Annotated in this window: 48 protein-coding genes and 1 pseudogene; 26 read left to right on the forward strand and 23 right to left on the reverse strand. The window is 71.4% G+C overall.

Annotated features, from left to right (window positions below; translation table 11 throughout):
• Window positions 1-187: 187 nt before the first annotated feature.
• Together pyrH and AB0I67_RS31270 are read right to left on the reverse strand one after the other, a co-directional pair.
• Window positions 188-904, reverse strand: a complete 717-nt coding sequence (gene pyrH / locus AB0I67_RS31265) for a UMP kinase (RefSeq protein ID WP_357930709.1) — start codon at window positions 902-904, stop codon at window positions 188-190.
• 144 nt (window positions 905-1,048) lie between these two features.
• A complete protein-coding gene (locus AB0I67_RS31270) occupies window positions 1,049-1,597 on the reverse strand; it encodes a GNAT family N-acetyltransferase (RefSeq protein WP_357930712.1) in 549 nt (182 codons plus the stop codon).
• A gap of 177 nt (window positions 1,598-1,774) precedes the next feature.
• Between AB0I67_RS31270 and AB0I67_RS31275 the strand changes: the two genes are divergently transcribed.
• The 5 genes from AB0I67_RS31275 to AB0I67_RS31295 all read left to right on the forward strand — a co-directional run bounded on the left by AB0I67_RS31275 (window position 1,775) and on the right by AB0I67_RS31295 (window position 5,130).
• Entirely contained in the window at window positions 1,775-2,389 is a 615-nt protein-coding gene (locus AB0I67_RS31275; RefSeq protein ID WP_357930715.1) for a helix-turn-helix domain-containing protein, read from the forward strand.
• Between the two features lie 82 nt (window positions 2,390-2,471).
• Window positions 2,472-3,755, forward strand: coding sequence for a glycosyltransferase (locus tag AB0I67_RS31280; RefSeq protein ID WP_357930716.1), 1,284 nt, complete (start codon window positions 2,472-2,474; stop codon window positions 3,753-3,755).
• Window positions 3,756-3,797: 42 nt separating this feature from the next.
• Window positions 3,798-4,238 (forward strand): VOC family protein, encoded by a 441-nt coding sequence (locus tag AB0I67_RS31285; protein WP_357930718.1) that lies wholly within the window; start codon window positions 3,798-3,800, stop codon window positions 4,236-4,238.
• A gap of 32 nt (window positions 4,239-4,270) precedes the next feature.
• Complete coding sequence (locus AB0I67_RS31290; protein ID WP_357930720.1) at window positions 4,271-4,714, forward strand: MarR family transcriptional regulator; 444 nt, start codon at window positions 4,271-4,273, stop codon at window positions 4,712-4,714.
• Entirely contained in the window at window positions 4,711-5,130 is a 420-nt protein-coding gene (locus AB0I67_RS31295) for a hypothetical protein (RefSeq protein WP_357930722.1), read from the forward strand. Before AB0I67_RS31290 ends, AB0I67_RS31295 begins: the two co-directional genes overlap by 4 nt.
• Here the strand turns inward: AB0I67_RS31295 and AB0I67_RS31300 are convergent.
• The 5 genes from AB0I67_RS31300 to AB0I67_RS31320 all read right to left on the reverse strand — a co-directional run bounded on the left by AB0I67_RS31300 (window position 5,115) and on the right by AB0I67_RS31320 (window position 12,147).
• Window positions 5,115-5,759: a hemolysin III family protein gene (locus tag AB0I67_RS31300; RefSeq protein WP_357930725.1), complete on the reverse strand. Its 645-nt coding sequence runs from the start codon at window positions 5,757-5,759 to the stop codon at window positions 5,115-5,117. The genes AB0I67_RS31295 and AB0I67_RS31300 overlap by 16 nt on opposite strands.
• Before the next feature lie 67 nt (window positions 5,760-5,826).
• Entirely contained in the window at window positions 5,827-7,425 is a 1,599-nt protein-coding gene (locus AB0I67_RS31305) for a histidine kinase dimerization/phosphoacceptor domain-containing protein (RefSeq protein WP_357930728.1), read from the reverse strand.
• A 67-nt stretch (window positions 7,426-7,492) separates the two neighbouring features.
• Window positions 7,493-9,259 (reverse strand): ABC transporter ATP-binding protein, encoded by a 1,767-nt coding sequence (locus AB0I67_RS31310; protein ID WP_357930730.1) that lies wholly within the window; start codon window positions 9,257-9,259, stop codon window positions 7,493-7,495.
• Window position 9,260: 1 nt separating this feature from the next.
• Window positions 9,261-10,946, reverse strand: a complete 1,686-nt coding sequence (locus tag AB0I67_RS31315; protein ID WP_357930733.1) for an ABC transporter ATP-binding protein — start codon at window positions 10,944-10,946, stop codon at window positions 9,261-9,263.
• A 40-nt stretch (window positions 10,947-10,986) separates the two neighbouring features.
• Window positions 10,987-12,147 (reverse strand): MFS transporter, encoded by a 1,161-nt coding sequence (locus tag AB0I67_RS31320; RefSeq protein WP_357930734.1) that lies wholly within the window; start codon window positions 12,145-12,147, stop codon window positions 10,987-10,989.
• A 46-nt stretch (window positions 12,148-12,193) separates the two neighbouring features.
• On the opposite strand from AB0I67_RS31320, the gene AB0I67_RS31325 reads away from it, so the two are divergent.
• Genes AB0I67_RS31325 through AB0I67_RS31345 form a run of 5 tightly spaced genes read left to right on the forward strand, consistent with a single transcriptional unit; the run spans window position 12,194 to window position 19,102 of the window.
• Window positions 12,194-15,721, forward strand: a complete 3,528-nt coding sequence (locus AB0I67_RS31325) for a nitrate reductase subunit alpha (protein ID WP_357930735.1) — start codon at window positions 12,194-12,196, stop codon at window positions 15,719-15,721.
• Window positions 15,721-17,220, forward strand: a complete 1,500-nt coding sequence (gene narH, locus AB0I67_RS31330; RefSeq protein ID WP_357930738.1) for a nitrate reductase subunit beta — start codon at window positions 15,721-15,723, stop codon at window positions 17,218-17,220. Before AB0I67_RS31325 ends, narH begins: the two co-directional genes overlap by 1 nt.
• On the forward strand, window positions 17,217-17,768 hold the full coding sequence (gene narJ / locus AB0I67_RS31335) for a nitrate reductase molybdenum cofactor assembly chaperone (protein WP_357930741.1): 552 nt from the start codon (window positions 17,217-17,219) through the stop codon (window positions 17,766-17,768). The genes narH and narJ overlap by 4 nt, the downstream gene beginning before the upstream one ends.
• A complete protein-coding gene (gene narI / locus AB0I67_RS31340; RefSeq protein WP_357930744.1) occupies window positions 17,765-18,442 on the forward strand; it encodes a respiratory nitrate reductase subunit gamma in 678 nt (225 codons plus the stop codon). The genes narJ and narI overlap by 4 nt, the downstream gene beginning before the upstream one ends.
• 6 nt (window positions 18,443-18,448) lie before the next feature.
• Window positions 18,449-19,102 (forward strand): phosphotransferase, encoded by a 654-nt coding sequence (locus AB0I67_RS31345; RefSeq protein WP_357930747.1) that lies wholly within the window; start codon window positions 18,449-18,451, stop codon window positions 19,100-19,102.
• Here the strand turns inward: AB0I67_RS31345 and AB0I67_RS31350 are convergent.
• The gene (locus AB0I67_RS31350) at window positions 19,077-20,219 is read right to left on the reverse strand and encodes an FAD-binding oxidoreductase (RefSeq protein ID WP_357930750.1); all 1,143 of its coding nucleotides are present in this window, start codon (window positions 20,217-20,219) and stop codon (window positions 19,077-19,079) included. The genes AB0I67_RS31345 and AB0I67_RS31350 overlap by 26 nt on opposite strands.
• Before the next feature lie 120 nt (window positions 20,220-20,339).
• On the opposite strand from AB0I67_RS31350, the gene AB0I67_RS31355 reads away from it, so the two are divergent.
• From AB0I67_RS31355 to AB0I67_RS31365, 3 genes are read left to right on the forward strand one after another with little or no spacing between them, the layout of a single operon-like run.
• Window positions 20,340-23,051 carry a LuxR C-terminal-related transcriptional regulator gene (locus tag AB0I67_RS31355; protein WP_357930753.1) on the forward strand — a complete coding sequence of 904 codons (2,712 nt, stop codon included), beginning with the start codon at window positions 20,340-20,342 and terminating at the stop codon, window positions 23,049-23,051.
• Window positions 23,052-23,057: 6 nt separating this feature from the next.
• A complete protein-coding gene (locus AB0I67_RS31360; RefSeq protein ID WP_357930756.1) occupies window positions 23,058-23,510 on the forward strand; it encodes a hypothetical protein in 453 nt (150 codons plus the stop codon).
• Window positions 23,511-23,565: 55 nt separating this feature from the next.
• Window positions 23,566-24,156 (forward strand): TIGR03086 family metal-binding protein, encoded by a 591-nt coding sequence (locus AB0I67_RS31365; protein WP_357930759.1) that lies wholly within the window; start codon window positions 23,566-23,568, stop codon window positions 24,154-24,156.
• Between the two features lie 15 nt (window positions 24,157-24,171).
• Here the strand turns inward: AB0I67_RS31365 and AB0I67_RS31370 are convergent, their stop codons facing one another.
• Window positions 24,172-25,032 (reverse strand): polysaccharide deacetylase family protein, encoded by an 861-nt coding sequence (locus AB0I67_RS31370; RefSeq protein ID WP_357930762.1) that lies wholly within the window; start codon window positions 25,030-25,032, stop codon window positions 24,172-24,174.
• Window positions 25,033-25,189: 157 nt separating this feature from the next.
• On the opposite strand from AB0I67_RS31370, the gene AB0I67_RS31375 reads away from it, so the two are divergent.
• Entirely contained in the window at window positions 25,190-25,789 is a 600-nt protein-coding gene (locus tag AB0I67_RS31375) for a TetR/AcrR family transcriptional regulator (protein WP_357930765.1), read from the forward strand.
• Here AB0I67_RS31375 and AB0I67_RS31380 read toward each other — a convergent pair.
• The gene (locus tag AB0I67_RS31380; RefSeq protein ID WP_357930767.1) at window positions 25,786-26,151 is read right to left on the reverse strand and encodes a helix-turn-helix domain-containing protein; all 366 of its coding nucleotides are present in this window, start codon (window positions 26,149-26,151) and stop codon (window positions 25,786-25,788) included. The two genes, AB0I67_RS31375 and AB0I67_RS31380, sit on opposite strands and share 4 nt — an antisense overlap.
• A gap of 68 nt (window positions 26,152-26,219) precedes the next feature.
• Here AB0I67_RS31380 and AB0I67_RS31385 point away from each other — a divergent pair, with 68 nt between their 5' ends.
• Window positions 26,220-26,648, forward strand: coding sequence for an ester cyclase (locus AB0I67_RS31385; RefSeq protein WP_357930769.1), 429 nt, complete (start codon window positions 26,220-26,222; stop codon window positions 26,646-26,648).
• Window positions 26,649-26,697: 49 nt separating this feature from the next.
• Here AB0I67_RS31385 and AB0I67_RS31390 read toward each other — a convergent pair whose 3' ends face one another.
• From AB0I67_RS31390 to AB0I67_RS31400, 3 genes are read right to left on the reverse strand one after another with little or no spacing between them, the layout of a single operon-like run.
• Window positions 26,698-27,438, reverse strand: a complete 741-nt coding sequence (locus AB0I67_RS31390) for a succinate dehydrogenase/fumarate reductase iron-sulfur subunit (RefSeq protein WP_357930771.1) — start codon at window positions 27,436-27,438, stop codon at window positions 26,698-26,700.
• Window positions 27,435-29,357, reverse strand: a complete 1,923-nt coding sequence (locus AB0I67_RS31395) for a fumarate reductase/succinate dehydrogenase flavoprotein subunit (protein ID WP_357930774.1) — start codon at window positions 29,355-29,357, stop codon at window positions 27,435-27,437. Before AB0I67_RS31395 ends, AB0I67_RS31390 begins: the two co-directional genes overlap by 4 nt.
• Entirely contained in the window at window positions 29,354-30,115 is a 762-nt protein-coding gene (locus tag AB0I67_RS31400; RefSeq protein ID WP_357930777.1) for a succinate dehydrogenase cytochrome b subunit, read from the reverse strand. Before AB0I67_RS31400 ends, AB0I67_RS31395 begins: the two co-directional genes overlap by 4 nt.
• 134 nt (window positions 30,116-30,249) lie before the next feature.
• Between AB0I67_RS31400 and AB0I67_RS31405 the strand changes: the two genes are divergently transcribed.
• The 5 genes from AB0I67_RS31405 to AB0I67_RS31425 all read left to right on the forward strand — a co-directional run bounded on the left by AB0I67_RS31405 (window position 30,250) and on the right by AB0I67_RS31425 (window position 35,068).
• Window positions 30,250-31,179 (forward strand): LysR substrate-binding domain-containing protein, encoded by a 930-nt coding sequence (locus AB0I67_RS31405; RefSeq protein WP_357930779.1) that lies wholly within the window; start codon window positions 30,250-30,252, stop codon window positions 31,177-31,179.
• A gap of 4 nt (window positions 31,180-31,183) precedes the next feature.
• On the forward strand, window positions 31,184-32,317 hold the full coding sequence (locus AB0I67_RS31410) for a fused response regulator/phosphatase (protein WP_357930782.1): 1,134 nt from the start codon (window positions 31,184-31,186) through the stop codon (window positions 32,315-32,317).
• A gap of 4 nt (window positions 32,318-32,321) precedes the next feature.
• The gene (locus AB0I67_RS31415; RefSeq protein ID WP_357930784.1) at window positions 32,322-33,791 is read left to right on the forward strand and encodes an ATP-binding protein; all 1,470 of its coding nucleotides are present in this window, start codon (window positions 32,322-32,324) and stop codon (window positions 33,789-33,791) included.
• A complete protein-coding gene (locus AB0I67_RS31420) occupies window positions 33,784-34,227 on the forward strand; it encodes a response regulator (protein WP_357930786.1) in 444 nt (147 codons plus the stop codon). Before AB0I67_RS31415 ends, AB0I67_RS31420 begins: the two co-directional genes overlap by 8 nt.
• A 106-nt stretch (window positions 34,228-34,333) precedes the next feature.
• Complete coding sequence (locus AB0I67_RS31425; protein WP_357930789.1) at window positions 34,334-35,068, forward strand: lytic polysaccharide monooxygenase; 735 nt, start codon at window positions 34,334-34,336, stop codon at window positions 35,066-35,068.
• Window positions 35,069-35,071: 3 nt separating this feature from the next.
• On the opposite strand, the gene AB0I67_RS31430 is transcribed toward AB0I67_RS31425, so the two are convergent.
• Genes AB0I67_RS31430 through AB0I67_RS31450 form a run of 5 tightly spaced genes read right to left on the reverse strand, consistent with a single transcriptional unit; the run spans window position 35,072 to window position 40,987 of the window.
• Window positions 35,072-35,614 (reverse strand): DUF305 domain-containing protein, encoded by a 543-nt coding sequence (locus AB0I67_RS31430; protein ID WP_357930792.1) that lies wholly within the window; start codon window positions 35,612-35,614, stop codon window positions 35,072-35,074.
• A gap of 37 nt (window positions 35,615-35,651) precedes the next feature.
• Window positions 35,652-37,358 carry a glycoside hydrolase family 13 protein gene (locus AB0I67_RS31435; protein WP_357930794.1) on the reverse strand — a complete coding sequence of 569 codons (1,707 nt, stop codon included), beginning with the start codon at window positions 37,356-37,358 and terminating at the stop codon, window positions 35,652-35,654.
• Window positions 37,355-38,197: an ABC transporter permease subunit gene (locus tag AB0I67_RS31440; protein WP_357930796.1), complete on the reverse strand. Its 843-nt coding sequence runs from the start codon at window positions 38,195-38,197 to the stop codon at window positions 37,355-37,357. The genes AB0I67_RS31435 and AB0I67_RS31440 overlap by 4 nt, the downstream gene beginning before the upstream one ends.
• Complete coding sequence (locus AB0I67_RS31445; RefSeq protein ID WP_357930798.1) at window positions 38,194-39,690, reverse strand: ABC transporter permease subunit; 1,497 nt, start codon at window positions 39,688-39,690, stop codon at window positions 38,194-38,196. The genes AB0I67_RS31440 and AB0I67_RS31445 overlap by 4 nt, the downstream gene beginning before the upstream one ends.
• Window positions 39,683-40,987 carry a maltose ABC transporter substrate-binding protein gene (locus AB0I67_RS31450; protein ID WP_357930801.1) on the reverse strand — a complete coding sequence of 435 codons (1,305 nt, stop codon included), beginning with the start codon at window positions 40,985-40,987 and terminating at the stop codon, window positions 39,683-39,685. The genes AB0I67_RS31445 and AB0I67_RS31450 overlap by 8 nt, the downstream gene beginning before the upstream one ends.
• A 109-nt stretch (window positions 40,988-41,096) precedes the next feature.
• On the opposite strand from AB0I67_RS31450, the gene AB0I67_RS31455 reads away from it, so the two are divergent.
• From AB0I67_RS31455 to AB0I67_RS31475, 5 genes are all read left to right on the forward strand, one after another.
• A complete protein-coding gene (locus tag AB0I67_RS31455; protein ID WP_357930804.1) occupies window positions 41,097-43,337 on the forward strand; it encodes an alpha-amylase family glycosyl hydrolase in 2,241 nt (746 codons plus the stop codon).
• 34 nt (window positions 43,338-43,371) lie between these two features.
• On the forward strand, window positions 43,372-44,361 hold the full coding sequence (locus AB0I67_RS31460; RefSeq protein ID WP_357930806.1) for a LacI family DNA-binding transcriptional regulator: 990 nt from the start codon (window positions 43,372-43,374) through the stop codon (window positions 44,359-44,361).
• A 117-nt stretch (window positions 44,362-44,478) separates the two neighbouring features.
• On the forward strand, window positions 44,479-45,264 hold the full coding sequence (locus AB0I67_RS31465; protein WP_357930809.1) for a hypothetical protein: 786 nt from the start codon (window positions 44,479-44,481) through the stop codon (window positions 45,262-45,264).
• Between the two features lie 13 nt (window positions 45,265-45,277).
• Window positions 45,278-47,146, forward strand: coding sequence for a fumarate reductase/succinate dehydrogenase flavoprotein subunit (locus AB0I67_RS31470; RefSeq protein ID WP_357930811.1), 1,869 nt, complete (start codon window positions 45,278-45,280; stop codon window positions 47,144-47,146).
• Window positions 47,143-47,898: a succinate dehydrogenase/fumarate reductase iron-sulfur subunit gene (locus AB0I67_RS31475; RefSeq protein ID WP_357930814.1), complete on the forward strand. Its 756-nt coding sequence runs from the start codon at window positions 47,143-47,145 to the stop codon at window positions 47,896-47,898. Before AB0I67_RS31470 ends, AB0I67_RS31475 begins: the two co-directional genes overlap by 4 nt.
• Before the next feature lie 142 nt (window positions 47,899-48,040).
• On the opposite strand, the gene AB0I67_RS31480 is transcribed toward AB0I67_RS31475, so the two are convergent.
• Entirely contained in the window at window positions 48,041-48,760 is a 720-nt protein-coding gene (locus AB0I67_RS31480) for a hypothetical protein (protein WP_357930816.1), read from the reverse strand.
• On the opposite strand from AB0I67_RS31480, the gene AB0I67_RS31485 reads away from it, so the two are divergent.
• The gene (locus AB0I67_RS31485; RefSeq protein WP_357930818.1) at window positions 48,759-49,214 is read left to right on the forward strand and encodes a hypothetical protein; all 456 of its coding nucleotides are present in this window, start codon (window positions 48,759-48,761) and stop codon (window positions 49,212-49,214) included. The two genes, AB0I67_RS31480 and AB0I67_RS31485, sit on opposite strands and share 2 nt — an antisense overlap.
• Window positions 49,215-51,126: 1,912 nt before the next feature.
• Here the strand turns inward: AB0I67_RS31485 and AB0I67_RS31490 are convergent.
• The 4 genes and pseudogenes from AB0I67_RS31490 to AB0I67_RS31505 form a co-directional block, all read right to left on the reverse strand.
• Window positions 51,127-51,519, reverse strand: a complete 393-nt coding sequence (locus AB0I67_RS31490) for a (deoxy)nucleoside triphosphate pyrophosphohydrolase (protein ID WP_357930820.1) — start codon at window positions 51,517-51,519, stop codon at window positions 51,127-51,129.
• A gap of 4 nt (window positions 51,520-51,523) precedes the next feature.
• The gene (locus AB0I67_RS31495) at window positions 51,524-52,618 is read right to left on the reverse strand and encodes a bifunctional lytic transglycosylase/C40 family peptidase (RefSeq protein ID WP_357930823.1); all 1,095 of its coding nucleotides are present in this window, start codon (window positions 52,616-52,618) and stop codon (window positions 51,524-51,526) included.
• Window positions 52,615-53,235: a hypothetical protein gene (locus tag AB0I67_RS31500; protein WP_357930826.1), complete on the reverse strand. Its 621-nt coding sequence runs from the start codon at window positions 53,233-53,235 to the stop codon at window positions 52,615-52,617. Before AB0I67_RS31500 ends, AB0I67_RS31495 begins: the two co-directional genes overlap by 4 nt.
• 39 nt (window positions 53,236-53,274) lie before the next feature.
• Window positions 53,275-53,969, reverse strand: a pseudogene (locus AB0I67_RS31505) (hypothetical protein); the annotation flags it as partial.

The following is a 53,969-nucleotide window of genomic DNA, read 5'->3' on the forward strand; positions in this document are numbered from 1 at the left end:
TGCGAGGGGCCTCCCGGCCCCTCGCACTCCCCGGGCGTGGGGCGACTTCATCAGGACGAGGGAGCGCCTTGGGCTCGCTTGAGTCCCAGAGGGCTGGGCCCGCACTGCGGGGCTTCGCTGAAGGCTGGGCCTGCCCATCGAGCGGGCGGGTGGGCACGTGGACCTGATCGCGGATCGCTCGCGGTGGCTAGGCCGCTGGGGTGGCCGGATCGCGGGTGATCCTGGTGCCGATGTCCTCGCCCTGGCAGATCGCCTTCATGGCGCCCCTAGCCGCCACGTCGAACACGTGCATGAGGAGACCCTGCTCGTTGGCGAGGACGAAGGCGCTCTCGTCCATGACCCTCACCCCGGCGGCCAGGGCCTCTCGGTAGGTGAGGTGGGTGTACCGCTGGGCGGTCGGGTTCACGTTCGGGTCGCTGTCGTAGACGCCGTCGACGCCACGCTTGGCCACCAGTAGGGCGTCCGCTTCGAGTTCCAGGGCTCGTTGTACGGCGGGATAGTCCGTGGTGACGTACGGCTGGCCGATGCCGCCGGCGAGCAGGACGATCAGCCCGCGGCGGAGGTGCCCGTCGGCGCGAAGGCGGATGAAGGGCTCCGCGACGCTCTGCATGGGCACGGCCGTCATCACCCGCACGTCTGTCTGGGAGCGGGCGGTGAGCACTCCACGGAGCATCAGCGCGTTCATCACCGTGCCGAGCATGCCGATGTTGTCGGCTTCGGCTCGGCCGATGCCCCAGCCTTCGGCCATCCGGCCGCGGAAGTAGTTGCCGCCGCCGATGACCACCGCGACCTCTACGCCCAGGTCGCTGACGGAGAGGATCTCCTCGGCCAGTTGGGCGAGGCTTGCCGGGTCGGTCCCCCAACCGGCTTCTCCGGCGAGTGCTTCGCCGCTGAGCTTGACCACGACTCGTGAGTAACGACCCATCCCGTTCCCTTCACGGCCGCGCCCTTGGCGACCTGATCAAGCCTATGAGGCGCGTTCTGGCTGGGAAAGGAACCGCGCAGGTCGGCCCGGATACCGCCCGCGGCCTCGGTGAAGGGTCGGCGGTCAGGTGGGCGGGGTGGGAGGCCACCAGACGGCGAACCACTGCTCTGCGCCGTACTCCTCGAAGCGGGCCGTCTCGGTGAAGCCGAGCTTGGCGGCCAGGCGGATGGAGGGGACGTTGGCGGTCTGGGTGGAGAGGACCACCGGCTCGCCGGGGAGGGCGGTGGTGATCCAGGTGAGGGCGGCGGCGCAGGCTTCGGTGGCGTAGCCGTGGCCCCAGGTGTGGGGCAGGAACAGGTAGCCGAGCTCGACCTCGCCGCCGTCCGGTCGGACGTGGCCCGGGCGGTCGGCGGGGCGGCGCTTGACGTCGATGATGCCGATCAGCGTGCCGTTGAGGGTGACTGCGAACAGGCCTGGGCGGCGAGGGGGGACGGCGGGGAAGGTGCGCTCGAACTCGTCGCGGGGTTGGGGGCCGCCGATGTAGGTGCCGACCTCGGGTGAGGTGAACAGGTCGATGAGGGGCGCGCGGTCTTGGGCCTCGGGCGCGCGGAGGAGGAGGCGGTCGGTGCTGATCGGGGCGGGTGGCCAGGTGACGGGACCAAGATCACTCATGACGGGGAAACTACCGCATCGCGGGACGGGCGGACGGGGTGAGCACTCGGGACGGCTGACCGGCTCGAAGGGTGTCGGCTCGGGGCCGGAAGGTTGGCGGGCGGGGTGGATGGGTGAGGGGCGGCTCTGCAGAGATTTGGTTTGACCGGTCATTAATTTGAATATAGCGTCTACTCCATGGAAAGGCGTTCGTACCGGATGGGTGCGCGGACTGCGGCGATGGAGGCCACCCGGGAGCGGGTGATGGAGGCGGCTGCCAGGTTGTGGACGCAGCGGTGGTACGACGAGGTGACGCTGCAGCACATCGCCGACGAGGCGGAGGTGTCGGTCCAGACGGTCGTGAACCGGTTCGGCGGGAAGGACGGGCTGGCCGACGCGGTGGCCGAGTGGGTGGCGACGCGGACGGCGGTGGCTCGGCAGGCGCCGGTCGGTGACGTGGCGGCGATCGTGGCGGTGCTGTTCGCCGACTACGAGCGGCAGGGGGAGGCGAACGTGCTGTGGGCGGCACAGGTGGATCGGGTGCCCGCTCTGGGGCGGGCGGCTGTGCAGGCGCGTGGGCAGCATCGGGCCTGGCTGGAGGAGGTCTTCGCCGATCGGCTCCCGGAGGCGGGTCCCGAACGGGAGCATGCGCTGAACCTGCACTACGCCGCCACGGATGTGTACCTGTGGAAGTTGTGGCGGCGTGATCTCGGGCTGTCGCGGGCGGAGGCGGAACGGGCCATGCGCGATCTGCTGACCGGGATCGACCCCCGCCGAGATCGCCGAGCTGCCCCGGACCCGCAAGTCCCCTGAGATCTGCGCGATCCCCCAACCCGCATCCCCAGCCCAAAGACTTCCGAGGTCCACGAGGCCCCGAGATCCCCGGAGAGATCTGATGACGAAGAGTTTCCTGTTTGCCACGTGGGCCGGGGGCGGAGCCGTACCGCCGGTTCTGTCGATCGCCCGGGCGTTGCGGGAGCGCGGGCACACCGTTCGGGTGCTGGCTGATGCCTCGCTGCGGGACGAGGTGGTGGCCGGAGGGCTGGAGCATGTCCCCTGGACTACCGCGCCGCAGGGGGATGCCAGCGATCCGGCCAAGGATGTGATCAAGGACTTTGAGGCACGGACCCCGCTGGGTGCGTTCGCGCGGTTGAGGGATCGGATCGTCTGCGGTCCTGCGATCGACTATGCGAGGGACACGCTGGCCGAGTTGCGGGCCCGGCCGGCGGATGTGCTGGTGGCTGAGCACATGCTGCTCGGCGTTTTCACCGGGGGCGAGGCGGCGGGGATTCCGCTGGTGTCGTTGGTGACCACGATCTATCCGCTGCCCACGCCGGGGGCGCCGCCGCCCGGGCTGGGGTTGCGGCCGGGCCGGGGCGCGGTGGGGCGGCTGCGGGATCGGGCGCTGGGGCGGATGATGGCCAAGCCGTGGGCGAAGGGGCTGAAGGCGCTCAATGCCGCACGCACCGCGCACGGGCTGGTGCCGGTGGAGTCGGTGATCGACGCCTTCGAGCGGGTGGATCGGGTGCTGGTGTTGTCTCCGCGGGCGCTCGACTACCCGAGCAGGGAGTTTCCCGCTCAGCTGCGGCATGTGGGGGCGCGGCTGGATGATCCGGCCTGGGCCGGGGAACTGGAGTTGCCCGAGGGGGATGCGCCGCTGGTGCTGGTGGGCCTGAGCTCGTCGTACATGAATCAGCGCGCCCGGCTGGAGCGGATCGCCGAGGCTCTGGGGACGCTGCCGGTGCGGGGGCTGTTGACCACTGGACCGGCGGTGGATCCGGCTACGGTGCGGGCGCCTGGGAATGTGACGGTCGTTGCGAGGGCGCCGCACAGTCTGGCGTTGCGGCACGCTGCGGTGACCGTCACGCATGCCGGTCATGGGACGGCTGTGAAGTCGTTGGCCGCGGGGGTGCCGTTGGTCTGCGTGCCGCTCGGGCGTGATCAGCCGGAGGTGGCCCGGCACGTCGAGCTCGCCGGTGCTGGGGTCACGGTGAGCAAGAACGCGTCGGCCGAGGCGATTGCCCAGGCTGTGGATCGGGTGCTGAACGAACCGTCCTACCGCAGGGAGGCCGGGCGGCTGGCGGGTGAGATCGCCGCCGAGGCCGCGACCGACCAGGCGGTTGCCGAACTGGAGGCGCTCACCAGCGGGCACCGGCAACGGACTGTCGGGTTTAGCTGAGGCCCTCGGGAGCAGGAGCGGGGCGAGGGCAAGGGGGTTCGGATGGCTGATTCAAGCGGCGGGCTGAGGTTGTGCCAGGTGGTGCTGGACGGCACCGATGCCAGGGCCCTGGCGGAGTTCTATCGGGTGTTGCTGGGGCTGGAGTACCGGCCCGGGGATGAGCCGCCGGAGGCGGGGGGCGATGACGAGCGGGGGCGGTCCTGGCTGGTGCTGAGGACGCCTGAGGGCGCGTCCCTCCTGGCCTTTCAGCAGGTCGATCGGCAGCCACGGACGACGTGGCCCGAGCAGGACATCCCGCAGCAACTGCACCTGGACATGACCGTGCCGTCGGTGGAGGCACTGGAGGCGCAGCACGAACGGATCCTGGGGCTCGGGGCGCGGCTGTTGCTGGACCGGATGGATGACGAGGAGGAGCCGTTGCGGGTGTATGCCGACCCCGCCGGGCATCCTTTCTGCGTCTTCTTCTCCAAGCGTTCCACGTAGTGAGATACTACGATTTCGGATAATCTGAAATCGTGACAGATGAGACCTGGTCGGCGTTGCTGGCACTGCAACGGGCGACTCATGCCACCCTGCACCTCCTGGCCGCCGAACTCGCCGGGCTGGGATTGAGTGCGTCGGAGATGAACGTGCTGGCGAACCTGGCCGATGGGCGGGCGCGGACGATCCGCGAGCTGGGGGTGGCGGCGGGCACTCGGCCGACGACGCTCACCAGCGTGCTCGACCGGCTGGAGCGCCGGGAGCTGCTGGCGCGGGGTCCTCGTCCCGGTGATCGGCGGGCGGTCGAGGTGAGGCTGACCGCGGCGGGGCGGGAGGCGGCCGCGACCATCCGGAGGGCGATCTCCGGGTTGGAGGAGCGGGCGCTCGGCGGGTTCTCCGAGGAGGCGGTCGCCGGGTTGCGGGAGGGGCTTCAGGCGCTCGCCGAGGGCGGCGATCACCGAAGGAGGGGGCCGGGATGACGGCGTTCGACGAGTTGATGGCCGAGGTGATGCGGGGTGCCGCCCGGTTCGGGCATCGGGAGCATGTGCACCTGACCTGGCTTGCCGTACGGCGGTGCGGGACCGAGGCGGCGGTCGGGCTGGTGAGTGACGGCATCCGGCAGACCGCGAGGTACGCGGGCGCGCCGCAGAAGTACCACGCGACGATGAGCCGGGCCTGGGTGGAGCTGGTGGGATACCACGTCGCCGAGGGCGAGGAGTTCGCGGAGTTCGTGGGCCGGAACCCCGCACTGCTGGACAAGCGGCTGCTGGGGAGGTTCTACCGCTCTACGACGTTGGCCGCGCCGCGGGCGAGGAGCGGGTGGGTGGAGCCTGACCTCGCGCCCTTCCCCTGGACCATGGCCGAACGACCGGCCGGAAGTCAGGCGGCCGAGTAGACGACGAACGAGATCGCCACGTACTGCACGACATACGCGGCCACCGTCAGCGCGTGGAAGACCTCGTGGAAGCCGAACCACCGAGGCGACGGGTCCGGGCGGCGCAAGCCGTACACCAGGCCACCGGCGGTGTAGAGCAGGCCGCCGATGACGACGAGGACCAGCGCGGCCGCCCCGGCCCCGTCCATGAGCTGCGGGAGCACGAAGGCGGCGACCCAGCCGAGGCCGATGTAGAGGGCCGTGGAGAGCCAGCGGGGCGCGTCCACCCAGAAGATCTTGAACAGCACCCCGGCCAGCGCGCCCACCCAGATGACGGTGAGCACCAGCAGCCTGGGCAGGCCGTCGAGGGCGAGCAGGGCGAAGGGGGTGTAGGTGCCGGCGATGATCAGGTAGATGTTCGCGTGGTCGAAGCGGCGCAGCACCTCCGCCACCCGGGGCGACAGCTTGCCGCGGTGATAGGTGGCCGAGACGCCGAAGAGCAGGGCCGAGGTGATCGCGTAGACCGTCGCGGCCAGTCGTGCCTCGACCGTCGGGCCGAGGGCGACCAGGACGAACCCGGCCACCAGCGCGGCGGGCAGCGCGCCGGCGTGGAGCCAGCCCCGGAGGCGGGGCTTTTCGAGGACCGTCATACAACCTACGGTAGCGTAAGTTACGTCGCCGTAGGTTGTTGTGCTCGTCACACCGGGATCACCGAGTTCAGTCGGGGTCGCCGGGGCGCAGGTCGTGGACGAGGTCGCGGATCTCCTCCGTGACCGCGTCCATGCCGAGCCGCAGGTCGCCCAGCAACCGATCCGCGCGGTCCGGGGAGCCGTCCAGGGAGTGCCGCGCCGAGTCGAGGGCCAGGGCCATGCCGGTCAATCGGCTGCCCAGGCCGTCGCGCAGGTCACGGTGGAGCCGCCGCCGCTCCTCCTCGGCCACCCCCGCCGCCCGTTCGCGGGTGCGGCGCAGGTCTTCGGCCAGCCGTACGGCATGCGCGGCATCGGCCACGATCGGCACCAGCGCTCCCAGCATGCGCCGCTCGTAGGCCCGGGGGAAGCGCCGCACGCCGGGCGCACCGAGCAGGAGCGTGCCGACCCGGTGCCCGTGCCAGACCAGCGGGATCTCCCGGGCCGTCCCGCCCAGGTCGCCCCGGGTCGGCCCGGCGTCCGGGGATCCGGCGCCGAGGTCGACCGCGGCGCCGCGGACCGCCAGGCCGTTCATGACCGCCTCGACGGCGGCCCCCAGCGCATCGGCCGGACCGGCATGCTGGATCTGGTCCCGCAGGGCCCGCGCGTGGGTCTGCGGATCGCCGCTGCGGCCGTACAGGAGGCGGTCGAGCCGCCGCTGGATGCCCCGCTGGACCGGACGGAAGAAGCTGCCCGCCACGACGGCCGTGACCACGCCGACCAGCCGGCCGTGGTCGGCCAGGAAGAACCCGGCCAGCGCCGCGGCGCCGAGGTAGGTCGCGGCGACCCCGCCCACCAGGACGCCGCCGATGACCGCCCGGCCGACCAGGGTGTCGATCGCGTAGAGGCGGTACCGGGTGATCGCCAGCAGCACGGCCAGCGGGATGGCCGGCGCGCCGTCCACGAGGGCGAAGCCGCCCCAGCGGGTCAGCTCCCAGGCCACCGTGCACAGGTTCTCGATCAGTACGGCGAGCAGGAACCAGCCGATCTGCCGCCGCCCGTCCGGCTCGGCCCGCCGGAACCGCAGGAGCAGGAGGCCCACGCCGCCCCAGGTCAGGACGGCCCGGACCGGCTCACCCCACTCGACCATCCCCGCCGCCAGCGCCTCGGCCTGCGGCAGGCCCCACGGGTTGGCCGGGACGGAGGGCGAGGCGGCCGGTTGCACGACCCGGGCCAGCCAGCCGGCCGCGAACCAGGCGGTCAGGCCCAGGTAGAGCCACCGCCAGCCCCGCTCGCCGAGCCGCCGGTCCGGGTAGACCAGCGGCAGCAGCACGAGCGCGAGGTGGCCGGCCTGCCGGAAGAACGCGCGGGTGACCCTGACCAGGTGGTAGCCGCCGGGCTCGTCCCCGAAGGACGGGAAGTTCTGCAGCACGATCACGAAGGCCAGCCCCGCCGACGACACCCCGGCGGCCAGCAGGAGCCACCCGGCGGCCAGGCGAGGCCGGCGGACCACCACGACGGTTCCGAGCAGCGTGGCGATCAGGGCGAACAGCAGCACGCTGGGGTTCATCAGGACGGACACCTGCGACGCCGTCCACAGGACGAGCGGGTAGCCCGCCAGCACCGCGAGGCAGAGCCCGCACAGGCCCGCCGCGATCAGCCGGGCCGTACGGTCGTGAAATTTCGCCATTGATCCCCCGGAAGGGGATTGTGAGCCACCGCGGCCCGGCCGGCAACTGCTGGCCGAGCCGCAGCGACTACTGGCTCACCCGGTCGAGCGCCGCCGGGCTGCCGTGCCAGCTCTCCCACAACGCCGCGTACGGCCCGCCGGCCGCGACGAGCTCGTCGTGCGAGCCCAGCTCGCTGATCCGCCCGTCCTCCACCACGGCCACCCGGTCGGCGTCGTGCGCGGTGTAGAGCCGGTGCGCGATCGCGATGACCGTGCGCCCCTCCAGCACCGCCGCCAGGGACCGCTCCAGGTTGCGCGCCGCCCGCGGGTCGATGAGCGAGGTGGCCTCGTCCAGGACCAGCGTGTGCGGGTCGGCCAGGACCAGCCGGGCCAGCGCGAGCTGCTGGGCGTGCGCGGGCGAGACGTCCGTGCCGCCGGAGCCGACCGCGGTGTCGAGGCCGTCGGGCAGGGCGAGCACCCAGTCGAGCGCGTCCACCGCGCCGAGCGCCGCCAGGATCCGCTCGTCGTCGGCCGAGGGGTCGGCGATGAGCAGGTTCTCCCGGAGCGTGCCCTTGAACAGGTGGTGTTCCTGGGTGACCAGCGCGACGTGGCCGCGCAGCTCGTCCAGGGGCAGCTCGACCAGGGGCACGCCGCCGACGGTGACCGAGCCCGAGCGTGGGCCGTGGATGCCGGCCAGCAGGCGGCCGAGCGTCGACTTGCCCGCGCCGGACGGGCCGACCATGGCCAGCCGCTCGCCGGGCGCGATCCGCAGCGAGACGTCATGGAGCACGTCGCGGCCCTCGCGGTAGGCGTAACGGACGTGCTCGGCGGCCAGTTCCTCACCGGCCGGCCGCTCGTCGCCCGGCACCCGGTCGTCGCGGACGGTGGCGACGCCGAGCAGCCGGGACATGGCCGCGCCGCCGACCTGGAGCTCGTCGATCCACATCAGGAAGCGGTCGAGCGGGTCGATGAGCTGCTGCACGTAGATCATCGCTGTGGTGACCTGGGCGATCGTGGCGAGGTCCGAGCTGTACAGCAGGCCGCCGACCAGCAGCGTGGACACGATCGGGATCACGTAGCCGAGCTCCACCGACGGGAACCAGAGCGTGCGCAGCCCGAGCGTGTACCGCTCGGCCGCCCACGAGCCGGCGATGTCGGCGTCGGTACGGCGGTGCCGCCGCTCCTGGAGGCCGAGCGCCTCGACCGCGCGGGCGCCCTCGACCGTCTCGGTCAGGCCCTCGGTCATCACCGAGTAGGCGGCGTTCTCGCGCAGGTAGCCGTCGCGGGCCCGCTTCAGGTACCACCGCGTGGAGAACCACAGGATCGGCGCGGCCAGCAGCATCGGCGCCGCCAGCAGCGGGCCGACCAGGACCAGCGCGCCGACGCTGATGGTGAAGGTGACCAGCGAGATCAACGTCTCCGGTACGGCATGCCGTACCGTCCGGGACAGGGAGTCGACGTCCCGCGAGGTGCGCGTGATGAGGTCGCCGGACCCGGCCCGCTCCACGGTGGACAGCGGCAGCGCGAGGATGCGCTCGACGAACTCCTCCCGCAGCTCGGCCAGCACCTTCTCGCCGAGCTTGGCCGAGGCCAGCGCGGCGTAACGCACCAGCACGGCCTGGCCGACGAAGAAGGCGCCGATGGACAGCGCCACCACCGCGATCCGCACCGGCAGGCCCGACTCGACGTCCTGGACCAGCCCGCCGAGCAGCCAGGGGGCGCCGAGGCCGGCGACGGCGGCCAGGCCGTGCAGCAGCAGCGCCACGGTCAGCTCGCGCGGGTACTTCAGGGTCAGCCGCCGGGCGTAGGCGCGTACCTGGGCCTGGTCGGCGACCGGGAGCAGCGTCTTGGCCATCTCAGTCCTCCCCTCGGGTCACGGTCCCGGCGTAGGCCGGGGATGCGGCCAGGAGCTCCCGGTGGGGGCCCTCGGCCTGGACGGCGCCGTCCTCGACGTAGATCACGTGATCGGTGCGGTCGAGCACGAGCGGGCTGGTCGTGCAGACCAGCGTGGTCTTGCCGGCGCGGGCCTTGGCCAGCCGGTCGGCGATGCGTGCCTCGCTGTGGGCGTCCACGGCGCTGGTCGGTTCGACCAGGATGAGCACCTCCGGGTCGGTGATCAGCGCGCGGGCCAGGCGCAACCGCTGCTGCTGGCCGCCGGAGAACTCGCGGCCGGCCTCGGCCACGTGCGCGTCGAGGCCGTCGGGCAGCGACTCGACGATGTCCTCGGCGCAGGCGGCGTGGAGCGCCTCGGCCACCGCCTCGTCGGAGGCGCCGGCCACGTCGAGCTCGTCGCGCAGCCGCCCGGTGAACAGCCGCGCGGCGTTGTCGGCGACCAGGATGCGCGAGCGCACCTCGGCCACCGGCAGCGAGGCCAGCGGCACCCCGCCGAAGCGGACCTGGCCCTCGGCGTAGCGGCCGAGCCGGTCGGCGATCTCGGCGGCCTGCTCGGGCGTCGAGGCGGTCAGCGCGGTGAACGTGCCCGGCCGCACCCGTACGCCGGAGGCCTCGTCGTGCAGCTCACCGCCGGGCGAGCCGCCGTCGCCGCCGCTGACCTCGGGCTCGATGGCCAGGATGCGGATCACCCGCTTGGCCGCCACGTGTCCCTTGGTCAGCTTGTCGGCCGCCTCGATCAGCGTGCGCATGGGCGCGATGAGGAAGACGGCGTAGGTGTAGAAGGCGACGAGCTGGCCGGCGGAGATGCGGTGGTCGACCGCGAAGCTGGCGCCGATGGCCGTGACCGCCGCGATCAGCAGGCCGGGCAGCAGGATCTGCACGCCTTCGAGCAGCGACTCGACCCGGACCACCCGCACGCCCGCCTGCCGTACCTGCTGGGACTCCAGGCGGTAGCGCTCGGCGAAGACGCGCTCGCCGCCGATGCCGCGCAGCACGCGCAGGCCCGCGACGATGTCGGCCGCCCGGGTGGACAGCTCGCCCTGCAGCTCGCGTTGCTCGCGCTGGCGCCGGTGCAGGGGCTTCAGCAGCGGGCCGACGACGGCCGACATCAGCGGCACGCCGATCAGGACCAGCAGGCCCAGCTCCCACGCGGTGGAGAGCATGATCGCGGCGATGGTGGCGATGGCGACGACGGAGCCGGTGCCGCGCAGCAGGATGTCCATCGCGTTGCCGATGTGCGCGATGTCGGAGTTGCCGACGCTCACCACCTCGCCGGTGGACAGCCGCTTGGGCAGGGTCGCGCCCAGCCTGGTCGCCTGCCGGGCGGTCACCTGGACCGTGCGGTAGGCCGCCGACAGCCAGTTGAAGACCGCCATCCGGTGCCGCATGACGCCGGAGAAGGCCTGGAGCAGTCCCAGCCCGAACAGCACGGCCGACCAGGCGAGCAGCGTGCCGGTCTCCTTGCCGCGGACGGCGTCGATGCCCTTGCCGAGCACAGTCGGGACCAGCGACTGGGCCAGCCACCAGACCACCGCGAACCCGATGCCGGCCCACAGCGGGGCAGCCTGACGGCGCGCGTTCCACCACAGGTAGCGGAGTGGACTGCGGACGTCAGGCGTGCCGGGATCGGCTTCGGGGAGAGGGCGCATAGGGCGTCAAGACTGGCAAACAGCCGCCTGACCAGGCAAATCATTTTCGGCCGCGAGCGGGCCTGAACGCGCGGGCGGTGTAGAGCAGGGCGGCCAGCGCGGTGAGGGCGAGCAGCAGGTAGCCGGCCGTGTAGGCCCCGGTCGTCTCGTAGACCGCGCCCATGACGAGCGGCGGGAAGTAGCCGCCGAGCCCGCCGGCCGCGCCGACCAGACCGGTCACCGTGCCCACCCGCGAGGCCTCGACGAGCTGGGCGACGAGGGCGAAGACGCCGCCGGTGCCGAGGCCGAGGAAGAAGGCCATGAGCACGAAGCTGACCCCGGCCGGCACCTCCAGCGGCGGGTTGAGGCAGAGCACGACCGCCAGGACCGCGGCACCGGCGAAGGCGGTCAGCAGCACCTTCACCGGCCCGACCCGGTCGGAGAGGATGCCGCCGAGCGGCCGGGCGACGACCGCGGCGATGGAGAAGCCGGCCGTCCGCAGCCCGGCCTCGGTCTGGGCGAACTCGTAGACGTTCTGCAGCAGCGTCGGCAGGTAGGTGGAGAAGGCGACGAACCCGCCGAAGGCCACCGCGTAGAGGAAGGCGCACTGCCAGGCGGCCTTGATCTTCGTCGCCTCCCGCATGCGCGGCAGCGCGGGCTCGGTGGAGGGCCGCCAGGAGGGCGCGTCGCGGCTGAACAGCAGCATGATCACGCCCATCACGGCGAGCGCGACCGCCATGAGCACGTGCGTCGTCCCCCGGCCGAGCGACTCGACCAGGCGTGGGGTGAGGAAGGCCGACAGCGCGGTGCCGCCCATGCCCGCGCCGAAGACGCCGGTGGCGAAGCCGCGCCGGGCCGGTTCGTACCAGGCGTTGACGAACGGCACGCCGACCGCGAAGGAGGTGCCGCCGACGCCCAGCACGAAGCCCCAGAACAACAACGCGGGATAGGAGCCCGACCAGCCGACGAAGAGCACCGGGATGATCGTCGCGAAGCAGATCACCGCGAACATGACCCGCCCGCCGAACCGGTCGGCCAGCACCCCGACCGGGATCCGGCCCAGCGAGCCGACCAGCACCGGGATGGCGACCAGCAGCGAGGTCTGGGTGGCCGACAGGCCGAGCAGCTTGTCGTAGCTGCCGGACAGCGGCCCGATCAGGTTCCACGCCCAGAACGTGACGGCAAAGGCCACCGTGGCCAGGGTCAAGTTTCGCGCCTGCATATCACCCTGTGTAGCAGATAGTTACTGAATGTGATGAAGTGGGCCCATGGCTAGCGCTGAAGAGCTGCTTCTCAAGACCGGCCGGTTCTTCCGCCGGACGGTCACCGGCGACGACCTGCGGACGGTCTACCTCGCCGGAGGCCGGGAGGGCGACGCCTTCTACCGCGACCGCTGGAGTCACGACAAGGTGGTGCGCTCCACCCACGGGGTGAACTGCACCGGTTCGTGCTCGTGGAAGGTGTACGTCAAGGACGGCATCATCACCTGGGAGACGCAGCAGACCGACTACCCCAGCGTCGGGCCCGACCGCCCCGAGTACGAGCCGCGCGGCTGCCCGCGCGGGGCGGCCTTCTCCTGGTACACCTACTCGCCGACCCGCATCCGCTTCCCCTACGCCCGCGGCGTGCTGGTCGAGATGTACGGCGAGGCCCGGGCCCGCGGCCTCGACCCGGTCGCCGCCTGGGCCGAGATCACCACCGACCCGGCCAAGCGCGAGCGCTACCAGAGCGCCCGCGGCCAGGGCGGCCTGGTCAGGATCACCTGGGAGCAGGCGACCGAGCTAGTCGCCGCCGCGCACGTGCACACCATCAAGGCCTACGGCCCCGACCGGGTGGCCGGCTTCTCCCCGATCCCGGCCATGTCGATGGTCTCGCACGCGGCCGGGTCCCGCTTCCTGTCGCTGATCGGCGGCACGATGCTCTCCTTCTACGACTGGTACGCCGACCTGCCGGTCGCCTCGCCGCAGGTCTTCGGCGACCAGACCGACGTGCCGGAGTCGGCCGACTGGTGGGACGCGGCCTACCTGATCCTGTGGGGTTCCAACGTCCCGGTCACCCGCACGCCGGACGCGCACTGGATGGCCGAGGCCCGTTACCGCGGGCAGAAGGTCGTGGTGGTCGCGCCCGACTACAACGACGCGGCCAAGTTCGCCGACGAGTTCCTGGCGGTCGCCCCCGGCATGGACGGCGCGCTGGCCATGGCGATGGGGCACGTGCTGCTCAAGGAGTGCTTCGTCGAGCGCCGGGTGCCGTACTTCGCCGACTACGTGGCCAAGTACACCGACCTGCCGTTCCTGGTCCGGCTGCGCGAGCACGACGGGGCCTACCTGCCGGACAAGTTCCTGACCGCCGCCGACCTGGGCTCGGCCGAGGAGGCCGCGGAGTGGAAGACCGTCTTCCTGGGCCCGGACGGCGAGCCGGTCGTGCCGAACGGCTCGGTCGGCTTCCGCTGGACCGACTCCGGCAAGGGCCGCTGGAACCTCAAGCTCGACACCGACCCGCAGCTCACCCTGTACGGCGGCGCGGCCGGCGAGACGGCCGAGGTACGACTGCCGCGTTTCGACGCCGACGGCGTGCTGAGCCGGGGCGTGCCGGTCCGCCGGGTCGGCGGGCACCTGGTGACGACCGTCTTCGACCTCATGCTCGCCCAGTACGGCGTGCGCCGCGACCACCTGCCGGGCCGCTGGCCCGAGGGCTACGACGACGCGGCCGAGCCGTACACGCCGGCCTGGCAGGAGCCGATCAGCGGCGTGCCCGCCGCCCGGGCCATCAAGATCGCCCGGGAGTTCGCGCAGACCGCGGAGAAGACGCGCGGCCGATGCATGATCGTGCTCGGCGCCGGGACCACCCAGTGGTTCCACGGCGACACGATCTACCGCGCGTTCCTGTCGCTGCTGCTGCTCACCGGCTGCCAGGGCCGCAACGGCGGCGGCTGGGCGCACTACGTCGGCCAGGAGAAGTGCCGCACGCAGACCGGCTGGGCCCAGCTCGCCGGAGCCCTCGACTGGTCGCGGCCGCCCCGGCAGGTGCCGGGCACGCCGTTCTGGTACCTGCACACCGGCCAGTGGCGCTACGACCGGTTCGACGCCGGGGACCTGGCCTCCCCGCTCGGGCCGGGCGAGTTCGCCGGCAAGCGCACGGTGGACCTGGTCGCCGAGGCGGTGCGCAACGGCTGGATGCCGATGGCGCCCGCCTTCGACCGCAACCCGCTGGAGCTCGGCGAGCACGCCGACCCGATCGAGCACACCCGGCGCGAACTGCGCGAGGGCCGGCTGCGGTACGCGGTGGAAGCGCCGGACGAGCCGCGCAACTGGCCCCGGGTGCTGACCGTCTGGCGCTCCAACCTGCTGGGCTCCTCGGCCAAGGGCAACGAGTACTTCCTGCACCACCTGCTCGGCACCGGCTCCAACCTGCCCGACCCCGACCCGGATGGCGCGCGCGGCAAGCTGGATCTGCTGCTCACGCTGGACTTCCGGATGACCTCGACGACGCTCTTCTCCGACGTCGTGCTGCCCGCCGCGACCTGGTACGAGAAGCACGACCTGTCGACGACCGACATGCACCCGTTCATCCACGCCTTCAACCCGGCGATCGACCCGCCCTGGGAGACCAGGAGCGACTTCACCGCCTTCCACGCCATCGCCCGCGCCTTCAGCACGCTGGCCGCCAAGCACCTCGGGGTGCGCAAGGACGTGGTCTGCCTGCCGTACCAGCACGACACCCCGGGCGAGACGGCCCAGCCGGGCGGGCGGGCGCCCACCGGTCCGGTGGAGCCGAACCTGGCGGTCGTCGAGCGCGACTACGGAGCCGTGGCGGCGAAGATGGCCACGCTCGGGCCGCTCGCCGAACGCCTGGGGCTCCCGGTCAAGAGGGTGACCTTCGACCCGCGGGAGGAGATCGGCTGGCTGGCGCAGCGCTGCGGCACCGACGAGGCGGGCCGGCCGCTGCTCGACACCGAGGCCAAGGCCTGCGAGGCGATCCTGGCGCTGTCCGGCAGCAGCAACGGGCGGCTGGCCGCGCAGGGCTTCCGCCAACTGCAGGAACGCACCGGCAGCGACCTGTCCGACGTCATGCACGGCGACGTCCGCATCGTCTTCTCCGACACCCAGGCCCGGCCGGTGCACGTCGGCACCAGCCCCGAATGGTCCGGCAAGGAGGCGCACGACCGGCGCTACTCGCCCTTCACCATCAACGTGGAGAACGACAAGCCCTGGCACACCCTGACCGGGCGGATGCACTTCTTCCTCGACCACGACTGGATGCACGAGTACGGCGAGGCCCTGCCGGTCTTCCGCCCGCCGCTCGACGTCGCCGCCTTGTGGGGCGAAGGCGGCCCCGGCCTGCTGACGGTCCGCTACCTCACCCCGCACTCGAAGTGGTCGATCCACTCCGAGTACCAGGACAACCTGATGATGCTGACGCTCAGCCGGGGCGGACCGACGATCTGGATGTCGGTGGAGGACGCGGCGGCCATCGGCGCGGCCGACAACGACTGGATCGAGGCGGTCAACCGCAACGGCGTGGTCGTGGCGCGGGCGGTGGTCTCGCACCGCATGCCGCGCGGCACGGTGTACATGTACCACGCCCAGGAACGGGTGATCGACGTGCCGAAATCGGAGGCGACCGGCCGGCACGGCGGCATCCACAACTCGCTGACCCGCGTGCTGATCAAGCCGACGCACATGATCGGCGGCTACGCGCAGCTCTCCTACGCCTTCAACTACCTCGGCCCGACCGGCAACCAGCGCGACGAGATCACCATGATCCGCCGTCGCGCCCAGGAGGTGGCGTACTGATGCGCGCGATGGCCCAGATCGCCATGGTCATGAACCTGGACAAGTGCATCGGCTGCCACACCTGCTCGGTCACCTGCAAGCAGACGTGGACCAACCGGCCGGGCGTGGAGTACGTCTGGTTCAACAACGTCGAGACCCGCCCCGGCCAGGGCTATCCCCGCCGCTACGAGGACCAGGAACGCTGGCGCGGCGGCTGGGTGGTCGACAACAAGGGCCGGCTCAGGCTGCGGGCCGGCGGGCGCTTCCGCAAGCTGCTGGAGATCTTCGCCAACCCGGTGCTGCCCGGCATCGGTGACTACTACGAGCCCTGGACCTACGACTACGAGACGCTGATCCGCTCGCCGCTCGGCGCCGACACCCCGGTCGCCCAGCCGTACTCGCAGCTCACCGGCGAGCCGACGAAGGTGCGCTGGAGCGCCAACTGGGACGACGACCTGGGCGGCGACCCCTCGCCCGACCCGCTGCTCGGCAAGCTGAACCAGCAGGTCAAGCTCAGCTTCGAGCAGGCGTTCATGTTCTACCTGCCGCGCATCTGCGAGCACTGCCTCAACCCGTCCTGCGTCGCCTCCTGCCCGTCGGGCGCGATGTACAAGCGGGTCGAGGACGGGATCGTCCTGGTCGACCAGGACCGCTGCCGCGGCTGGCGGATGTGCGTGACCGGCTGCCCGTACAAGAAGGTCTACTTCAACCACGGCACCGGCAAGGCCGAGAAGTGCACCTTCTGCTACCCGCGGGTCGAGGTCGGGCTGCCGACGGTCTGCTCGGAGACCTGCGTGGGGCGGCTGCGCTACCTCGGCGTGATGCTCTACGACGCCGACCGCGTCTCGGAGGTGGCCTCGGTCAAGGACGACAAGGAGCTGTACGAGGCGCAGCTCTCGCTCTTCCTCGACCCCGACGACCCGCGGATCACCGGGATCCCGGACGACTGGCTGGAGGCGGCCCGCAGGTCGCCCGTCCGCGACCTGATCACGAAGTACCGCCTGGCGCTCCCGCTGCACCCGGAATACCGGACGCTGCCGATGGTCTGGTACGTCCCGCCGCTCTCCCCGGTCGTGGACGCGCTCGCCACCACCGGACACGACGGCGAGGACGCGGGCAACCTGTTCGCCGCCATCGACGCCCTGCGCATCCCGGTCGACTACCTCGCCGAGCTGTTCACCGCCGGGGACCCCGGCCCGGTCGTGGCCTCGCTGCGCAAGCTGGCCGCGATGCGCGCCCACATGCGCGCGGTCAACCTGGGCGAGGAACCGCCCGACACCGGCCTGCCCGCCGCGGACATCCACGCCATGTACCGGCTGCTCGCCCTGGCCAAGTACGAGGAGCGCTACGTGATCCCCACCGCGTACGGCACCGCACCCGGCGCGGTCGAGGAGATCGGCTGCAGCGTCGGCTACGAGGGGCCCGGCCCGTTCGGCTCGGGCTCCGGCGGGCCGGTGCCGGTCAGCATCGAGAGCTTCCACAGCCTCAAGCGTCGCCAGACCAAGAAGGAGCCGTCATGAACCGGGCCCTGGTCCTGCAGGCCGCCGCGCACCTGCTCGCCTATCCCGACGAGCGGTTCTGGGCGCGGCTGCCGCTCATCAGGGAGGCCGCGCTGCCGTACTTCACCGACTTCATCGGCCGGGCCGAGGAGCTGGGCGCGGGCGAGCTGGCGGCGCACTACGTCGAGACCTTCGACCTGCGGCGGCGCTGCTGCCTCTACCTGACCTACTACACCGACGGCGACACGCGGCGGCGGGGCGAGTCGCTGGCCCGGCTGAAGGGGCGCTACCGGGCGGCCGGCTGGGAGCTCTGCGACGAGCTGCCGGACTACCTGCCGGTCATGCTGGAGTTCGGGGCGCTCGACGCCTCGGGCGAGGCGCTGCTGCGTGAGCACCGGCCGGCGCTGGACCTGCTGGAGCGGTCGCTGACCGAGCTGGGCTCGCCGTACGCGTCGGTGATCGGGCGGATCTGCGCCATCCTGCCGCCGCTGACCGCCGCCGAGCGCAGGACCGCCGAGACGCTGGCCATGAGCGGGCCGCCGGCGGAGTCGGTGGGGGTCTACGGGTGAGCACGCTGCTGTGGGTGATCCTGCCGTACGTCGTCATCGTGGTGCTGGCCGGCGGGCTGGTCTGGCGCTACCGCTACGACCGGTTCGGCTGGACCACGCGCTCGTCCGAGCTGTACGAGAGCCGGTTGCTGCGCATCGGGAGCCCGCTGTTCCACTTCGGGCTGATCTTCGTCATCCTCGGGCACGTGCTCGGGCTGCTGATCCCGGAGTCCTGGACCCGGGCGCTGGGCGTGACGGACCCCGCCTATCACGCGGTGGCGCTCGTGGTGGGCGGGATCGCGGGCTTCTGCACGCTGGCCGGGCTGGCGATCCTCATCTACCGGCGGCGCACCACGCGGGCGATCTTCCGGGCGACCACGCGCAACGACAAGCTGATGTTCGTGGTGCTCGTCGCCGCCCTCGTCGCGGGACTGGCGGCCACCGTGCTCAGCACGGTCGACCACTCCACCGACTACCGGCAGAGCGTCTCGCCCTGGTTCAGGAGCGTCTACCTGCTGCAACCGGACGCGGCGGCCATGGAACAGGCCTCGTGGCCGTTCAAGCTGCATGCGCTGATCGGCATGGCGCTGTTCGCGTTGTTCCCGTTCACCCGGCTGGTCCATGCCTTCTCGGCGCCGATCGGGTACTTGTTCCGCCCGTACCTCGTCTACCGGTCCCGCACTGCGAGAAGATAGCTCCTCATGGGGCACCTGCGGCACGGCTACACCAACAGCACATTCGGTGACGGCATGTTCGTCGTCAAGTGTTTCGCCGGCCCCGACGCGCTGACCAGGCTCGACACCGAGCGGGTGATGCTCAGACGCTACCGGGGCCGGCTTCCGGTGCCCAGCGTGGTCAAGGTCAGCGAGACCAGCCTCACCACCCGGTTCGTCACCGGCGAGCACGGCCAGGACCTGCTCGACGACGGCCACGCCGTAGAGGTCCTGCGCGCCTGCGGGAAGCTGCTGCGGCTCATCCAGTCGATGCCGGTGCGTTCCGGCCGGGTGCTGGTCCACGGCGACTTCGGCCCCAACAACCTGCTGCTCGACCCCGAGACCTTCGAGCCGGCGGCCCTGGTCGACTGGGAGTGGGCGCACGCCGGCGACCCGGTCGAGGACCTCGTCTGGTGCGAGTGGATCATTCGCACGCACCATCCTGAGCACGCCTGGGCGCTGCCGGAGTTCTTCGCCGCGTACGGCGGGCCGATCCCCGACTGGCCCGCCCGGCAGGCGGCGATGGTGGCGCGGTGCCAGGAACTGCTCGACTTCTGCACCCGGTGGGAGCCGGGCGGGCCGGGCGAGAAGACCTGGCTGGAGCGGATCGAGGCGGTCACCGGATGGAGTGACCCACGCTGAACAGCTCGGCCGGGTCCCACTCGCGCCGGATGCGGGCCAGCTCGGCGTAGCCGGTGAACGCCTGGGCGGTACGGGTGGTGTCGGCCAGGAAGTTCAGGAACGACCCGCCGGTGGCGTGCGGGCGCAGCGCCTCGGCGACACCCGGCAGCGCCTCGCTGACGATCACCGAGAAGCTCGCGCCGGCCGCCGCGACCGGGCCGGTGTGCTCGGCCATCGCGCCGCCCCAGTGCCGGATCTCGACGGTGGCGTGCTGCCCGGCCTCGGCCGCCGTCTCCAGGACCGCGTCCGGCAGGCCGGTGAAGTACTCCAGCACCCGGGCCGGCGTGCCGCCCATGACCGCCTCGCCGAACGCCATCGGCCGCACGCCCTCGATGCCGGGGTCGGCGCCCACGCTCATGACCTTCAGCTTGGTGCCCTCGGGGGTGACGATCAGCGCGGTGCTCAGGCTGTCCGGCGCCGCCTCGGCCAGCTCGCGGTAGGCCTCCAGGCCCTGGGTGAAGGGCACGATCCCGGCATAGACCAGCGGGACCGGCAGCAGCGCGATCTCCATGCTGACCACCAGGCCGAAGCTGCCGCCGCCGCCCCGCAGCGCCCACAGCAGGTCGGGGTGGTCGTCCGTGCTCACCAGGCGGCCGTCGGCGGTGACGACCTGGGCGCGCAGCAGGTGGTCGGCGGCGAAGCCGTACCGGCGCGACAGCCAGCCCACGCCGCCGCCGAGGGTGAACCCGGCGACGCCGACGTCGCGCGAGGAGCCCGCGGGCGGAGCCAGCCCGTACGGCGCGGCGGCGTCGATGACCTGACCCCACTTCGCGCCCGCGCCCACCCTGGCCACCCGGCGCACCGGGTCGATCTCGACCTCGTCCATCGCGTTGGTCCGGAGCAGCACCGCGCCGTCGGCGGCCACGTGCGTGCCGTGCCCGCTGCCCTGCACGGCCAGCGGCACGCCGAGCTCGCGGGCGGTCAGTACCGCACCACGCACGTCCGCCACGCCCGAAGCGAGCACGATCAGCGCCGGGTGTGCGTCGACGGCCGGGTTGAGCGCCTTGCGCGCCTCGTCGTAGCCCTGCTGACCAGGGAGGATGGTGCCGGTCTCGGAAGCGATCAGGTTCGTCGTCATGGGTCCAACTCTCCTCGGTCAGGGCTCCGCGGACATCCGTGGCGACCACGGATCCACTACGGAAACAGACCCGCAACCGGCCGGAACCTCACCGGTGTTTCGTGACTAAAGTGGCCCTTCATGAGCGAAGTGTCCGAGCGCGAAGCTGAAGTCCTGGCCGCTCTCGGCGCGCGGCTGACCAACGCGGAGATCGCCAGGAAGCTGCACATCTCCGTCCGCACCGTGGAGAGCCACGTCTCCTCGCTGCTGCGCAAGTACGGCGCGGCCGACCGCAAGGCCCTCGCGGCGCTCGCCGGCCAGACCTCGCCCGCCGGCGACACCGTCACCGGCCTGCCCGCCGCGCGCAGCACCTTCGTCGGCCGGAGCGCCGAGCGGGCCGCCATCGCCGCCGCCTTCACCGGATCGCGGCTGGTCACCCTGCTCGGACCCGGCGGCGTCGGCAAGACGCGGCTGGCCATCGTCACCGCCTCCGGCTTCACCGGCGGCGGGGCCTTCGTGGACCTGGTGCCGGTGCGGGCCGGGTCGGTGGCCCAGGCGCTGGCCTCCGCCCTCGGGGTCATCGAGCGCACGCAGCAGCCTTTGGAGGACGCGCTCGCCGAGCGGCTGGGGAGCGGGCAGGCGCTGCTCGTGCTGGACAACTGCGAGCACGTGCTCGACGCGGTGGCGCCGCTGGTGGACCGGCTGCTGGCCCTCTGCCCGGGCACCCGCGTCCTCGCCACCAGCCGGGAACACCTGGGGATCCCGGGAGAACGCATCGTCCCGATCGCTCCCCTCCCCCTCTCCCCCGCTTCGTCGCCCGCCGCCTCGTCCTCCGCCGCCTCCCCTTCCTCCCGTGCGGCCGAGGCCGCCTCTGATGCGGTGCTGTTGTTCCTCGACCGGGCCAGGGACGCCGACCCCGGGTTCGACGCCGACCCGGCCGTGGTGGCGGAGATCTGTGCGCGGCTCGACGGCGTCCCCCTGGCCATCGAGCTCGCCGCCGCCCGCAGTGCCGCCCTCGGTCCCGAGGGGCTGCTGGCCGCCCTGGACGACTCCCTCAGGCTGCTGTCCGGCGGACGCGGGGGCGACGAACGGCACCGCTCCCTGGCCGCCGTCCTGGGCTGGAGCTACGACCTCCTGGACGAGGAGGAGCGCGCGTTGTTCCGGCGGTTGTCGGTCTTCGCCGGCACCTTCGACCTCGACGCCGCCACCGCGCTCACCGGCGACCGCCTGGCCGCCGTGGACGGCCTCGCCCGGCTGACCGGCAAGAGCCTGGTCGTGCGGAGCGAGAGCCGGTGGCGGATGCTGGAGACGGTCCGGGCCTTCGCCTGGGCCGCCCTGGGGGACGACCTGCCTGCCGTACGGGCGGCTCACCTGGGGTGGGCGGCCGGTGCGGCCGAACGGCTCGCCGGGTGGCCCACCGGCTGGCGGGAGGAGTTCGACCTCATCGCCGACGACCTCCGCACCGCCCTCACCCACCCACCCACTCCCCAACCCCCCGACTCCCCCGAGACCCCCACCCAGGAGGCCGGGCGGCGGCATCGGCTGGCTCGGGCCCTGGGAAAGCTGGCCTATGCCCGGCGGTTCCTGCGCGAGGCCCGCGAGCGGTTCACCCAGGCCGCCGAGCTGGCCCCCACCCCCGCCGAGGCCGCGAAGGACCTCCGGTCGGCCGCCTCGGTAGCCCTGGCCACCGCCGCCGCCGGCGACGCCTTCGACCTGCTCCTGTCCGCCGCCGACCAGGCCGAGGGCACGGACCGGGCGATCTTGCTGTCCCGCGCCGTCGTGGTCGCCCGCCGGCACCCGGGCTTCGGTTTCGAGTCCGGCGTGCCGTACGAGCGCCTGCCCCTCCTGGAGGCCGAGGCGAGCGAGCTGACGGCGGGCGCCACCGCGACCGCCCACCTCGCCGGAGCCCGAGCCTGGACGGCGGGCGGCGAGGCCGCCGGGCACGAGCCGGCCGAGCACGCGGTCGCCACCGCTCAGGCCACCGGCGACCCGGTCCTGCTGAGCGCCGCCCTCGACGCCCTGACCATGGCCCACGCCAGGAAGGGCGAGCTCCGCGAGGCCTACCGCACGGCCGCCGAACGGCTGGCGCTGATCGACGACATGGACCGGGACGACCCGGAGTCCGGCATCGAGATCGTCGACGCCTTCCACTCCGCCTCCTCTTACGCGCTGGCCGCCGGCGACCTGCCCACCGCGCTGGCGGTCGCCCGCCGCAACCTCGGCGACGACCTGGCCGGCAGCCACCTGGCCATCGCCCTGAACAAGCTGATCCCCCCGCTGGTCCTGATGGGCGAGTTCGACGAGGCGCTCGGTCACGCGGCGGCCATGTGGGAGCGCCGCGAGTGGGCGGGCAGCCGTCCGGGCCGGTGGCTGGCGGTGTCGGTGTACGCGGTCGCGATGGCCTACGGCCTGCGCGGCGAGGAGGCCCAGGCCCGCTCGTGGCGGGTTCGTGCGGCCGGTCTGGACAGCACGGCCGACCTGGTGCCGTTCGCCGCCTTCGCCGACGCCCGCGTGGCCCTGCACACCGGCGACTTCGGGCAGGCCGCGGCCTTGGTCGAGCGCGGTTTCGCCGAGTTCAGGCCGGGTCGCTTCGAGCGCTACGCGCAGGCCACGGCCGCCGAGCTGGCCGTCGCCGCGGGCCTGCCCGACGCCGCCGACCGGCTGGCCCAGGCCGCGCCGGCCGCGCTGGGCAGCGACTGGGCCGCCGCCTGCCTGTCCCGCGCGCGTGGCCGCCTGCACGGCGACCGGGACGAGCTGGCCCGCTCGGCGCGGGCGTGGGAGCGGATCGGCGCCCGGTTCGAGCAGGCTTGCACCGAAGACCTGCTGAACCTTTCGGGCGGTGCGGGAGTCTGATCGTTCATGCGACACACTCCCCTCCTCCTCGGCCTGTCCACCGCGGCCACGCTGGCGCTCACCGCCGTCCCGGCCCAGGCCGCCCCTGGCTCGCTGAAGACCGTGTACGGCTGGGCCAAGATGTCCGGCGACTCCGCGATGATCGTCACCCCCACCAAGGCCACGCTCGGCGAGCTCGGCGAGAGCGGCCTGCCGGGCTGGTCGCTGGGCAAGAAGACCGGCAAGGCGATCAGGATCGACTACACCGAGGGCCTGCGCTTCTACCAGGTCAACAAGAAGTGCGGCAAGCGCGCGGCGGGCTACCCGCACGACAGTTACACCAGGAAGGGCTTCGGCAAGACCGAGTGCGGCCCCGGCGGGCTGTACGAGGTGCTCCGGAAGGGCCGCCTGGCGGTCCGGGTGGTCTACGACCCGGCGGGCCCGATGGCCGTGAAGGTGACCGAGCTCGTCCTCCCCTGAAGACCGGTGAAGCCAAATAGTGGAATAGATGGTTCCGTTCTGATAGAGTGAAGACATGAGCGAGAACAACACCCCCTGGACCGTCCTCACCGCCGCCCACGAGGCCCTGCGCACCGCCGTTCAGGGCGTCCCCGCCGACGCCTGGGACCGGCCGACCCCCTGCGACCAGTGGACGGTCACCCAGGTCCTCCAGCACGCCGCCGGCGACCAGCTCGGCTTCGCCGCCTTCATCACCGGCGGTCCCGGCCCGGAGGAGAACCCGTTCGCCCCCTCCGGCCGGATCGACGGCTCCCCCGCCGACCTCGCCGAGAACTCCATGCGCGCTTCCGCCGCCGCGTGGGCCACCGTCGCGCCGGACGCCGCCGAGGTGCCGGTCCCCGTCCCGCCGAACAAGCTGCCCGCCGAGGTCGGCGCCGCGGCCTGCGCCCTGGACGCGGCGGTGCACGCCTGGGACATCGCCGTCGCCACCGGCCAGCCCTCGCCCCTCACCCCCGAGCTGGCGCGTGGCCTCCAGCCCGCCCTGGCCATCGTGGAGCCCCTGCGCGCCTACGGCGCCTACGCCACGGCCCTGGAGGAGCAGCCCGGCGACGACGACGCGGCCAAGCTCCTGCGCTTCCTGGGCCGCCGCCCCGACTGGACCGCCTGAGTCGTCGCCCGCCCGCTACGCCCCCATCGTGGCGGCGTAGTGGGCGGCGATCTCGTCGCTGGTGGTGGTCCACACCCCCGGGTGGTTGACCACGTATTCCAGCGCCTGGTCGAGGTACTTGGCGCGGAAGGCCTGCCCGGTGACGAACGGGTGCAGGGCCAGCGACATGACCCGACCGCTGTGCTCGGCGTCGGCGTGCAACTGGTCGAGCTGGTCCCGCACGATCCGCACGAAGTCCGGGCCGCTGATCGAGTGCGCGGTGAACAGCCCCAGGTCGTTCAGCTCCAGCGTGTACGGCACGCTCATCAGCCCGGGCACGTTCGTCCAGTACGGCTGGTCGTCGCTGGTCCAGTCCATCACGTAGTCGAGACCGAGCTCGGCCAGCAGCGCGGGCGTCTGGAAGGTCTCGCTCAGCGCCGGCCCCATCCAGCCGCGCGGCCGGCGACCAGTGGCCTTCTCGATGGTCTCGACGACCTCGGTCAGGTAGGCCCGCTCCTCCGCCTCGACCTCGGCCTGCACGGTCGAGTTGTTCTTGCCGTGCGCGAGCCAGGCCCAGTCGCGGGCCCGGCCGGCCTCGATGATCTGCGGGTACTCCGCGGCGACGTCCGAGTTGAGCAGGACGCTGGGCCGTACTCCGTGCCGGTCGAAGATGTCGATCATCCGCCAGATCGCCACGCGGGGCCCGTAGTCGCGCCAGCCGTGGTTGAGCGGGTCGGGCACCAGCCCGGCGGTGCCCTGGTTGATGCTGGTGGACGGCTTGCCCAGGACGAAGTGCTCGACGTTGAGCCCGACGTAGAACGCCACGCGCGCCCCGCCCGGCCAGGTGATCGCCGGCCGGTCGATGATCGGGCTGTAGCCGTACAACTCGTTCTTCATGATTCCTCTTTCCGCGCATAGGATACGGACCGGTTCGTATCGCGACACGATCCGGTCCGTATCCCCGAACTGTAGGGCAGAGCCGTACCTCGCTGTCAACACGAACCGGATCGTCTCCCCGAGCCGATACCCTCGGACCGACTGGAAGTGAGGTGGCATGACCCCGGCGCACGCACCCGACCCCGCCCGGCGCAACCCGCAGACGACCGCCGCGATCCTCGACGCCGCCCTCGCCATGGCGGCCGAGGGCGGGCTGGCCAAGGTCAGCATCGAGGGCATCGCCGCCCGCGCGGGCGTCGGCAAGCGCACGATCTACCGCTGGTGGCCGTCCAAGGGCGCGGTCGTCCTGGACGCCTGGGCCCGGCGGCTGGAGGGGCAGCTCTACAAGCGCCTCAGCGAGCCCCGGGGCGTCGACTTCGAGACCAAGCTCAAGCAGATGATCAAAGACGCCTGGATCCACACGGTCGGCGACACGCTGCCCGTGCTGTCCTGGCTGGTCGGCGAGGCCCAGCACGACCCCGAGCTCGGCGCCGAACTGCGCAAACGGCTGATCGAGCCGGCCTCCAACCTGGTCGCGGCCCGGATCCGCCGGGCGCAGGAGGACGGCGAGGTCGCCGCGGACATCGACCCCTACCGCGCCATCGAGCTGGTCTACGCGCAGCTCTACTACCGGCTGCTGGTCTCGGGCCGCCCGACCGACGAGGCCTTCCTGGACGACGTCGCCGAGCTCGCCATGCGCGGGCTGCGACCCCGCTAGCGCGGTCCGTCCGCGGCGTCGTACCGCTCGCGGGCCGTCGCGATCTGGTCGAGGTGGGCGTCGGACCAGGTGGCCAGCGCGTCGAAGACCGGCGTGAGGCTCCGGGCCAGGGGCGTCGTGGCGTACTCCACCCTGGGCGGCATCTCGGCGTGGTAGGTGCGCTCGACCAGGCCGTCGCGTTCGAGCTGCCGCAGCCGGCCGGTGAGCACCTTGGGGGTGATCGCGGGCACCATCCGCTGCAGCTCGGTGAAGCGCAGGCGGCCGTGGTGGTTGAGCACCCACACCACCTGCGCGGTCCACCGGCCGAAGATCAGGTCGGCCGCCGGGCCGATCGGGCAGGGGTCGAACTCGGGGGCAGCCATGAGCCGCTTTCCTCTTGGTAACTACTTACCGAAGGATAGTAGCGTGGCCGTCGCCGAAAGGAGAACCGATGTCCACTCCCTCCGAACTGATGCAGCTCGTCGACGACGCGTGGAACGCCCAGGACTGGGCCACCTTCGCCCGCTACCACGCCGACGACGTCGTGGTCCGGCTGCCGGGGCAGCCGCCCAGCCACGGCGTCGAGCACCACGAGGCCGACGCGCGGCGCGTCTTCGCCACCTTCCCCGACAACCAGGTGAGCAACCGGCCCTACCGGGTGTTGCTCGCCGAGGGCGACTGGACGTGCTCGATCGCCCGCTTCAGCGGAACGATGACCGAGCCCATGCGCCTGCCCGACGGGACCGTCCTGCCGCCGACCGGCAAGTCCTTCGAGGTCGACTTCTGCACGGTGGCGCGCTGGGCGGACGGGCGGATCGTGGAGGAGAACCTCTTCTACGACCGCGACGCCATGATGCGCCAGCTCGGCCTGACCACCTGACCTGCGAGGGGTGGGGTACGGCCGGCCGTACCCCACCCGTCCTGAACGACTACTTGGCGTTGGCCTTGAGGTAGTCGGCGTTCATCCGCGCGATGGTGTCCAGCGGGATGCCCTTGGGGCAGACCGCCGTGCACTCGCCGGTGTTGGTGCAGCCGCCGAAGCCCTCCAGGTCCATCTGGTCCACCATCGCCTTGGCGCGGGAGACGCGCTCGGGCTGGCCCTGCGGCAGCAGCGACAGGTGGGTGATCTTCGCGGCGGTGAACAGCGAGGCCGAGCCGTTCGGGCAGGCCGCGACGCAGGCGCCGCACCCGATGCAGGTGGCCGCGTCGAAGGCCGCGTCGGCGTCGTCCTTGCGGACCGGCACCGAGTGGGCGTCGGGCGCGGACCCGGCCGGGACGGAGACGAAGCCGCCGGCCTGGATGATGCGGTCGAAGGCCGACCGGTCGACCACGAGGTCCTTCACCACCGGGAAGGGCGCGGCCCGCCAGGGCTCGATGGTGATGGTCGCGCCGTCCTCGAAGTGCCGCATGTGGAGCTGGCAGGTCGTGGTGGCCCGCTGCTCGCCGTGCGGCACGCCGTCGATGACCATGCCGCACATGCCGCAGATGCCCTCGCGGCAGTCGTGGTCGAAGGCGATCGGGTCGTCGCCCTCCAGGATCAGCCGCTCGTTGAGCACGTCGAGCATCTCCAGGAAGGACATGTCCGGGGAGACGTCCTGGACCTGGTACTTGACCATGCGGCCGGCGTCGGTGGGGCCACTCTGCCGCCACACGTTCAGAACGAGGTTCACTTGTAGCTCCGCTGGGTCATCTTGACGTACTCGTACTCGAGCGGTTCCTTGTGCAGCACGAACCCGTCCTCGCCCTTCTCCCAGGCGGCGACGTAGGCGAAGTGCTCGTCGTCACGCAGGGCCTCGCCGTCGGCGTCCTGCGACTCGGCGCGGAAGTGGCCGCCGCAGGACTCGGTGCGGTGCAGGGCGTCGAGGCACATGAGCTCGGCCAGGTCGAAGAAGTCGGCGACGCGGCCGGCCTTCTCCAGCACCTGGTTGAGCTCCTCGTTGGTGCCGCTGACCTTGACGTTGCGCCAGAACTCCTCGCGCAGGGCGGGGATGAGGTCGAGCGCCTTGCGCAGCGACTCCTCGGTGCGCTCCATGCCGCAGTAGTCCCACATGATGCGGCCGAGCTCGCGGTGGAAGGAGTCGGGCGTGCGGGTGCCGTTGACGGCCAGCAGCCGGTCGATCTTCTGCCGGACCTTGATCTCGGCCTCGGCGACGGCCTGCTCGTCCACCTCGCCGAAGGGCCCGGCGGCCAGGTAGTCGCCCAGCGTGGTCGGCAGCACGAAGTAGCCGTCGGCCAGGCCCTGCATCAGCGCGGAGGCGCCGAGGCGGTTGGCGCCGTGGTCGGAGAAGTTGGCCTCGCCGATCACGAAGAGGCCGGGGATGGTGGACTGCAGGTCGTAGTCCACCCACAGGCCGCCCATCGTGTAGTGCACGGCGGGGTAGATGCGCATCGGCTGGGAGTAGGGGTCCTCGCCGGTGATGCGCTCGTACATCTCGAAGAGGTTGCCGTACTTCTTCTCGACCGCGTCGCGGCCGAGGCGGCCGATGGCGTCGGCGAAGTCGAGGTAGACGCCGAGCCCGCCGGGGCCGACGCCGCGGCCCTCGTCGCAGACGTTCTTGGCGGCGCGGGAGGCGATGTCACGCGGGACCAGGTTGCCGAAGGAGGGGTAGATCCGCTCCAGGTAGTAGTCGCGCTCGTCCTCGGGGATGTCGCCGGGGGCCCGGTCGTCGCCCTTGCGCAGCGGCACCCACACGCGGCCGTCGTTGCGCAGCGACTCCGACATCAGGGTCAGCTTCGACTGGTACTCGCCGGAGACCGGGATGCAGGTCGGGTGGATCTGCGTGTAGCAGGGGTTGGCGAAGTAGGCGCCCTTCTCGTGCGCCCGCCAGATGGCCGTGGTGTTGCAGCCCTTGGCGTTGGTCGACAGGAAGAAGACGTTGCCGTAGCCGCCGGTGGCCAGGACGACCGCGTCGGCGACGTGCCGCTCGATCTCGCCGGTGACCATGTCGCGGACGATGATGCCGCGCGCCTTGCCGTCGTCGACGATGAGCTCCAGCATCTCGTGCCGGGTGAACATCTCCACGGTGCCGGCCGCGACCTGCCGCTCCAGCGCCTGGTAGGCGCCGAGCAGGAGCTGCTGGCCCGTCTGGCCGCGGGCGTAGAAGGTGCGGGAGACCTGCGCGCCGCCGAAGGAGCGGGTGTCGAGCAGGCCGCCGTACTCGCGGGCGAACGGCACGCCCTGCGCGACCGCCTGGTCGATGATGTTCACCGAGACCTGGGCGAGCCGGTAGACGTTGGACTCGCGGGCGCGGAAGTCGCCGCCCTTGACCGTGTCGTAGAAGAGCCGGTAGATCGAGTCGCCGTCGCCGCGGTAGTTCTTGGCCGCGTTGATGCCGCCCTGGGCCGCGATCGAGTGCGCGCGGCGGGGCGAGTCCTGGTAGCAGAAGGACTTGACGTTGTAGCCGAGCTCGCCGAGGGTGGCGGCGGCCGAGCCGCCGGCCAGGCCGGTGCCGACCACGATCACGTTGAGCTTGCGCTTGTTGGCCGGGTTGACCAGCTTGGCGGAGAACTTCCGCTTGTCCCACCGCTCCTCGATCGGGCCGGCGGGCGCCTTGGTGTCGCGGATCTCAGAGCCCTCGGTGTAGTTCATCCCTTGAATCCGATCATGATGGCGATGGGCGGGGCGAGGAAGCCCACGATGAGCACGGCCGACAGGAGCCCGGCGACGCCGCGCAGGGCCTTGTACCGGCCGGCCGCCCAGCCCAGGGTCTGGAAGGCGCTCCACACGCCGTGGCGCAGGTGCAGGCCGACCATGACGACGGCGACGACGTAGATGACGGTGACCCACCAGCGGGAGGGGTCGAACCCGGCGATCATGCGGTCGGCCGGGGCGGAGTCGAAGCCCTTGGGGTTGACCACGCCGAAGGTGAGGTCGAGCAGGTGCCAGACGAGGAAGAGCGCGATGGTCAGCCCGCCCCAGCGCATGATGTGCGTGGCGTAGCCGCCGGCCTGCGACTTCTTCACCGCGTACTTGACCGGCCGGGCCTGGCGCGCGCGGCGGGACAGCGAGATCGCGGCCCACATGTGCAGCACGACGCTGGCGGCCAGGATGACCTCCAGGATGGTCAGCACGGTGCGGTAGGGCAGGATCGGCTCCAGCAGCGTGCGGAGCGCGTGGGCGTACTCGTTGAAGGAGTCCTTGCCCAGGAAGATCTTGAGGTTCCCCAGCATGTGGAGGACCAGGAAGCCGACCATGATCGCGCCAGTGGCGGCCATGGTGACCTTCTTGCCGTTGGACGAGCCGAGGAAGCCCTTCGACTTCCTGCGCGGCTTGGGCGCGGCGGGCTGCGCTGGCGGAACGGGGGCTACCGGCGCCGTGGCGGCACCGCGCTCTATCGTGGCTGTCACGTCTTGAGAGGCTAGGTACCCTGCGACGATCCGTCCAAGTCATCACCGATCTGGTTTCGATAGCCTTAGGCTATGATCCTTGATTTATCCCGCCCTTATAGCGCCCACGACCCGACGAATGCGACGAATCTCACATGCAGTTCCAGCAGCTCGCCTACTTCGTCGCGGTCGCCGAGACCCGGCACTTCACCCAGGCGGCCGAGCGGATGCGGGTGGCCCAGCCCTCGCTGAGCAAGCAGATCAAGGCCCTGGAGGAGGACCTCGGCGCGCCGCTCTTCTCGCGTGCCCGCGGCAACGTCACGCTGACCCAGGCCGGTGAGGCGCTGCTCCCCCTGGCCAGGCGGATGCTCGCCGACGCCGACACCGCCCGGCGCGAGGTGGCCGAGCTGGCCGGACTCAAGCGCGGCCGGGTACGGCTCGGCGCCACCCCCAGCGTCTGCGCGGGCCTGCTCGGCGACGCCCTTGCGCGCTTCCACGCCACCTACCCGGGCGTCGAGCTGCTGGTCGAGGAGGGCGGCTCGCGCGACCTGGTCCGCACGCTCGCCCGCGGCCAGCTCGACCTGGCGCTGATCATCCTGCCGCTGCAGAGCGACGACCCGGCCCTGGTCACCGAGGAGATCCTGCGCGAGAGCCTGGTCGTGGCCACCCCCTCGCACAACGCGCCGCGCAAGCCGTACCTGCGGATAGAGGATCTGCGGACCCAGCCGCTGGTGATGTTCCGGCGCGGCTACGACCTGCGGGAGGCCACGCTCAGCGCGTGCCGGCAGGCCGGCTTCGAGCCGCGGTACGCGGTCGAGGGCGGCGAGATGGACGCGGTGCTGCGCTTCGTGGAGTCGGGGCTGGGCTGGGCGGTGGTGCCGTCGATGGTGCTGGACGGCCGGCCGGGCCTGGCCGGGACCCCGCTGGCGCCGCCGGGACTGAGCCGCACGATCGCGCTCGCGCACCGCAAGGACGTCGAGCCCACCCGGGCGGCCTTGGCCTTCCGCGACACCTTCCTGTTCTTCCTCGCCGAGTCCGCGCACGAGCACACCCTTCCCCAGGGGCTCGAGCTCATCGCAGAATGACCCCGTGACGCAGACCCTCGACGTACCGCTGACCCTGCTCCTCATCGAGGACGACGCCGGCGACGCGGTGCTCGTGGAGGAGCTGCTGAAGCAGGCGGAGGTGCCGCCCAAGCTCATCTGGGCGCGCTCGCTGGCCGAGGCGGCTCCGCGGCTGACCACCAGCGTGCACTGCGTGCTGGTGGACCTCTCGCTGCCCGACGCGCACGGGCTGGAGGCGCTGCGGCAGGTGCTGGCCATCGCGCCGCACGCCGCGGTGCTGGTGCTGACCGGGCTGCGCGACGTGCACGTGGGGGTGGCGGCGGTCCAGTCGGGCGCCCAGGACTACCTGGTCAAGCAGGACGTCGACGCCCGGCTGCTGGCCCGCGCGGTCCGCTACGCGATGGAGCGCAAGCGCGCCGACCTGGCCCAGCTCAACCTGGTGCAGGCCGAGCTGACCGCCAAGGAGAACGCCCGCCTCGAACGCGGCCTGCTGCCCACCCCGATCCTGCGCACCACCCAGCTCGAACGCACCAGCCGCTACCGGCCGGGCCGCCAGCGCACGCTGCTGGCCGGCGACTTCTACGACACGGTCGAGACCGCCGACGGCTCGGTGCACCTGGTGGTCGGCGACGTCTGCGGGCACGGCCCGGACGAGGCGGCGCTCGGGGTGGCGCTGCGCATCGCCTGGCGCACGCTGGTGATGGCCGGCAAGACCGGCACCGAGATGTTGCAGATCATGGACTCGCTGCTGCGGCAGGAGCGCAAGTCCCCCGAGATCTTCACCACGCTCTGCTCCACGACCATCTCCCCCGGCCTCGACCACGCCCGGATGTACATCGTCGGCCACCCGCCGCCCCTGATCATGCGGGACGGCACGGTCAGCTCCGCCGCGGCCTCGCCGTCCGGACCGCCGCTGGGGATCTTCCCCGACGCGGAGTGGAAGCCGGTCGACGTGGAGCTCGGCCGCGCCTGGTCGGTGCTCGTCTACACGGACGGCCTGATCGAGGCGACCGTGGGCGACGGCTCCGACCTGCTCGGCACCGAGGGCCTGGTGCAGGTGATCAAGGAACACGGCACGATCGACCTCGACCGCATCATCGAGGGCGTCTCGGAGATCAACGACGATGTCGCCGCGCTCCTGGTGACGAGAAGGGGCTGAGCCCATGGCCGGCTGGTCGCTCGACCGCTGGTTCCGCTACGCCGCCATCGTGGGCGCGCTGGTGATCCTCGCCGGGTCGGCGCTGATGGTCAACGCCACGATGCACCTCAGCGACGTCCGGACCCGCATCATCGACGTGATCGACCCGGCGGCGCTCAAGACGCTCGACCTGGCGCTCGTCCAGGCCGGCCAGGACGCCTCCGTGCGCTCCTACGGGCTCACCAAGGAGCCGCACCACCTGGAGGTCTACCGGCAGGCCCGGCGCGACGAGGCGGCCATCCTGGGCGAGCTGCGCCGCCTCGTGCCCGAGGACGCCCCGATGCTGGACGGCATCGCGGCCGCCACCGACGCCTGGCGGCGCGGCTACGGCGATCTCATCGCCGCCGGCAGGCCGCTCAGCACCGAGCTCGCCAAGGTCAACACCGCGCTCTACGCCGCGGTACGGCAGGCCGTGGGCGCCGAGCGCACGGTCCTGGAGCGCCGGCACGAGCAGGCCAGGACGGTCATCGAGGCCCGGGCGTTCGACCAGGCGGTGGCCCTGGGCGTGCTGCTGGTGGTCACCGTGGCCCTGCTGATCCTGCTCGGCCTGGTCGTCCGCCGGGTCGTGCTCAAGCCGATCACCACCCTGGCCGAGCAGGTCGACGCGGTCACCAAGGGCGACTTCGAGGGCCGCATCGACGTCGCGCGCCCGCCGGAGCTGGTGGCGCTGTCCGGCCACATCGACGGCATGCGGCGCGAGATCCTGCGGCAGTGGCGGCTGGCCGAGGAGCAGGCCGCCGAGCTGCGCCGCTCCAACGGCGACCTGGAGCAGTTCGCCTACGTCGCCAGCCACGACCTGCAGGAGCCGCTGCGCAAGGTGGCCAGCTTCACCCAGATCCTGGACCAGCGCTACGGCGACCAGCTCGACGACCGGGCCCGGCAGTACATGCACTTCGCCGTGGACGGGGCCAAGCGCATGCAGTCGCTGATCAACGACCTGCTCGACTTCTCCCGGGTGGACCGCATGGGCGGGGAGAAGGCGCCGATCAGCGCGGAGCTGCCGCTGCGCGCCGCGGTGCGCAACCTGGAGGCGCAGATCGAGGAGTCGGGCGCGACGGTCACCCACGACGAGCTGCCGGAGGTGCTGGGCAACCACACCAGCCTGACCCAGCTCTTCCAGAACCTGATCGGCAACGCGGTGAAGTTCCGCTCGGCCGAGCCGCCGGTGGTGCACGTGTCGGCGCGGCCGGCTGGCGACGGGCTGTGGGAGTTCTCCTGCGCCGACAACGGCATCGGCGTCGAGGAGAAGTACGCCGAGCGCATCTTCCTGCTCTTCCAGCGCCTGCATCCGCGCGACGCCTATCACGGAACCGGCATCGGGCTCGCCGTCTGCCGGAAGATCGTGGAGAATCACGGCGGCACCATCTGGGTGGACACCTCGGTCCAGGAGGGGACGACCATGCGCTGGACGTTGCGGGGGACGAGCCGTGCCTGACTTCCAGCCGATCGAGGTCCTGCTGGTCGAGGACGACCCGGGTGACGTGCTGCTGACCCAGGAGGCCTTCGAGCTCAACAAGGTCCGCAACCACCTGCACGTGGTCTCCGACGGCGAGGAGGCCATGGAGTTCCTGCACCGGCGCGGCGACTACGCGGGCGCGGTGCGGCCGGACCTGATCCTGCTGGACCTCAACCTGCCGCGCAAGGGCGGGCTGGAGGTGCTGGCGGAGGTGAAGGCGGACCTCAACCTCCGGAGCATCCCGGTGGTGGTGCTGACCACCTCCGAGGCGGAGGAGGACATCGTGCGCAGCTACCAGCTCCACGCCAACGCCTACGTGACCAAGCCGGTGGACTTCGAGCAGTTCATCCGGGTCGTGCGGCAGATCGACCACTTCTTCGTCACCGTGGTCAAGCTCCCCCTCCACCTCCTGTAGGGCGGAAATCTGACAAGCGGGGGGACCCAAAGTCAGCCATACCCCTTAAAAGACAGGAAACTTTCTTTTACATTTGGGTTATCCCCCCATTTCACAGGAGCGTTTCATGAGAAGACTCCTAACCATCCTGTCAACCGCCTTCCTCGTGGCGGCGGGCACGGCGGTGATCGCCGAACCCGCCTTCGCGCACGGCTACGTGACCGCGCCGCCCAGCCGGCAGGCGCACTGCGCGGCCGGTCGCGTGGCCAACTGCGGCCCGGTCGTCTACGAGCCGCAGAGCGTGGAAGGCCCGAAGGGCCAGCGCAACTGCCACGCCGGCGACTCCCGCTGGGCGCCGCTCAGCGACGAGAGCAAGGCCTGGCCGGTCACCGGCGTCGGCTCCTCGGTGACCTTCACCTGGCGCTTCACCGCCCGGCACGCCACGCGTGACTACGAGTACTACATCGGCAACACCCGGGTGGGATTCGTGGCGGGCAACGGCCAGCAGCCGCCCTCGACCATCTCGCACACGGTGAACCTGGGCGGCTTCAGCGGCCGCCAGAAGATCCTCGCCATCTGGAACATCGCCGACACCGGCATGGCCTTCTACAGCTGCATGGACGTCAACATCGGCGGCGGCGGAAGCACCCCGTCCCCCACGCCGACGGCGACCTCCTCGCCCACCCCGTCCCCGACCGCGACCCCGACGCTGCCGCCCGGCGGCTCGTGGGCGCCCGGCATCACCTACGCCACCGGCTCCACCGTGACCTACGGCGGCGCCTCCTACCGCTGCCTCCAGGGGCACACCTCGCTCACCGGCTGGGAGCCGCCCAACGCGCCGTCGCTCTGGCAGCGGCTGTGACGGCTACTTGCCCAGCAGGCTCCGCATGTAGGTGACCTGCGCGGACCTGGCCCGGTCGACCTGCCGGGCCAGGTTCAGCACGCGCGGGCTGGAGCCGTTCAGCGCCGCGAGCTTCGCCATCCGCACCGCGTCGTCCTGGTGGGCGATCATCAGCGTCAGGAAGTCGCGGTCGAACCCGCTGGTCGCCTTGGCCAGCCGGGCGATCTCCTTCTCGCTGGTCTCCGGCAGGCCGCCGTGGGCGGCGTGCGCGGAGCTGGGGGCGGCCAGGGGCTGGTCCCACTCGTGCAGCCAGCGGGTCATGTCCCTGATCTCCAGTGCTTCGGTGGTCTCGATGGCCGCGGCCAGCGAGCGCACCTCGGCCGCGGCTGCCCGGTCGCCGGCGATGCCGGCCAGGCGCATGCCCTGCTGGTTGTGCGGGAGCATCATCTGCACGAACATGACGTCCACCGCGTTCACCTGCTCGGTCGGCAGGGCGGAGTCGGCGGTCGAGCAGCCGCCGGCCAGCAGGGCGGCGATCAGAGCCGCGGCCATCCCGGTGCGTCGCACGGTCAATCCCCTTGTTAAAAGGAAACTTTCCTAAGGATTAACCGGAGTGGGCGGGCTGCGCAAGACGCCAGACCTGGAAGGTGGGCCCAAATCCGTCGGCCTGGTCGGCGCCGCCGTACAGGTTGGGGCCCAGCGGCAGGTCAAGCGGCTCGTACGGCGCGCGGGCGGCCAGCACGAGCAACCGCTCGCGCGGGCTCTCCCGCAGGAAGACCAGGACGTCGTCGCCCACCGGCCCCCAGCGCAGCCCGCCGTGCCGCAGGGCGTGGGAGCTCCGGCGCAGCGCGATGAGGTCGCGGTAGACCTCCCACAGCGGCGGCGGCTCGCGGTCCCAGGGCATCGGGGTGCGCGCGTGCTCGCCGTCGAGGCCCTCCAGCCCGAACTCGTCGCCCATGAACAGCATCGGCGTGCCCGGGTAGGTCATGAGCAGCCCGGCGGCGACCGCGACGAGCGCGTCTGAGCCGAGCGTGGTGCGCGCCCGCGGCACGTCGTGCGAGCTGATCAGGTTGACGTTGGCCTCGCTGACCGACCACGGCACCGCGGCGGCGAACTCGCGCATCGTCCGGGCCACGAGCCGGCCCGCGCGGGGCCGCAGCGGCCCGGCCTCGCCCGGGAAGACGAAGCCGGAGCCGGGGGTCAGCCACGACCAGACCGGTTTGGCGAAGCCCGCGTAGTTCATGACCGCGTGCCAGCCGTCCCCGGGCACGTCCGCGGTGTGGTCGTGGAAGTGCTCGGCGATCAGCAGCTTCCCGTCCGGCAGCGCCGCCCGGATCGTCCGCGCCGCCGCCTGGTTGTGCTCCTCCGCGCCCAGCCGCCCGGTCATGTTGGCCACGTCGACCCGCCACCCGTCCAGGTTGTACGGCTCGCGCAGCCACCGGCCCGCCACCCGCGCCAGCTCCGCGCGCAGCTCGGGCGAGCCCCAGTTGAGCTTCGGCAGCGAGGGCACGCCGAACCACGAGGCGTAGCCCCCGTCCTCGCGCAGGTAGTAGTAGGCGCCCCGCTCCGGGAACCACTCGTGGCTGGCGCCGGTGTGGTTGGTGGTCAGGTCGCCGATCACCCGCATGCCCCGGCGGTGCGCCCGCGTGGTGAGCTCGATCAGCGCGGCGTCCCCGCCGAGCAGCGGGTCCACGTGCTCGAAGGTGGCGGCGTCGTAGCGGTGGTTGGAGCCGGCGGGGAAGAACGGCGTCAGGTAGAGCACGTCCACGCCCAGCTTGGCCAGGTGGTCGAGGCGCTCGGTGACGCCGTGCAGGTCGCCGCCGTAGAGCTGGCGGCCGGTGTCCGGCCCGTGGTGCACGACCGGCTCGTCCCACGCCGCCGGGACGGCCCAGCCGGGGTTCGCCTCGTTCACCCGGCCGGAGCGGGCGAACCGGTCGGGAAAGATCTGGTAGATCACCGCGTCGCGCAGCCAGGCGGGCGGCCTGCCGTACACGGTGAGCTGGAAGTCGGTGGCGTCGGTGGGATCGTGCTCGACGAGGCCGCCCGCGTGCAGCCAGGACTCGTCGATCCGGAAGCGGTAGCGGGTGCGCGGGTTGTGCACGAGCAGGTCCGCCTGCCACCAGACGGCCTCCGCGTCCCGGCGGACCGGGCGGGCGGGCACGATCCGGGTGTCGCCGTCGTAGGTCGAGCGCAGGTGGATCCGCTCGACGGGGTGGTCGTGCGGCACGCGCACCAGCACCGGGACGGTCGCGCCGAGCGCCGGCCGGACCGGCACGTACAGCTCGGAGCCGTCGTGGTGGGGCCCGATCACCCCTTCACCGATCCTCTCAGCAGGCCGGAGACGATGTAACGCTGCAGGAAGCGGAAGAGCAGCACGCTGGGCACCGCGCCGAGCAGCGCCCCGGCGGAGAAGACGCCCCAGTTGGCCGACAGCCGCTCGGAGATGAGCCCGTAGAGCCCGACGGCGAGCGTCTTGCGCTGCGGGTCCTGCAACATGATGCTCGCGATCATGAACTCGTTGACGGTGGCGATGAAGGACAGCAACGCGATCACCGCCAGCACGGGCGCGCCCAGCCGCAGGATGATGGTGAAGAACACCCGGGTGTGCGAGGCGCCGTCCACCTTGGCCGCGTCGTCCAGCTCGGTGGGGATGGAGTCGAAGAAGCCCTTGATGAGGAAGATGTTCACGCCCATCGCGCCGCCCAGGTAGACCAGCACGAGCCCGAACTGCGTGCCCAGCCCGATGCCCGGCAGCGCGCCCTTGATCTGCGCCATCAGCAGGAAGATCGCCACCGCCGCGAGCACCTGCGGGAACATCTGGACCAGCAGCAGCCCGAGCAGGCCGAGCCGGCGGCCCTTGAAGCGGAAGCGCGAGAAGGCGTAGGCCCCGCTGGCCGCCAGCAGCACGGTGGCGACGGCGGTGGCCGCGGCGATCCACAACGTGTTCCCGAACCAGAAGCCGTACGGGATGCCCGCCAGGTCCCGGTAGTTGTCCAGCGAGGCGTCGGCGAAGAGCGTCACCGAGGCGGTGAGCGTGCCGCGCGGGTTGAGCGAGGCGCTGATCACGAAGACGATCGGCAGCAGGGCGAAGACCAGGGCCAGCAGGCCGACGAGGTGGCGCCAGCCGTACACCCGGAACCAGCGGGTCATGAGTAGGTCTCCTCCAGCGCGCGGGTGCGGCGGAACCCGGCCGCGGAGATGGCCGCGACGACCAGGAAGATGATCGTGGACATCGCGCAGGCGAAGCCCCACTCGCGCCCGGCGCCGCCGAAGGCCACCTTGTAGACGGCGGAGATCAGCAGGTCGGTGCTGCCGAGCGTGATCGGCGCGTCGGGGATGTTGGGCCCGCCGCCGGTGACGAAGTAGATGACGGTGAAGTTGTTGAAGTTGAAGGCGAAGGAGGCCACCAGCAGCGGCCCGGTCGAGACCAGCAGCAGCGGCAGCGTGACCCGGCGGAAGAGCTGCCAGGGCCCGGCGCCGTCGATGCGGGCCGCCTCGTTGACCTCGGCCGGGACCGCCTGGAGCGCGCCGGTGCAGATCAGGAACATGTACGGGAAGCCCAGCCACAGGTTGACCAGCAGCACGCTGACCTTGGCCAGGGTCGCGTCGTTGAGCCAGGGGATGTCCGCGCCGCCGAGCAGGCCGTGGTTGACGAAGCCGAAGCTCTGGTTCAGCATGCCGGTCCACACCAGCGCCGACAGGAACGACGGCACCGCGTACGGCAGCACCAGCAGCGAGCGGTAGATCCCGCGCCCGCGCAGGCCCTCGCGGTTGAGCGTGAGGGCCAGCAGGAGCCCGAGCGCGAACGTGGTCAGCACCGACAGCGCGGCGAAGGCGAAGGTCCAGGCGAAGACCGACAGCAGCGGCGCGCGCAGCCGCTCGTCGGTGAAGGCCCGGACGTAGTTGTCGAGGCCCACGACCTCCTTCCACCCCGGCGTCAGCACCTTGCCGTCGGCCGACTCGAAGTAGCCGCGCTCGGTGGCCCGGTAGACCGTGCCGGTCACGGTGTCGGTGAGGGTGTCGTCGGCGTAGCGCAGGGTCGGCTTGGCGATGTAGCCGGTCGAGCCGTCCTCGGTGCGCAGCGAGCCGTCCTGGAGCGGCACCCGGAGCGCCAGCACCTCCTGCTGGCGGCCGACCAGGTCCCGGAAGGGCAGCACCCGGTGATCGGCCGGCACCCCGGTGGCCGGCCGGCCGTCGAGGGTGGTCCGCCCGTCGGGGCCGGTGGCCAGCAGGTGCAGCCGGTCGTCCGGACCGGCCAGGACCTGCACCTTGTACGGCGGGCTGCCCGGCACCCGCTTCTCCGACACGGCCAGGATGTGCTGGAGCGCCCGCGGCTTGTCCAGGTTGTGGCCGTCGCCCACGTTGGTGAAGCCGGCGTAGGCCGTGTAGATCACCACGTACACCTGGAAGATCAGCAGGAAGATCAGGCCCGGCAGCAGGTAGCGCGAGGCGAGCGTGCGGCGGCTGAAGTAGACGTAGTCCACCGCCGCGGTGGCGACCAGGATCACGGCGAAGATCCCCCAGTCGCGCACCGCGTAGGTCGCCACCAGCCCGTAGACGGCCAGCGCGTTGACCAGGCCGACGAGCAGCAGCTTCCCGGCCAGCGACCCGAGCCGCTGGCCGGACCTGGCCAGATCAGTCACCGATCTTGTCTCTGATCTTCGTGGCGGCCTGCTTCATCAGCTTGACCGGGTCGCCCTTGCCGAGCAGGATGTCGCGCTCGGCGTGGCCGTACTCGGTCCAGACCGCGTCCATCGCCGGGATGCTGGGCAGCGGCTGGCCGATGTCGCCGGCCGCGGCGAAACCGGCGATGATCGGGTCGCTCTTGACCTGCTCGTAGACGGAGGTCATGGCCGGCGGCCGCTTGCCGGAGTCGTAGAGCTCCTTGCTCACCTCGGGCGTGCCCAGGTAGTTGAGCACGAACTCGTTGGCGACCAGCTTGTTCTTGGCGTTCGCCGAGATCATGAAGCCCTGCACGCCGACGAAGGGCGCGGCCGGCTTGCCGCCCGCCGACGGGATCGGCTCGACGGCCAGCTTGATGCCCGCCTTGACCGCGTCGTCGGTGTTCCACGGGCCGGTGAGCTGGAAGGGCGCCTTGCCGGAGTTGAAGGCCTCCTTGGCGATGTCGTAGGTGACGTCCGCGCTGAGCGCCTTGCTCTTGCGCCAGCCGTCCAGCGCCTTGGCGAACGCCAGGCCGCCCTCGTTGTCGATCAGCAGCTTGGCGGGGTCGTAGCCGCCGTCCGCCTTGACGTCGAAGACGCCGCTGCCGAAGGAGCTGGCGATCGGGAAGAAGTGGTACGGGTCGCCCTCCGGGCCCACCTGGAGCGCCAGCGGCAGCGTGGCCTTCTTCTGCTTGACCAGGTCGAGCCCGACCTTCATCAGCTCGTCGAACGACTTGGGCGTCTCCGGCGCCAGCTCGGTGTTGCGGAACAACGCGATGTTCTCGATCGCGTACGGCAGGCCGTACACCTGGCCGTCGTAGCTGAAGGCCTTGATCGCCACCTCCTTGAACTGGCCGAGCTTGTCGCCCAGTTCGAGCGGCGCGACCGCGCCGTTGGTGACCAGCTTGCCGAGCCAGTCGTGCGCACCGATGACGACGTCGGGCCCCTCGCCGGCCGGCCCCTGGGTGACCAGGTTGTCGCGGATGTCGCCGAATTCGAGCTGCTGGACGGCGACCTTCACCCCCTTGTCGGCGGCGAACTTCTCGGCGATTTTCTGGATGATCGGCGAGCGGGTGTCGTCGGCCCAGATCACCAGGTCGGCGGCGGCGGCCCGCTTGATCGGGCCGTCGGTCGGCTCGACGATCGTCGTCGCCTCACCCTTCGCGGCCGGGCTCGTGGCGGAGGCGCTGGGGCTGGGCGGCTGTGCCTGCTCGGGGGCCTGGGAACCGCAGGCGGCTGCCAGCAAGACGAGGCCCAAAGCCAATGCGGGACGGCGCATGGATGGCTCCTTGGGGGAAGAATCGTACTTTCCGCAAGATAACCACGGGTTTCGGCAAGTTTCTAGATTGTTGCTGACATATTGCAACCTGATTGATACCGTCCGGGCCATGAGACGGCTTGCTCCGGTCGTGGCGAGCGCTTTAGTCCTCGCCCTGCTGCCTGCCCAGAGCCCAGCGCACGCCGCTGGGACACCGATCGGCCCGATCACTCCCAAGGACGTCGTCTACCAGATCATCACCGACAGGTTCTTCGACGGTGACGGCGCCAACAACAAGCCCGCCGGCTTCGACCCCACCCTGTTCGACGACCCCGACGCCAACAACGTCGGCAACGGCGCCGACCTCAAGCTCTACCAGGGCGGCGACTTCGACGGCATCATCGCCAAGATCCCCTACCTCAAGAACATGGGCATCAGCGCGGTGTGGGTCTCGGCGCCCTACCGCAACCGCGACACCGTCATCGAGGACCACAAGCCGGGCGGCGGCGTCGACCGCTGGACCAGCTTCCACGGCTACCACGTGCGCAACTACTTCGCCACGAACAAGCACCTCGGAACGCTCCAGGAGTTCAGGGCGCTGCGCGACGCCCTGCACGGCCAGGGCATCAAGCTGGTCATCGACTTCGTCACCAACCACACCAGCCGCTGGCAGAACCCGACGAGCGGTTTCTCCCCCGAGGACGGCAAGCTCTACGAGCCGCTCAAGGACGGCTCCGGCAACTACGTCTTCGACGCCAACGGCGAGCCCACCGGCGAGCAACTGCTGGCCAACCCGCACGCCGACACCAACGGCTGGTTCCACGGCCTGGGCGACCGCGGCGCCGACTCCAGCCGCTTCGGCTTCCGGCACAAGGACCTCGGCTCGCTGGCCGACCTCAGCCAGGAGAACGCCCAGGTCGTCAAGCACCTGGAGAAGGCCGCGCTGTTCTGGAAGGCCGAAGGCGTCGACGGCTTCCGGCACGACGCCACGCTGCACATGAACCCGGCCTTCGCCAAGGGCGTCAAGGACGCCGTCGACTCCGCGCCCGGCGGGCCGGTCTCGCACTTCGGCGAGTTCTTCATCGGCCGCCCGGACCCGAAGTACGACGAGTACCGCACCTTCCCCGACCGGACCGGGATCAACAACCTGGACTTCGAGTACTTCCGCGCCTCGACCAACGCCTTCGGCAGCTTCTCCGAGACCATGACCGCCTTCGGCTCCATGCTCACCCAGACCTCGGCGGACTACGTCTACGAGAACCAGGCCGTGACCTTCCTCGACAACCACGACGTCACGCGCTTCCGGTACATCCAGCCGAACGACAAGCCGTACCACGCGGCCCTGGCCACCCTGCTCACCGCCCGCGGCACCCCGAACATCTACTACGGCACCGAGCAGTACGTCAGCTCCGCCGACGCCTCCGACGTGGCCGGGCGCAAGTTCCTGCAGACCTCCTCGGCCTTCAGCCAGACCACCACGGCCTACAAGGTCATCCAGTCCCTCGCCGCGCTGCGCAAGTCCAACGACGCCCTGGCGTACGGCACGACGCAGGTGCTGTGGAGCAACAACGACGCGCTCGTCTTCAAGCGGCAGTTCTACGACAAGCAGGTCATCGTCGCGGTCAACCGCCAGCCCGCGGTCACCGTGAACGTGCCCGCGCTGGCCACCACGCTGCCCGCCGGGACCTACACCGACACGCTCGCCGGCCTGCTCGGCGGGGCGTCCGCCACGGTCGCCTCCGGCCAGCTCCCGGCCTTCGCGCTGAGCGGCGGCGAGGTGAGCGTGTGGTCGCACAACCCCTCGCTGGGCACGACCGTCCCGCGCATCGGCGACGTGGTCTCGACCTCGGGACGGGCGGGCAACCAGGTGTACGTCTACGGCACCGGCCTCGGCGGGACGCCCACGGTCAAGTTCGGCGCGACCACGGCCACGGTCACCTCGGCCACCGACACGCTGATCAAGACCACCGTCCCGGCCGGCGCGGTCGCGGGGGCGCAGGACATCACCGTCACCAAGGGCGCCAACGTCAGCAACCCCTTCCGCTACGAGGTGCTCTCCGGGGACCAGGTCCAGGTGATCTTCAAGGTCAACGCGTCCACCGACCCCGGCTGGAACGTGCACGTCGTCGGCAACATCCCCGAACTCGGCTCCTGGGACGCCGCCAAGGCGCCCGAGGCCATGCTCAACCCGAACCACCCGGTCTGGTTCCTGCCCGTCTCGGTGCCGGCCGGGACGACCGTGCAGTTCAAGTTCATCAAGAAGAAGGCGGGCCAGCCCGAGCAGTGGGAAGGCGGCGGCAACCGCTCCTTCGCCACGCCGAGCGACGTCCAGGGCACGGCGGACACTCCGGTCTACACCTGGACCCCCTAGAAAGTTTTGCTGAAAGGGAGGCTAGGATTTCAGCATGAAAGTGACCTTGACGGCAGTCGCCACGCAGGCGGGCGTCAGCGAGGCGACGGTCAGCCGCGTCCTCAACGGCAAGGCCGGCGTCGCCGACGACACCCGGGAGGCCGTCCTGGCCGCCGTCGAGGCACTCGGCTACGAGCGGACCGTCAGGCCCGAGCCCCAGCGCCGCAGCGAGGGGATCGTCGGCCTGGTGGTCCCCGAGCTCGACAACCCCATCTTCCCCGCCTTCGCCCAGGTCATCTGCACGCTCCTGGCGCAGCAGCGCTACACGCCGGTGTTGTGCACCCAGGTGGCCGGCGGGGTCAGCGAGGACGAGTACGTCGAGATGCTGCTCGAACGCGAGCCCTCCGGCATCGTCTTCGTCTCCGGCATGCACGCCGACACCCACGCCGATCCGGCGCGCTACCAGCGCCTGATCGGCAAGGGCGTGCCGATCGTCCTGGTCAACGGGCACATCCCCGACCTGGAGGTGCTCTCCATCTCCAACGACGACGACGCGGCCATGCGCCTGGCGCTCAGCCACCTCACCGCGCTCGGGCACACCCGGATCGGCCTGGCCGTCGGCCCCGAGCGCTACACCCCGGTGATCCGCAAGGTGCGCGCCTTCCGCGAGGTCAGCGACCTGGTGGAGTACACGACCTTCACCGTCGAGGGCGGCCAGGTCGCCGCGGCCCGGCTGATCAAGCAGGGCGCCACCGCCATCGTCTGCGGCTCCGACCTCATGGCCTTCGGCGCGATGCGCGCCGCCCGCGCCCACGGCCTGCGGGTGCCCGACGACCTCTCGGTGGTCGGCTATGACGACGCCCCGGTGATCGCCTACTCCGAGCCCGCCCTCACCACCCTCCGCCAGCCGGTGCTGGCGATGGGCACCGCGGCCGTCCGCGGCCTGCTCGACGAGGTGCGCGGGCTGCCCTCACCACGAGGCGAGTTCATGTACCTGCCCGAGCTGGTGGCCCGATCCTCCACCGGACCGGCCCCGCGAGAGTGACCACAATCACATCCCAACTTGGGAATTCTCGCGTGACTCTTCTCACACCAACATGGGTAGTCGGGCGTAACGTATCCCCACCGATAGACGCGCCAACACTTGGTGGAGAGGTCTGTGATGACCCAAACGACGCCAGAAAGCCCGGTCCGTAGGCAGCGCGCGAATGTGAAAGTGCGCACCTTCCGGACCGACCGATGGTGGCTGACCCCCCTGCTGACCTTCCTGGGGCTGGCTTCCTTCCTTGTATACAGCTTCTGGGCCCTTTTCGACCGCAGTTACTTCGCGGAGCCGTACATCGCCCCCTTCGACTCGCCGTGTCTCGCCACGTCGTGTCCGCCAGGGGCGACGTTCTTCGGATTCACCCCCTTCGGCGACTGGTACACCCTGTCTCCCGCCCTGTTGATCCTGGCCTTCCCCGCCGGGTTCCGTTTCACCTGTTACTACTACCGGAAGTCGTACTACCGCTCCTTCTGGCTGTCGCCCGCGGCGTGCGCCGTCCAGGAGCCGCACGGCAAGTACAGCGGTGAGACCCGCTTCCCGCTGATCCTGCAGAACCTGCACCGCTACTTCTTCTACGCGGCCATCGTGGTCGGCGCGATCCTCACCTACGACGCGATCCTCGCCCTCGTCCACAAGCCGCTCGGCCTCGGCAGCTACATCCTGCTCGTCAACGCGGTGCTGATCTGGGGCTACACGCTCGGCTGCCACTCCTGCCGGAGCATCACCGGCGGCCGGCTCAACCACTTCTCCCGCCACCCGGTCCGCTACAAGATGTGGCAGCTCGTCTCCAAGCTCAACGCCAAGCACCAGCCCCTCGCCTGGGCCTCCATGTTCTCCGTGATGATCGCCGACCTCTACGTGCGCCTCGTCGCCAAGGGCATCATCGCCTTCCCGTACGCCTAAAGGACTGTTTGCAGTGGAAATCGAACGTCACGACTACGACGTCGTCGTCATCGGAGCCGGCGGCGCCGGGCTCCGGGCCGCGATCGAGGCCCGGCAGCAGGGCAAGCGCACCGCGATCGTCTGCAAGTCCCTGTTCGGCAAGGCGCACACGGTCATGGCAGAAGGCGGCGCGGCCGCGGCCATGGGCAACGTCAACCCCGACGACAACTGGATGGTGCACTTCCGCGACACCATGCGCGGCGGCAAGTTCCTCAACAACTGGCGGATGGCCGAGCTCCACGCCAAGGAGGCGGCCGACCGCGTCTGGGAGCTGGAGGCCTGGGGCGCGCTCTTCGACCGCACCAAGGACGGCAAGATCAGCCAGCGCAACTTCGGCGGCCACGAGTACCCGCGCCTGGCCCATGTGGGTGACCGTACCGGCCTGGAGCTGATCCGCACCCTGCAGCAGCGCGTCGTGGCCCTCCAGCAGGAGGACTACGAGACGCACGGCGACTACGAGGCCTACATCAAGGTCTTCGCCGAGTGCACGGTCACCCGGCTGCTCAAGGACGACGGCGCGATCTCCGGCGCCTTCGGCTACTGGCGCGAGACCGGCAACTTCATCGTCTTCGACGCCCCGGCGGTGGTGCTGGCGACGGGCGGCATCGGCAAGTCGTACGTCGTCACCTCCAACTCCTGGGAGTACACCGGAGACGGGCACGCCCTGGCCCTGCTGGCCGGCGCGAAGCTGATCAACATGGAGTTCATCCAGTTCCACCCCACCGGGATGGTCTGGCCGCCCTCCGTGCGCGGCATCCTCGTCACCGAGTCGGTGCGTGGCGACGGCGGCGTCCTGATGAACAAGGACGGCGAGCGGTTCATGTTCAACTACATCCCCGAGGTGTTCAAGGACAAGTACGCCACCACCGCCGAGGAAGCCGACCGCTGGTACACCGACCAGGCCAACAACCGGCGTCCCCCGGAGCTGCTCCCCCGTGACGAGGTCGCCCGCGCGATCAACTCCGAGGTCAAGGCGGGCCGCGGCTCACCCCAGGGCGGCGTCTTCCTCGACGTCTCCTCCCGGCTGCCCGCCGAGGAGATCAAGCGCCGGCTGCCGTCGATGCACCACCAGTTCAAGGAGCTGGCCGACGTCGACATCACCGCCGAGCCCATGCAGGTCGGCCCGACCTGCCACTACATCATGGGCGGCGTGGAGGTCGACGCCGACACCGGCGCCGCGGACGTGCCCGGCCTGTTCGCCGCGGGCGAGGTCTCCGGCGGCATGCACGGCTCCAACCGGCTCGGCGGCAACTCCCTGTCCGACCTGCTGGTCTTCGGCCGCCGCGCGGGCCTGGGCGCCGCCGCCTACGTCGACGCCCTCCCCGTACGGCCGGCCGTCAAGGACGCGGTCGTCGAGGCGGCCCGCAAGGAGGCCCTCGCGCCCCTGGAGCGCACCGGCGAGAACCCGTACGAGGTGCACCAGGAGCTCCAGCGCTCGATGAACGACCTGGTCGGCATCATCCGCAAGGCCGAGGAGGTGCAGGAGGCGCTCGGCGTGGTCGAGAAGCTCAAGGAGCGCGCGCAGCTCGTCGGCGCGGCCGGCGGCCGGATCTACAACCCCGGCTGGCACCTGGCACTCGACCTGCGCAACATGCTGCTCGTCTCCGAGTGCGTGGCCAAGGCCGCGCTGCTGCGCGAGGAGAGCCGTGGCGGCCACACCCGCGACGACTTCCCCGGCATGTCCGCCGAGTGGCGCCGCAAGCTCCTGGTCTGCTCCACCACCGACGGCACCTCGATCGACGTCGTCGAGCAGGAGCAGCCCGCGATGCGGCAGGACCTGTTCGAGCTGTTCGACCGTGGCGAGCTGAAGAAGTACCTCACCGAGGAAGAGATGGATCGATGAGCTACAAGGCGAAGTTCCGCGTCTGGCGCGGTGAGGGCGGCGAGGGCAAGCTCGAGGACTTCACCGTCGAGGTCAACGAGGGCGAGGTCGTCCTCGACATCATCCACCGCCTCCAGGCCACCCAGGCCCCCGACCTGGCCGTGCGGTGGAACTGCAAGGCCGGCAAGTGCGGCTCCTGCTCGATGGAGATCAACGGCAAGCCGCGCCTGGGCTGCATGACCCGGATGTCCACCTTCGAGGAGGACGAGGTCATCACGGTCACCCCCATGCGCACCTTCCCGGTGATCAAGGACCTCGTCTGCGACGTGTCCTTTAACTACGACAAGGCGCGCGAGGTCCCCTCCTTCACCCCGCCCGCCGGCGTGCGCCCCGGCGAGTACCGCATGCAGCAGGTGGACGTCGAGCGCTCGCAGGAGTTCCGCAAGTGCATCGAGTGCTTCATGTGCAACAACGTCTGCCACGTCATCCGTGACCACGAGGAGAACAAGCCGGCCTTCTCCGGGCCGCGCTTCCTGATGCGCATCGCCGAACTCGACATGCACCCCTACGACGTGGCCGACCGCCAGGTGGCCGCGCAGGAGCAGCACGGGCTGGGCTACTGCAACATCACCAAGTGCTGCACCGAGGTCTGCCCCGAACACATCAAGATCACCGACAACGCGCTCATCCCCATGAAGGAACGCGTCGTCGACCGCAAGTACGACCCGCTGGTGTGGCTGGGCAACAAGATCTTCAAGCGCACCTCCCGCTGACCCACGAACGGGGCCTGCCGTACCTTTGTCCCGGTACGGCAGGCCCCGTCCTATGGGCCCCCCGGCAGCATCTATGCGGCGCCCAGCCCGTACGGCGGTGCATGATCCTGTACGGCGAACCGAGCCGTCGAACACCAGGGCCTCAGCCCCGCTGCTCCCCAGCAGGCGGCTCAGGCCTCCGCCGCTCAACCGTCTCGTCCTCAACCCCACCAGGCAACGGATAAATCACCGTGCCCTCATCCCCAGCAGCCTCCCACGGCAATGGATCGCCATACTCAGCCCCCAGCGCCGGAGCATGCGGCTCCCGATAGGGCGCATCCCCACCGGGCGGAATCTCCACGGAAGCCGGCACCGCAGGCTCGAACAGATCCCGGTACTCCTCCCGAGGCCGCTCCTCCTCAACCGGCGGGACGTACGGCGGCTCCTCCGGGAAATGCGCCTCAGCCTCCGGGAAATGCGGCTGCTCATGATGCACCGGCTGCTGCGGATACGAGTAAGGCGCCGTCTGCTGGTACCCCGCCGCAGGGTCCCCCGGATGAGGCTGCGGCTGCTGGAAGACAGCCTGCTGACCATACGGGTCCTGGTAAACCGGCCCGTACGGCATGTGCACCGTCGGATAGGTCTGCACCGGCACCAGGCTGATGATCGGCGCATAGGCCGTGTTCCCCGGATACCCCGCCTGCTGAGGCCCGCCCGCGAACCCCTGCCCCGCCGGGTAGGCCTGCTCGGCCCGGACCTGCGGCCCAGCCTTGCGTACGGCTGCCGCATGCGCCATCCGCCGCAGCCGACCCTCGAACACCAGCACCCCGAACAGCGCCAGCAACACCAGCACCAGCGCCGGAATGGCCAGCTTCTGCGTCATGCCGTACTGGTCGACCTCGGGCTGGGCGTTCTTCAGCTCCAGCGGGTTCTGCTCCGACGACTCCACCGGCGCGATCGTCCCCGGGCTCGGCGTCGGATCGTCGGCCAGCGCCGGCAACGACACCTCGGGCTCGGCGGTCGACGGCGCGGGCGAGGACGACAGCACCGGCGGCGGGATCTGCGCGACCGGCGGCGGCTGGGTCGTCTGGGCCACCTGCGGCGTCGGCGTGGGCGTGGGGGTCGGCGGCTTCGTCTTCGGCGCCTTGGTCTTCGTCGGCGTCGCGGTCACCGTCTGGGTGACCGTCACCTCGGTCGGCGTGGGCTGCGGGAGCGTCGTGGTGATCGTGGTGGTCACCTCGGTCGGCCCCGGCGTGCTGCACGTCTCCACCCAGTCGACGCAACCCTCTTCGGTGCCCGGATCGAGCGCGCCCACCACGGCGGCACTCGCCCCCTGAGTCAGGAACGGGACGGCGGCCGCGCCGCTGAGCCCGATCGTCAGGAGCACGGCGGACACGGCCGTCAGTCGCCTGGAAGCCACCTGAGCCCTCCGCAGATCCGATACCTGGGTCGTAGGGCATCCTAGTCCGGTAAAAGTAACAGTAAAGTCCGGATTGGAATACAGGTTACGACTGGCGGGTACTGCGGCGAGATTGGGCTCGCGAGATCCCCCACAGCCCGGCCAGCAACACCGCGATCCCGCCCCCGGTCAGAGGCAATCCGCGAGCTCCCTCGAACCCTTCTACGGGGGTCTCGGCAGCCGCCTTCCTGCCGCTCACCGCCACCTCCCTCGGCAACGGCGCCCCTGCCGCTACGGGCGCGGGCAGCACGTCCACGGCCAGAGGCGCCGCCTTCGGCAACCTCAGCCCCGGCTCCCCCCACAACCCGCCTTCCCCGGCCGGCCCTTCCCCATCGGCCCGCCCCCCGTTGTGGAACGGCCACGCACCCTTGGCCGGCCCGGCGACCCCGGGAACACCTCCGGTGCCGCCCCGCGCGAGCAGGGGATCCTGCCGGAACAGGGGGTCCTGCGCGAACAGGGGGTCCTGAGCGAGCCGCCCGTCCTGCGGGAGCACCCCGTCCGCCCCCGAGGACCCCGCCTCACCCGCTGCGGCCCCAGGCGGCATGCCCCCCTCCGCCGCGAGCCCTTGCGAGCCGAGGCCCTGCGGTCCGGTCCAGGACGTCCCCGGCCCGTCCGCCGCAGGACGCTCGAACGCGCGGGGGTCCACCGCGGACCTCCCGTCTTCCCGGCCGCTCCAGGCGGGGGCGTCTCCAGCGGGCATGGCCGACAGCCGCGGCCCTTCCCCGTGAGGGCGGTTCCGGCTATCAGGGCCGTCTCCAGCACCCCGCTCACCCCTCGCCGCCCACCGGCCATCTCCGTCCGGCTCCCACCGGTGATGCCGGTCCGACCCGCGCCGATCATCCCGGTCCGCCGCCCGTCCCCCACGGCGCCCCTCCCGGCCCCGCACCACCCGCTCACCCGAGCCCGCCCGCTCACCGGGCTCGTCCCCACGCGAGGCCCCACGGTCACCCTGGCCGCCACGGTCCACGGGCAGATCACCCCGGTCACCCCGGTTGCTGTCCGGGCGGGTGTGCGCGGGGTCCGAGTCGCCGGAGCGGGTGTGGGGTTCGCTGCGGTCGGCTGTGTCGCGGGGCTCGGCCCGTCCCCCGGACACGGCCTGGTCCTCGGAAGGACGGGCAGCCTCCGTCACCGCGGGGGCCTTGAGCGGGGAGACCGGCTGAGCCTCCGACGGGTCAGAGGAGGGTGGCTTGCCGACGACGGTGGTGGCGGTGGCACGGACCGTCTCGACCGTCTCGCCAGAGGCCGCCAGCCGCTGCGCCACAGCCGCGAGGACGACCCGCTCCGCACCGTCCGGAACGACAAGCCGCACATCGACCGACCGCGCCCCGGAGACATCCCCCAGCAAGCACACCGAAGCCCCATCGGACGCCTGCCGTACTCCAGCCGAAGCCCCTCCGGCCTCCTGCCGTGGCGCTCCGGAAGTCACCCGGGCCCGCCTCTCGGGGCAGGACACGGAGGAGAGCGCGCCGGCAGGGCTGGCGGCGACCGACAGGCGGGCGGAACGGGCGGTGCCTTCCAGGCGGATGCGGAAGCGGAGCACGTCCCCCGTACGGATCCACTGCACGCCCTTGGGGTCGTCGAGGCGGTCCACCGAAAGCCCGAGCCCCGGATCCCGAGAGCCGGCGGCGGCAGCAGCACCGCCGGCGGGCAGGACGACGGCCAGGGCCAAAGCCCCGGCCATGGCAAAGCCCGGCAGCCGCCGGTTCACCCACTGGGTCATGCCGTTTCCCCCCGACCCGGACGCATGACACATCACACTCAGTAGTTAATATGTCACCCAGGGGGAAGGCTTAACCCTCGCGGAGCAGATCCTTGACCACCGCGATCACCGGAAGGTCGGCCGCGAGCCACGGCACGGAGTCGTACTCGTCCGGCGCCAGCCAGCGCAGGGCGAGGTGCTCCTTGGGTTCGGGCTCCCCGGCGACGAGGGTGGCCAGGAAGACCCGCATGACGTACTCGGAGCCCAGCGGCCAGTCGCCGCCCACGCGCCGCCCCACGGCGATCTCGACGCCGAGCTCCTCCCGGCACTCGCGCACCAGGGCCTCGGCCTCGCCCTCGCCGGGGTCGACCTTGCCGCCGGGGAACTCCCAGCCGCCGGCCAGCTCGGGAGGTTCGGCCCGTTGGGCTGCCAGCATCCGGCCGTCGGCGGAGACGATCGCCGCGGCGACCACGACTCGCTTCATGTGATCAGAGCGTATTCTGCAACTTCTTGAGCTGCTCCAGGACCGCGGGATTCTGCAGCGGCCGGGTGAAGCCCATGAGGCTCGTACGGTCGTCGTAGGTGGTGACCTTGATCGGCCCGCACAGGCGGCAGCGGGCCTCGACCATCTTGCCCTTCGACACGACCAGGCCCACGTGGCCGGGGTTGTCGGGCCCGGTGCCCGGTCCGGCGTTGAAGAAGACCAGGTCGCCGGCCTGCTCCTCGCCGGGGCTGACCCGCACGCCGAAGGGCCACTGGCCGAAGGTGGTGCGCGGGATGGACAGGCCGACGCTCTGGTAGGCCATGTAGATGATCCCCGAGCAGTCGTAGGCGTCGGGTCCGGTGCCACCCCACAGGTACGGCTTGCCGCGCTGGGCGAGGGCGTAGTCGAGGATGCGCCGCACCACGTCGCTGGGCGCGGCCTCGATCAGCGGCTCGTCGCAGAGCGGCTCGGCCTGCGGCGGCACCTTGACCTGCCCGCTCTTCGCGTACTTGCCGGCGATGACCATGACCTGGTCGACGTACCACCAGGCCCGGTTGTAGACGAACAGCGCGCGGCGCACGTTCTCCGGGGCGCCGTTGCGCTTGAGCATCTTGGCCGCGCCGAGGATGGCGTCGGCCGGGTTGTAGACGTCCCCGATGCCGTCGCCGTCGCCGTCGGAGGCGTAGCCGTTGTACTCGGAGTCGACCGGGATCTGCGCCTTGCCGCCCCAGGTGCTGATCAGGAACTGCATCGGCCCGGCGGCCCCGGCGTAGTTGGTGCCGCTCTTGACGCCGGGCAGGTCGGAGCGCCCGTGGTCGGTCTCGCGCTTGCCGACGGCGGCCAGCACGTTCCACTGCACGCCGATCTTCTCGCCGTGCTTCTTGTACAGCTCCAGGAACTTGGGCGGGATGTCGGAGGCGCCGCTGTCGGAGACCTCCTCGCCCTGGACCGCGCCGGGCCGGCAGTCGACCGGGTCGCCCCCGCCGCCGAAGAAGGAGGGCACGCTGGTCATCATCATCGGCGACATGATCACCACGCCGATGAGGAGGATGGCGGCGACGCCGATCGCCAGGGAGACCTTGGAGGGGGAGCTTCTCACCCTTGGCTGTCCCCGTCCTGGCCCTCACCGGCGGGCTGGAGATCGAACACCCGCCAGTCGGAACCCACCTGCGTCACGGTGACCGCGTAGTCGGCGGTGCGCGCGCTGGGCACGCCCTTGGTCGAGAGCTGCTGCGTGCCGGTGATGATGAACACCACCGAGGTCTGCTCCACCTGCCTGATGCCCTTGAGCCGGCCGGTCCCCGAGGAGACGAGCTGCTGCTCGCGGTTCTGCTCCACGGTGCCGGGCGAGGTGAGCGTCCGGGTCAGGACGTCGCCCAGGCCGCCGGTGGTGAAGATCTTGACCCGCTCGGCGTAGACGGCCGGGTCCTCGTCGTAGCGGAAGGTCCCGTAGGCGGCGGTGAACCGTTCGGCCAGGTCGGCCGCCGCCGCCAGTTGCGGCTTGCTCACCGGCAGGTAGGCGTAGATGTCGAACGGCTCGTTGCTGGCCGTCGCCAGCGGCCGGTTCGGGCCGGGCGCCGTCACGGCGGTGGAGGTACGGCCGGCCGCCGGTGCTTCCTGCGCCTCGGAGCCGGGCCCCCGGAGCGTGAGGTAGATCCCCACGGCCGCCATGACGGCCACCACGCCCACGAAGAGCCCGACGCGCCTGTCGCTCACCTTCTCGTCCTTCTGTTGGGGGGAGGTCCCGCTGCGGGACTAGTCCTTGTCGGATCGGTTGGGCTTGAGCCAGAACGGCACCGGCGGTTCCTCGCCGCTCCGGCCGCCGCCGCTCTCCCGGCGGGTGGGCAGCCACAGGGGCGGCGGCTCGGACGAGGAGCGGGCCTGGGGCACGTCGGCGTGCCGGGAACCGCCGCCGCTTCCGCCGCCGCCGAAGATGCTGCCACCGGAGGAGGAGCCTGAGGAACTGCTGGAGGGGGCGCGCCGGGAGCCGCCGCCGGAGGAGCCGCGGGAGCCGCCGCCGAACAGGCCGCCACCGGAGGACCCTCCGGAGGAGCCGCCGGACGAGCCGCGTGAGCTGCGCGAACCGCCGCCGAACAGGCCGCCGCCCGACGAGCCGCGCGAGCTGCGGGACCCGCCGCCCGAACCGCCTGAACCGCCTGACGAGCTGCGGGAGGCCCAGCCGCCGCCGGAGCGGCCGCCGAACCAGCCGCTGCGGGTGCCGCCTGCCGTACCGGACGAGCTGCCTGCCGTACCGGCGGGGGTGGAGCCGGAGGCGGCGGCGGGAGTGGCCGCGCCGGCGGCCCGCCCGCCACGGACCGGGGTGCCGCCCAGGTTGAGCGGCGGCGCGGAGCCGGTGGGCGGACAGCGCCTGACGGGCCCCGGCCGAGCCGGCGGGGACGAGCGGGGCCTCGCCACAGGCGTCAAGGTCGTGGTTGAGGCAGAAGACCCAC

The sequence above is a fragment of the Nonomuraea sp. NPDC050310 genome (genome assembly GCF_040655795.1).
Taxonomy (GTDB): Bacteria; Actinomycetota; Actinomycetes; order Streptosporangiales; family Streptosporangiaceae; genus Nonomuraea.

Excerpts from the sequence above, each read along its gene's own strand:
- AB0I67_RS31375 (WP_357930765.1), top strand. The coding sequence starts at position 25,190 with ATGACCCCGGCGCACGCACCCGACCCCGCCCGGCGCAACCCGCAGACG.
- AB0I67_RS31280 (WP_357930716.1), top strand. The coding sequence starts at position 2,472 with ATGACGAAGAGTTTCCTGTTTGCCACGTGGGCCGGGGGCGGAGCCGTA.
- AB0I67_RS31460 (WP_357930806.1), top strand. The coding sequence starts at position 43,372 with ATGAAAGTGACCTTGACGGCAGTCGCCACGCAGGCGGGCGTCAGCGAG.
- AB0I67_RS31350 (WP_357930750.1), bottom strand. The coding sequence starts at position 20,219 with ATGACGACGAACCTGATCGCTTCCGAGACCGGCACCATCCTCCCTGGT.
- narH (WP_357930738.1), top strand. The coding sequence starts at position 15,721 with ATGCGCGCGATGGCCCAGATCGCCATGGTCATGAACCTGGACAAGTGC.
- AB0I67_RS31425 (WP_357930789.1), top strand. The coding sequence starts at position 34,334 with ATGAGAAGACTCCTAACCATCCTGTCAACCGCCTTCCTCGTGGCGGCG.
- AB0I67_RS31415 (WP_357930784.1), top strand. The coding sequence starts at position 32,322 with ATGGCCGGCTGGTCGCTCGACCGCTGGTTCCGCTACGCCGCCATCGTG.
- AB0I67_RS31285 (WP_357930718.1), top strand. The coding sequence starts at position 3,798 with ATGGCTGATTCAAGCGGCGGGCTGAGGTTGTGCCAGGTGGTGCTGGAC.
- AB0I67_RS31485 (WP_357930818.1), top strand. The coding sequence starts at position 48,759 with ATGCCGTACTGGTCGACCTCGGGCTGGGCGTTCTTCAGCTCCAGCGGG.
- AB0I67_RS31380 (WP_357930767.1), bottom strand. The coding sequence starts at position 26,151 with ATGGCTGCCCCCGAGTTCGACCCCTGCCCGATCGGCCCGGCGGCCGAC.
- AB0I67_RS31345 (WP_357930747.1), top strand. The coding sequence starts at position 18,449 with ATGGGGCACCTGCGGCACGGCTACACCAACAGCACATTCGGTGACGGC.
- AB0I67_RS31385 (WP_357930769.1), top strand. The coding sequence starts at position 26,220 with ATGTCCACTCCCTCCGAACTGATGCAGCTCGTCGACGACGCGTGGAAC.
- AB0I67_RS31480 (WP_357930816.1), bottom strand. The coding sequence starts at position 48,760 with ATGACGCAGAAGCTGGCCATTCCGGCGCTGGTGCTGGTGTTGCTGGCG.
- AB0I67_RS31325 (WP_357930735.1), top strand. The coding sequence starts at position 12,194 with ATGGCTAGCGCTGAAGAGCTGCTTCTCAAGACCGGCCGGTTCTTCCGC.
- AB0I67_RS31305 (WP_357930728.1), bottom strand. The coding sequence starts at position 7,425 with ATGGCGAAATTTCACGACCGTACGGCCCGGCTGATCGCGGCGGGCCTG.
- AB0I67_RS31295 (WP_357930722.1), top strand. The coding sequence starts at position 4,711 with ATGACGGCGTTCGACGAGTTGATGGCCGAGGTGATGCGGGGTGCCGCC.
- AB0I67_RS31405 (WP_357930779.1), top strand. The coding sequence starts at position 30,250 with ATGCAGTTCCAGCAGCTCGCCTACTTCGTCGCGGTCGCCGAGACCCGG.
- AB0I67_RS31475 (WP_357930814.1), top strand. The coding sequence starts at position 47,143 with ATGAGCTACAAGGCGAAGTTCCGCGTCTGGCGCGGTGAGGGCGGCGAG.
- AB0I67_RS31320 (WP_357930734.1), bottom strand. The coding sequence starts at position 12,147 with ATGCAGGCGCGAAACTTGACCCTGGCCACGGTGGCCTTTGCCGTCACG.
- AB0I67_RS31455 (WP_357930804.1), top strand. The coding sequence starts at position 41,097 with ATGAGACGGCTTGCTCCGGTCGTGGCGAGCGCTTTAGTCCTCGCCCTG.
- narJ (WP_357930741.1), top strand. The coding sequence starts at position 17,217 with ATGAACCGGGCCCTGGTCCTGCAGGCCGCCGCGCACCTGCTCGCCTAT.
- AB0I67_RS31490 (WP_357930820.1), bottom strand. The coding sequence starts at position 51,519 with ATGAAGCGAGTCGTGGTCGCCGCGGCGATCGTCTCCGCCGACGGCCGG.
- AB0I67_RS31465 (WP_357930809.1), top strand. The coding sequence starts at position 44,479 with ATGACCCAAACGACGCCAGAAAGCCCGGTCCGTAGGCAGCGCGCGAAT.
- AB0I67_RS31450 (WP_357930801.1), bottom strand. The coding sequence starts at position 40,987 with ATGCGCCGTCCCGCATTGGCTTTGGGCCTCGTCTTGCTGGCAGCCGCC.
- AB0I67_RS31360 (WP_357930756.1), top strand. The coding sequence starts at position 23,058 with ATGCGACACACTCCCCTCCTCCTCGGCCTGTCCACCGCGGCCACGCTG.
- AB0I67_RS31355 (WP_357930753.1), top strand. The coding sequence starts at position 20,340 with ATGAGCGAAGTGTCCGAGCGCGAAGCTGAAGTCCTGGCCGCTCTCGGC.
- AB0I67_RS31365 (WP_357930759.1), top strand. The coding sequence starts at position 23,566 with ATGAGCGAGAACAACACCCCCTGGACCGTCCTCACCGCCGCCCACGAG.
- AB0I67_RS31370 (WP_357930762.1), bottom strand. The coding sequence starts at position 25,032 with ATGAAGAACGAGTTGTACGGCTACAGCCCGATCATCGACCGGCCGGCG.
- AB0I67_RS31440 (WP_357930796.1), bottom strand. The coding sequence starts at position 38,197 with ATGACCCGCTGGTTCCGGGTGTACGGCTGGCGCCACCTCGTCGGCCTG.
- AB0I67_RS31395 (WP_357930774.1), bottom strand. The coding sequence starts at position 29,357 with ATGAACTACACCGAGGGCTCTGAGATCCGCGACACCAAGGCGCCCGCC.
- AB0I67_RS31310 (WP_357930730.1), bottom strand. The coding sequence starts at position 9,259 with ATGGCCAAGACGCTGCTCCCGGTCGCCGACCAGGCCCAGGTACGCGCC.
- AB0I67_RS31300 (WP_357930725.1), bottom strand. The coding sequence starts at position 5,759 with ATGACGGTCCTCGAAAAGCCCCGCCTCCGGGGCTGGCTCCACGCCGGC.
- AB0I67_RS31270 (WP_357930712.1), bottom strand. The coding sequence starts at position 1,597 with ATGAGTGATCTTGGTCCCGTCACCTGGCCACCCGCCCCGATCAGCACC.
- AB0I67_RS31315 (WP_357930733.1), bottom strand. The coding sequence starts at position 10,946 with ATGCGCCCTCTCCCCGAAGCCGATCCCGGCACGCCTGACGTCCGCAGT.
- AB0I67_RS31275 (WP_357930715.1), top strand. The coding sequence starts at position 1,775 with ATGGAAAGGCGTTCGTACCGGATGGGTGCGCGGACTGCGGCGATGGAG.